Annotated in this window: 56 protein-coding genes, 4 tRNA genes and 1 riboswitch (1 of these 61 cut by a window edge); of the genes, 18 read left to right on the forward strand and 42 right to left on the reverse strand. The window is 59.1% G+C overall.

Going from position 1 to position 55,960, the window contains the following annotated elements:
* From AACY50_RS07770 to AACY50_RS07795, 6 genes are all read right to left on the reverse strand, one after another.
* On the reverse strand, positions 1-1,445 hold a 1,445-nt coding region (locus tag AACY50_RS07770; protein ID WP_339538418.1), incomplete at its 3' end, for a DUF6531 domain-containing protein.
* 237 nt (positions 1,446-1,682) lie between these two features.
* Positions 1,683-2,090 carry a sel1 repeat family protein gene (locus AACY50_RS07775; RefSeq protein WP_339538419.1) on the reverse strand — a complete coding sequence of 136 codons (408 nt, stop codon included), beginning with the start codon at positions 2,088-2,090 and terminating at the stop codon, positions 1,683-1,685.
* Positions 2,091-2,462, reverse strand: a complete 372-nt coding sequence (locus tag AACY50_RS07780; RefSeq protein ID WP_003223109.1) for a hypothetical protein — start codon at positions 2,460-2,462, stop codon at positions 2,091-2,093. It abuts the gene before it with no gap.
* Positions 2,459-2,800, reverse strand: coding sequence for a helix-turn-helix domain-containing protein (locus AACY50_RS07785; RefSeq protein WP_339433674.1), 342 nt, complete (start codon positions 2,798-2,800; stop codon positions 2,459-2,461). Before AACY50_RS07785 ends, AACY50_RS07780 begins: the two co-directional genes overlap by 4 nt.
* A 112-nt stretch (positions 2,801-2,912) precedes the next feature.
* Positions 2,913-3,368: a YkvA family protein gene (locus AACY50_RS07790; RefSeq protein WP_339433675.1), complete on the reverse strand. Its 456-nt coding sequence runs from the start codon at positions 3,366-3,368 to the stop codon at positions 2,913-2,915.
* 293 nt (positions 3,369-3,661) lie between these two features.
* Positions 3,662-4,381, reverse strand: a complete 720-nt coding sequence (locus AACY50_RS07795) for an FKBP-type peptidyl-prolyl cis-trans isomerase (RefSeq protein ID WP_103306955.1) — start codon at positions 4,379-4,381, stop codon at positions 3,662-3,664.
* A gap of 269 nt (positions 4,382-4,650) precedes the next feature.
* Between AACY50_RS07795 and AACY50_RS07800 the strand changes: the two genes are divergently transcribed.
* Positions 4,651-6,459 carry a di-heme-cytochrome C peroxidase gene (locus AACY50_RS07800; protein WP_339538420.1) on the forward strand — a complete coding sequence of 603 codons (1,809 nt, stop codon included), beginning with the start codon at positions 4,651-4,653 and terminating at the stop codon, positions 6,457-6,459.
* 29 nt (positions 6,460-6,488) lie between these two features.
* Positions 6,489-7,625 carry a catalase family protein gene (locus AACY50_RS07805; RefSeq protein ID WP_339538448.1) on the forward strand — a complete coding sequence of 379 codons (1,137 nt, stop codon included), beginning with the start codon at positions 6,489-6,491 and terminating at the stop codon, positions 7,623-7,625.
* 115 nt (positions 7,626-7,740) lie between these two features.
* On the opposite strand, the gene AACY50_RS07810 is transcribed toward AACY50_RS07805, so the two are convergent.
* From AACY50_RS07810 to AACY50_RS07825, 4 genes are all read right to left on the reverse strand, one after another.
* Positions 7,741-7,817 (reverse strand) — tRNA-Asp (locus AACY50_RS07810).
* A 19-nt stretch (positions 7,818-7,836) separates the two neighbouring features.
* Positions 7,837-7,912: transfer RNA gene (locus AACY50_RS07815), tRNA-Val, on the reverse strand.
* Positions 7,913-8,110: 198 nt separating this feature from the next.
* A tRNA-Asp gene (locus AACY50_RS07820) sits at positions 8,111-8,187 on the reverse strand.
* Between the two features lie 19 nt (positions 8,188-8,206).
* Positions 8,207-8,282, reverse strand: a tRNA-Val gene (locus tag AACY50_RS07825).
* A gap of 159 nt (positions 8,283-8,441) precedes the next feature.
* Between AACY50_RS07825 and rdgC the strand changes: the two genes are divergently transcribed.
* From rdgC to sugE, 3 genes are all read left to right on the forward strand, one after another.
* Positions 8,442-9,362 (forward strand): recombination-associated protein RdgC, encoded by a 921-nt coding sequence (gene rdgC / locus AACY50_RS07830; protein WP_339433677.1) that lies wholly within the window; start codon positions 8,442-8,444, stop codon positions 9,360-9,362.
* Positions 9,363-9,508: 146 nt separating this feature from the next.
* Positions 9,509-10,474 carry a bile acid:sodium symporter family protein gene (locus AACY50_RS07835; protein WP_339433678.1) on the forward strand — a complete coding sequence of 322 codons (966 nt, stop codon included), beginning with the start codon at positions 9,509-9,511 and terminating at the stop codon, positions 10,472-10,474.
* A 119-nt stretch (positions 10,475-10,593) separates the two neighbouring features.
* The gene (sugE, locus tag AACY50_RS07840) at positions 10,594-10,908 is read left to right on the forward strand and encodes a quaternary ammonium compound efflux SMR transporter SugE (protein WP_126361504.1); all 315 of its coding nucleotides are present in this window, start codon (positions 10,594-10,596) and stop codon (positions 10,906-10,908) included.
* Between the two features lie 114 nt (positions 10,909-11,022).
* Here sugE and AACY50_RS07845 read toward each other — a convergent pair whose 3' ends face one another.
* From AACY50_RS07845 to AACY50_RS07860, 4 genes are all read right to left on the reverse strand, one after another.
* Positions 11,023-12,897: an MFS transporter gene (locus AACY50_RS07845; RefSeq protein ID WP_339433679.1), complete on the reverse strand. Its 1,875-nt coding sequence runs from the start codon at positions 12,895-12,897 to the stop codon at positions 11,023-11,025.
* 97 nt (positions 12,898-12,994) lie between these two features.
* A complete protein-coding gene (locus AACY50_RS07850) occupies positions 12,995-14,146 on the reverse strand; it encodes a TDT family transporter (RefSeq protein ID WP_339538421.1) in 1,152 nt (383 codons plus the stop codon).
* A 105-nt stretch (positions 14,147-14,251) separates the two neighbouring features.
* The gene (locus AACY50_RS07855; RefSeq protein WP_339538422.1) at positions 14,252-14,563 is read right to left on the reverse strand and encodes a cupin domain-containing protein; all 312 of its coding nucleotides are present in this window, start codon (positions 14,561-14,563) and stop codon (positions 14,252-14,254) included.
* A 52-nt stretch (positions 14,564-14,615) separates the two neighbouring features.
* Complete coding sequence (locus tag AACY50_RS07860) at positions 14,616-15,803, reverse strand: MFS transporter (protein ID WP_339538423.1); 1,188 nt, start codon at positions 15,801-15,803, stop codon at positions 14,616-14,618.
* Between the two features lie 91 nt (positions 15,804-15,894).
* Between AACY50_RS07860 and AACY50_RS07865 the strand changes: the two genes are divergently transcribed.
* Entirely contained in the window at positions 15,895-16,437 is a 543-nt protein-coding gene (locus tag AACY50_RS07865; RefSeq protein ID WP_339433683.1) for a TetR/AcrR family transcriptional regulator, read from the forward strand.
* A 177-nt stretch (positions 16,438-16,614) separates the two neighbouring features.
* The gene (locus AACY50_RS07870) at positions 16,615-20,085 is read left to right on the forward strand and encodes a hybrid sensor histidine kinase/response regulator (protein ID WP_339433684.1); all 3,471 of its coding nucleotides are present in this window, start codon (positions 16,615-16,617) and stop codon (positions 20,083-20,085) included.
* 93 nt (positions 20,086-20,178) lie between these two features.
* On the opposite strand, the gene rmuC is transcribed toward AACY50_RS07870, so the two are convergent.
* Both rmuC and AACY50_RS07880 read right to left on the reverse strand, forming a co-directional pair.
* Entirely contained in the window at positions 20,179-21,543 is a 1,365-nt protein-coding gene (rmuC, locus tag AACY50_RS07875) for a DNA recombination protein RmuC (protein WP_339433723.1), read from the reverse strand.
* 175 nt (positions 21,544-21,718) lie between these two features.
* Positions 21,719-22,042: a sel1 repeat family protein gene (locus tag AACY50_RS07880; RefSeq protein ID WP_339433685.1), complete on the reverse strand. Its 324-nt coding sequence runs from the start codon at positions 22,040-22,042 to the stop codon at positions 21,719-21,721.
* A 965-nt stretch (positions 22,043-23,007) separates the two neighbouring features.
* Between AACY50_RS07880 and AACY50_RS07885 the strand changes: the two genes are divergently transcribed.
* The 3 genes from AACY50_RS07885 (at position 23,008) to AACY50_RS07895 (ending at position 25,409) form a co-directional block, all read left to right on the forward strand.
* Positions 23,008-23,232, forward strand: coding sequence for a hypothetical protein (locus AACY50_RS07885; protein ID WP_221732211.1), 225 nt, complete (start codon positions 23,008-23,010; stop codon positions 23,230-23,232).
* A gap of 276 nt (positions 23,233-23,508) precedes the next feature.
* Complete coding sequence (locus AACY50_RS07890) at positions 23,509-23,991, forward strand: hypothetical protein (protein WP_221732210.1); 483 nt, start codon at positions 23,509-23,511, stop codon at positions 23,989-23,991.
* A 146-nt stretch (positions 23,992-24,137) separates the two neighbouring features.
* Positions 24,138-25,409: an OmpP1/FadL family transporter gene (locus tag AACY50_RS07895; protein WP_339494958.1), complete on the forward strand. Its 1,272-nt coding sequence runs from the start codon at positions 24,138-24,140 to the stop codon at positions 25,407-25,409.
* A gap of 78 nt (positions 25,410-25,487) precedes the next feature.
* Here the strand turns inward: AACY50_RS07895 and AACY50_RS07900 are convergent, their stop codons facing one another.
* The 14 genes from AACY50_RS07900 to cobO all read right to left on the reverse strand — a co-directional run bounded on the left by AACY50_RS07900 (position 25,488) and on the right by cobO (position 36,936).
* Positions 25,488-26,048, reverse strand: a complete 561-nt coding sequence (locus AACY50_RS07900) for a glutathione peroxidase (RefSeq protein WP_339538425.1) — start codon at positions 26,046-26,048, stop codon at positions 25,488-25,490.
* 54 nt (positions 26,049-26,102) lie between these two features.
* On the reverse strand, positions 26,103-26,225 hold the full coding sequence (locus AACY50_RS07905) for a hypothetical protein (protein WP_339433688.1): 123 nt from the start codon (positions 26,223-26,225) through the stop codon (positions 26,103-26,105).
* Entirely contained in the window at positions 26,222-27,430 is a 1,209-nt protein-coding gene (locus AACY50_RS07910; RefSeq protein ID WP_339538426.1) for an MFS transporter, read from the reverse strand. The genes AACY50_RS07905 and AACY50_RS07910 overlap by 4 nt, the downstream gene beginning before the upstream one ends.
* A gap of 52 nt (positions 27,431-27,482) precedes the next feature.
* On the reverse strand, positions 27,483-27,887 hold the full coding sequence (locus AACY50_RS07915) for a MarR family winged helix-turn-helix transcriptional regulator (RefSeq protein WP_339433690.1): 405 nt from the start codon (positions 27,885-27,887) through the stop codon (positions 27,483-27,485).
* 89 nt (positions 27,888-27,976) lie between these two features.
* On the reverse strand, positions 27,977-28,708 hold the full coding sequence (locus AACY50_RS07920; protein ID WP_339433691.1) for an adenosylcobinamide-GDP ribazoletransferase: 732 nt from the start codon (positions 28,706-28,708) through the stop codon (positions 27,977-27,979).
* 1 nt (position 28,709) lies between these two features.
* Complete coding sequence (cobC, locus tag AACY50_RS07925) at positions 28,710-29,285, reverse strand: alpha-ribazole phosphatase family protein (RefSeq protein WP_339466651.1); 576 nt, start codon at positions 29,283-29,285, stop codon at positions 28,710-28,712.
* Positions 29,282-30,337 (reverse strand): nicotinate-nucleotide--dimethylbenzimidazole phosphoribosyltransferase, encoded by a 1,056-nt coding sequence (gene cobT, locus AACY50_RS07930; RefSeq protein ID WP_339494956.1) that lies wholly within the window; start codon positions 30,335-30,337, stop codon positions 29,282-29,284. The genes cobC and cobT overlap by 4 nt, the downstream gene beginning before the upstream one ends.
* Positions 30,334-30,855, reverse strand: a complete 522-nt coding sequence (gene cobU, locus AACY50_RS07935; RefSeq protein WP_339433694.1) for a bifunctional adenosylcobinamide kinase/adenosylcobinamide-phosphate guanylyltransferase — start codon at positions 30,853-30,855, stop codon at positions 30,334-30,336. Before cobU ends, cobT begins: the two co-directional genes overlap by 4 nt.
* 87 nt (positions 30,856-30,942) lie before the next feature.
* Positions 30,943-32,394: a cobyric acid synthase gene (locus AACY50_RS07940; RefSeq protein WP_339538427.1), complete on the reverse strand. Its 1,452-nt coding sequence runs from the start codon at positions 32,392-32,394 to the stop codon at positions 30,943-30,945.
* Positions 32,391-33,383, reverse strand: coding sequence for a threonine-phosphate decarboxylase CobD (gene cobD, locus AACY50_RS07945; protein ID WP_339433696.1), 993 nt, complete (start codon positions 33,381-33,383; stop codon positions 32,391-32,393). The genes AACY50_RS07940 and cobD overlap by 4 nt, the downstream gene beginning before the upstream one ends.
* On the reverse strand, positions 33,376-34,284 hold the full coding sequence (gene cbiB / locus AACY50_RS07950; protein ID WP_339466656.1) for an adenosylcobinamide-phosphate synthase CbiB: 909 nt from the start codon (positions 34,282-34,284) through the stop codon (positions 33,376-33,378). The genes cobD and cbiB overlap by 8 nt, the downstream gene beginning before the upstream one ends.
* Positions 34,281-34,931: a 5,6-dimethylbenzimidazole synthase gene (gene bluB / locus AACY50_RS07955; RefSeq protein WP_339538449.1), complete on the reverse strand. Its 651-nt coding sequence runs from the start codon at positions 34,929-34,931 to the stop codon at positions 34,281-34,283. The genes cbiB and bluB overlap by 4 nt, the downstream gene beginning before the upstream one ends.
* A gap of 47 nt (positions 34,932-34,978) precedes the next feature.
* Entirely contained in the window at positions 34,979-36,328 is a 1,350-nt protein-coding gene (locus AACY50_RS07960; RefSeq protein WP_339538428.1) for a cobyrinate a,c-diamide synthase, read from the reverse strand.
* Positions 36,325-36,936 carry a cob(I)yrinic acid a,c-diamide adenosyltransferase gene (gene cobO, locus AACY50_RS07965; RefSeq protein ID WP_339538430.1) on the reverse strand — a complete coding sequence of 204 codons (612 nt, stop codon included), beginning with the start codon at positions 36,934-36,936 and terminating at the stop codon, positions 36,325-36,327. Before cobO ends, AACY50_RS07960 begins: the two co-directional genes overlap by 4 nt.
* 82 nt (positions 36,937-37,018) lie before the next feature.
* Positions 37,019-37,244: riboswitch (cobalamin riboswitch) on the reverse strand.
* Between the two features lie 153 nt (positions 37,245-37,397).
* Here cobO and AACY50_RS07970 point away from each other — a divergent pair.
* On the forward strand, positions 37,398-37,982 hold the full coding sequence (locus AACY50_RS07970) for a hypothetical protein (RefSeq protein ID WP_339433701.1): 585 nt from the start codon (positions 37,398-37,400) through the stop codon (positions 37,980-37,982).
* A gap of 66 nt (positions 37,983-38,048) precedes the next feature.
* A complete protein-coding gene (locus AACY50_RS07975; RefSeq protein WP_339466661.1) occupies positions 38,049-39,362 on the forward strand; it encodes a PQQ-dependent sugar dehydrogenase in 1,314 nt (437 codons plus the stop codon).
* Between the two features lie 65 nt (positions 39,363-39,427).
* On the opposite strand, the gene AACY50_RS07980 is transcribed toward AACY50_RS07975, so the two are convergent.
* The 5 genes from AACY50_RS07980 to AACY50_RS08000 form a co-directional block, all read right to left on the reverse strand.
* Positions 39,428-39,964, reverse strand: coding sequence for a C40 family peptidase (locus AACY50_RS07980; RefSeq protein WP_339433703.1), 537 nt, complete (start codon positions 39,962-39,964; stop codon positions 39,428-39,430).
* 220 nt (positions 39,965-40,184) lie between these two features.
* Positions 40,185-40,799 (reverse strand): C40 family peptidase, encoded by a 615-nt coding sequence (locus AACY50_RS07985; RefSeq protein ID WP_339433704.1) that lies wholly within the window; start codon positions 40,797-40,799, stop codon positions 40,185-40,187.
* Between the two features lie 214 nt (positions 40,800-41,013).
* Positions 41,014-41,718, reverse strand: a complete 705-nt coding sequence (gene hda / locus AACY50_RS07990) for a DnaA regulatory inactivator Hda (RefSeq protein WP_007919828.1) — start codon at positions 41,716-41,718, stop codon at positions 41,014-41,016.
* A 217-nt stretch (positions 41,719-41,935) separates the two neighbouring features.
* Positions 41,936-43,009 (reverse strand): AI-2E family transporter, encoded by a 1,074-nt coding sequence (locus tag AACY50_RS07995; RefSeq protein WP_339433705.1) that lies wholly within the window; start codon positions 43,007-43,009, stop codon positions 41,936-41,938.
* Between the two features lie 34 nt (positions 43,010-43,043).
* Positions 43,044-44,102: a DUF2066 domain-containing protein gene (locus AACY50_RS08000; RefSeq protein ID WP_339466664.1), complete on the reverse strand. Its 1,059-nt coding sequence runs from the start codon at positions 44,100-44,102 to the stop codon at positions 43,044-43,046.
* A gap of 370 nt (positions 44,103-44,472) precedes the next feature.
* On the opposite strand from AACY50_RS08000, the gene purM reads away from it, so the two are divergent.
* From purM to AACY50_RS08015, 3 genes are read left to right on the forward strand one after another with little or no spacing between them, the layout of a single operon-like run.
* Positions 44,473-45,531, forward strand: coding sequence for a phosphoribosylformylglycinamidine cyclo-ligase (gene purM / locus AACY50_RS08005; RefSeq protein WP_221732188.1), 1,059 nt, complete (start codon positions 44,473-44,475; stop codon positions 45,529-45,531).
* Positions 45,531-46,181, forward strand: a complete 651-nt coding sequence (gene purN / locus AACY50_RS08010; protein ID WP_339433708.1) for a phosphoribosylglycinamide formyltransferase — start codon at positions 45,531-45,533, stop codon at positions 46,179-46,181. The genes purM and purN overlap by 1 nt, the downstream gene beginning before the upstream one ends.
* A gap of 8 nt (positions 46,182-46,189) precedes the next feature.
* Positions 46,190-46,903 carry a DUF3108 domain-containing protein gene (locus AACY50_RS08015; RefSeq protein ID WP_339433709.1) on the forward strand — a complete coding sequence of 238 codons (714 nt, stop codon included), beginning with the start codon at positions 46,190-46,192 and terminating at the stop codon, positions 46,901-46,903.
* A gap of 110 nt (positions 46,904-47,013) precedes the next feature.
* Here AACY50_RS08015 and AACY50_RS08020 read toward each other — a convergent pair whose 3' ends face one another.
* Complete coding sequence (locus tag AACY50_RS08020; RefSeq protein ID WP_339538431.1) at positions 47,014-48,639, reverse strand: methyl-accepting chemotaxis protein; 1,626 nt, start codon at positions 48,637-48,639, stop codon at positions 47,014-47,016.
* Between the two features lie 130 nt (positions 48,640-48,769).
* On the reverse strand, positions 48,770-49,825 hold the full coding sequence (locus AACY50_RS08025) for an amidohydrolase family protein (RefSeq protein ID WP_401160266.1): 1,056 nt from the start codon (positions 49,823-49,825) through the stop codon (positions 48,770-48,772).
* A 128-nt stretch (positions 49,826-49,953) separates the two neighbouring features.
* On the opposite strand from AACY50_RS08025, the gene AACY50_RS08030 reads away from it, so the two are divergent.
* A complete protein-coding gene (locus AACY50_RS08030) occupies positions 49,954-50,370 on the forward strand; it encodes an OsmC family protein (protein WP_339433712.1) in 417 nt (138 codons plus the stop codon).
* A 61-nt stretch (positions 50,371-50,431) separates the two neighbouring features.
* Positions 50,432-51,295: a pirin family protein gene (locus tag AACY50_RS08035; RefSeq protein ID WP_339433713.1), complete on the forward strand. Its 864-nt coding sequence runs from the start codon at positions 50,432-50,434 to the stop codon at positions 51,293-51,295.
* Positions 51,296-51,394: 99 nt separating this feature from the next.
* Here AACY50_RS08035 and AACY50_RS08040 read toward each other — a convergent pair whose 3' ends face one another.
* The 4 genes from AACY50_RS08040 to AACY50_RS08055 form a co-directional block, all read right to left on the reverse strand.
* Complete coding sequence (locus tag AACY50_RS08040; protein WP_339538432.1) at positions 51,395-52,123, reverse strand: dienelactone hydrolase family protein; 729 nt, start codon at positions 52,121-52,123, stop codon at positions 51,395-51,397.
* Between the two features lie 69 nt (positions 52,124-52,192).
* On the reverse strand, positions 52,193-54,097 hold the full coding sequence (htpG, locus tag AACY50_RS08045) for a molecular chaperone HtpG (protein WP_339433715.1): 1,905 nt from the start codon (positions 54,095-54,097) through the stop codon (positions 52,193-52,195).
* An 81-nt stretch (positions 54,098-54,178) separates the two neighbouring features.
* The gene (locus tag AACY50_RS08050) at positions 54,179-54,631 is read right to left on the reverse strand and encodes a PaaI family thioesterase (RefSeq protein WP_339538433.1); all 453 of its coding nucleotides are present in this window, start codon (positions 54,629-54,631) and stop codon (positions 54,179-54,181) included.
* Positions 54,628-55,104 (reverse strand): PaaI family thioesterase, encoded by a 477-nt coding sequence (locus AACY50_RS08055; RefSeq protein ID WP_339538434.1) that lies wholly within the window; start codon positions 55,102-55,104, stop codon positions 54,628-54,630. Before AACY50_RS08055 ends, AACY50_RS08050 begins: the two co-directional genes overlap by 4 nt.
* Before the next feature lie 158 nt (positions 55,105-55,262).
* Between AACY50_RS08055 and AACY50_RS08060 the strand changes: the two genes are divergently transcribed.
* A complete protein-coding gene (locus tag AACY50_RS08060; protein WP_339433718.1) occupies positions 55,263-55,499 on the forward strand; it encodes a hypothetical protein in 237 nt (78 codons plus the stop codon).
* 77 nt (positions 55,500-55,576) lie between these two features.
* Here AACY50_RS08060 and AACY50_RS08065 read toward each other — a convergent pair whose 3' ends face one another.
* Positions 55,577-55,960, reverse strand: partial view of an MAPEG family protein gene (locus AACY50_RS08065; protein ID WP_339433719.1) — the 3' portion only. The gene runs 18 nt beyond the window's last position; 384 of the gene's 402 nt are visible here — the last part of the coding sequence; the start codon falls outside the window, past its right edge — the gene reads right to left on this strand; its stop codon occupies positions 55,577-55,579.

Below are 55,960 nucleotides of genomic sequence, written 5' to 3' on the forward strand. Positions count from 1 at the left end.
GCCGGCCGCTCGACACTCGGCAACGGAAACCGTGTACGGCGGTTTTCGTGGTCAATCCAGACCACCTCGTCAGCGTCGAACGCCAGCCGATGCGCCAGCGAATGGCTCCAGCCAAACCCCAGACCGATATCGATTTCGGCGGCACTGGTGCGGTACAACCGGGTGAACTCGAACGCCAGCAAGCCATCGAGGGTGCCATCGGTGAGGGTCAGCAGTTCTTCGCCGGTGACCATCGACACCGGACAGCCGTTGGTGCAGGTCGACGGCACGCAATCGGCGCTGTCACCGTTGGGGTTTTTTGCCTGATTAGGGGCGTCGTCGTGATGTTCGTCTTTCTTCAACAAGGCGTTGCGCCTGGCATTCCAGCGCAGTTGCATCCGGCCTTTTTTCACCCCGGCGGCGATACCGCGCGCGGCGACGGTTTTGTATTGATCAACGTACTTGATGAAGCCGTTGACGATGCCAAACAACGCCTTCACCAATCGCTTCACTGTCGACAGCAACTGAACCGCGCGATCCGCCAGACGCAGCGTCAGATACGCGATCCCTGCGCCACCGCTGGCGAAAGTCAACACAACGCTGATCAGCACATCGATCAGCAACTGCACGATCATCATCGACGCCGCTTCCGCGGTTTTGCCGGCGAGTTCACTGGGCGGCAGCATTTCCAGCCAAAGACTCGCGGTGCGCAGCAGCAAGCACAGCGCCGCCTCGTCACTGACCAGCAATTGAAGCTGTGCCATGACTTTGGGAGCCGTTGCAGCCAGATTGATCAGATCAGTCGCACCATTGCCTAACCGCCCCACAAAGGCGCCCGGATCCTGAAGGATCTCCGACAGCAATCCGATGCTGTCCCACACACCCTCGATCGCCGCCCAGCTCCCGGCCAACATGCCGTTGCCTGCCGCCGTCGCCACCGACTGCGACCACTGCGGCTTGAAACCCTGCCACTCGCTGCGCAGCCAGCCATCCAGCTCGCCAGTCAAACCGTCATAGGACTTGAACAGCGCCTCGACCTGCTCCGGGGTGACTTCGCTGTGTACATGCACGCGATAGAACTTGCCCGGCGTTCCCTTGAATTTGCCTTTACCTTCGGCATCCAGGGTGATGGGCGTCGTTTCACCACCGTCCATGGCCATCACATCGACCACAATGTTGCCCAGCGGGATGTCGTACACCGACTCGAACTTGCTCTCGATCAGCATCAGCCCGCCCTTCGGGCACTGGACGACGCCGGAGAAAAACTCGTTGTCGCTGCTGCTGACGGCAGTACTGCGGTCGCCGAAGCGGATGAACCGCTCCATACCCATCAGGGACGGCAGATCCATGGCATCGCTGACGGTGTCGGCCGCACGGCTGGCCCAGTGCTTGAGCTGCTCGCGATAAAGACTGAGGGTGTCGGGAAAGCGGTCGAGTGCTTGCTCGATACGGGTGATGGCTTCCATCAACGCACGCTTGAGTGCGAGATAAACTGAATGACCGGGTCGAACATGGGCGTTCCCTCGCGCAGAAATTAGGCGCGAGGACTTTGCGGGGGATCACTCAAGAAATAAGTCAGGCGAGTAGGCAATTGCTGTAGGAGAAGTCTGCAACAAAGCTTTTGATGCCAAGCCAATAAGCGAAAACGCAAACGGGGCGTGAGTTTTCCTCACGCCCCGTTTATAGATCAGACACAAATGGATTTACTGCGTTGAATCCCTAGCACCCAGCTCTTTCAATTTCAGCTCGGCCAATGGATGCCCGGCCTTGGCGGCCATACCCCACCAGCGTGCGGCTTCAGCAGGATCCGGGGCTTTGCTCGCGGTACCCGCGAAACTGATGACGCCGACTTGGTAGGCCGCTTTGCCATCGCCCGCCAAAGCCGCCAGACGCAGTAAGCGCACGCCCTCTTCACGCGCTCCCAGCCCTACGCCGCGAAAGGTCAGGATGTGTCCGTAGAAGCTTTGCGCACCGACATCGCCAAGGTTGGCCATGCGCGCAAACTGGCCTTCAAGCCAGCGCCAGCCACGCGGCTGGCGAACAAACCACGACCAGTGAAACAGCCTACGCGCCAACCAGTAATTTGCCTGCGCCTTGAGTCGTAAAAACACTCAAGCCTCCGCCGATTCCGGGTACTCGTATTCGAACACCCTGACCACTTCCGACGCATGCCAAGACGCTGCAGCGACGCCATCGGATGGCCCGGAAAAGCGCCCCAGACGCTCGACACATTCAAAAAACCCGGTACGCGGCAAACGACTGGCGCCTTGGCTGATGACGAGCGAACTGCGCAGCGGTTGTTCGGCCTTGGCATCCAGTGCCGCGAGATGTTCAAGTGCGGCGGTCAAGGTTTGCATCGCCGGCGTCGGCAATTGCAAACGTTCGAGCAAAGCCCGATAAGTCAGAAGATGGCGCTGTCGGCGCGCCTGATCAAGTTCCCCCAGCAATCCGTCCCAATGTTGACGACTGATGCGTACACTCACGATTCATCCCTCCACCCGGGCACCGTCAGTTCCCAAGCCAAGCTGCGGCGAATCGCGGCGTCGGGCTGACGCTCACCACTTTCAATCATGGCCAGGTAAGACGGGCTGATGCCTACCGTGCGGGCCAACGCCTCAATGGCGATGCCCTTCCCTTCGCGCAAACTGCGTAATTGATCCAGACCTGGAAGCATCGGGTCTGGCGATGCCGCGAGCGGTGCTTGAGCCTGCCGCGACGGTGCTTCGTTGATGCCTGCTGCTTTCAGTAGAGCCTGATACTGAGCCCATGGCAGAACCGCATATTCGGGTTCACCATCGCGTGCAATTATCTGAATATCCATGACTACCCCGTAGGACAACAACACTTAGCGAGTCGGCACTTTTCCCTAGAAGTGTAATCCTAACAGCGGCTAAGGTCGCGGGGGGGATCTATCTGAACGTGGCCTTCTTGAATCAGGGCTTTTTCGGGCCCTGAAGTTGAAGTTGCTCGGGGGTATCGGGCAGACGCTCGACCACCGCGAGTTTTTCCGGTTGCTGGCGCTTGCGCCAGAAGCGGAAAGCCGTCAGTTCATCGTCGAGGGTTTTCATCAGCCAGGCGAGGACGGCGATGTCGTCGAGCATACCAAATACCGGGATGAAATCCGGTATCGCATCGACCGGACTGAGGAAATACATCAACCCCGCCACTACCGAAATCAACGCTTTCGGGCTGATCGCGCGGTACTCACCGCGCCAATAGGCCAGGCACAATGCCTGGAGCAAACGCAGATCGTCCTTGAGTTTGCCGAGCCGATCACCTTGCGCGGCGCCTTTGCTGGCGACGGCAAACAATAAGGTCGGCAGGCGACCGCGAGCCAGCAGGCGGCCGGCCAAGGGCAGGAATCGAGCGAAATTCCACGGAGCTTTCATCTATTCCTCCCGTTGAAATGTTATCCACACAAATTGTGGATAACCTTGTGAACAGAGCTGCATTTGCGCGCTGAGAGCCCCGTTTTATAAGGGCCGCGCTCAGATCGGGCGTTTTTTACTCACATAAAAAACCCCAATATTTCATTGACTTGGCAGCTCAGGGCGTCTAATGCGGGCAGCCTCAAAGCTATGACTGTCGTGACCGGCATCGGTTCGCTCTGTTTACCCTCGCCATCCTCCAGATGCAACAACGCCCCGCATAAGCGAGGCGTTGTTGTTGAAACCGATGCTGATTACTTTGCAGCAGCAGCGTCTTCTTTGGCTGGATCCTTGATGGCCAGCAGCTCCAGGTCGAACACCAGAACCGAATTGGCCGGGATTGCCGGGCTTGGCGACTGTGCGCCATAAGCCAGATCGCTAGGGATGTACAGTTTGTACTTCTCGCCAACGTGCATCAGTTGCAGACCTTCAACCCAACCCGGAATCACGCCGCTCACCGGCAGATCAATCGGGCTACCGCGCTCGACGGAGCTGTCGAATACGGTGCCGTTGGTCAGCTTGCCGGTGTAGTGAACAGTCACGACGTCGGTAGGCTTAGGCTGTGGGCCGTCGGCTTTCTTGACGACTTCGTACTGCAGACCGGAAGCAGTGGTGGTCACGCCGGCCTTCTTGCCGTTTTCCTCGAGGAATTTCTTGCCGGCGGCTGCCGACTCTTCGCTCATCTTGGCCATACGTTCTTCAGCACGCTTTTGCAGCGCGGCGAAGGCTTCGACCAGTTCCTCATCTTTCAGCTTCTGTTCTTTCTTGCCGACGGCATCTTCGATGCCCTGGGCTACGGCTTTGGAGTCCAGATCATCCATACCTTCCTGAGCAAGGCTCTTGCCCATGTTCAGGCCGATACCGTAGGAAGCTTTTTGCGCCGGGGTTTTCAGCTCTACGCTGGTCTGCGAATCACAACCCGCGAGGACCAGGCTAACCAGGGCTACCGCCGCCGCCAACCGATGCTGTTTCATGCTATTTCCTTGTTCATGCGCCGAAAGGGCAATCGAGTAAAGCCGCGAGCTTATCAGGCCGCCACGACCAATGGCTACCGGCATGAGAGCAGGAATCTTGCGATAAGTTCAGGGACTAAAACGCATTTGGCCAAAGGCACGATGAAGCTTCTGTCATCTATTCCTGACAAGGACCGACTCCCCTCCCCCAACATCTGGCGTAATGGCCACTTGCCGCACAGGACCAAGCTCAGGCATAACAGCGCAACAACTCGACAAGGATGTTTATCTTGCGCCTCTTATTCCGTGTGCTGACCCTGATCGTCGTACTGCTGGGACTCGTCCTCGCGTTGGTTTTGTACTTCGTCGCCAATCCGAAATTGCCCTTCTATACCCCCGTCCAACAGGTGCACTACCTGAGTCAGTGGACTGAGCAAGAGCGGCAAATCTACTATTTCACACCCCAGGGCACCCAAGTCAAAGGGCTGCGCTATGAGTGGTTCCAGGCCTTGGAATTACCCTTCTCTGAGCAACGCTTCGCCTCCCCAGAGTACCTCGCTCGCTTCGGCTTTCTGATCGATCCGCAGCAAAAAGCCACGCCGACAAACCCCGGCAATCTGCCAGTAGGCTTTGCCCGACACCAAAATCCCGGCAGCTCCGAGCACTACCTGGACATCACTTGCGCGGCTTGCCACACCGGTGAATTGCGCTTCAAGGGTCAGGCCGTGCGCATCGACGGTGGCGCGGCGCAGCATGTTTTGCCTTCCAGCGTTCCTACACTCCGTGGCGGCAGTTTCGGACAAGCACTAGTGGCAAGCCTGACCTCGACTTACTACAACCCCTGGAAATTCGAGCGTTTCGCACGACAGGTGTTGGGTAATGATTACGACACGCGCCATGAACAACTGCGCAAGGACTTCCAAACCTCACTGAATACCTTCCTGAGAGTCGCCTGGAACGACACCCATCGCGGCCTCTACCCGACTGAAGAAGGTCCGGGACGCGCCGATGCATTCGGGCGCATCGCCAACGCTACGTTCGGTGATGCGATATCCCCTGCCAACTACCGCGTGGCCAACGCCCCGGTGGACTACCCGCAGTTGTGGGACATGTGGACCTTCGATTGGGTGCAATGGAACGGTTCGGCGCAGCAGCCGATGGCGCGCAACATCGGTGAGGCGCTGGGTGTCGGCGCTACCCTGAATTTCTTCGATGACAACGGCCAGCCACTGCAAGGCGATGCGCGTTATGCCTCAAGCGTTCGTGTGCGCGATCTGCACAAGATAGAAGAAACCTTGCAAAAGCTTCAGCCACCCGCCTGGCCGGAGGGGTTATTCGGCGCCATCGACAAGCCCCTGGCCGCCAAAGGACGCGCGCTATTCAGCGAAAACTGCGCCGGGTGTCACGTTCCACGCACGACTCAGGAAGGCGAACGCTGGGTGCAGCATTTGCACATGTTGCCCGTGGACGTCATCGGCACCGATCCAAACGCCGCCAACAACATCGCCAGCCATCGCTTCGATCTGACGGCCCTGCAATGGGACCCCAAAGAACTGGAGAGCATGGATGTAAAACTTCATCCGACACCGAAGGAACCGCTGGATCTGAGCCAGTTATCCGTGGCCAAGGGCCTGGCTTACGTCACCGCATTCGTCGAGAACCGGGCCTATCGCGAGGCCGGGGTCACGCCGCAGGAGAAGCCACAACTCGACGGTTTCGGCCTGCCGATCGGTGTTCGTGAAAAAGTCGCCTACAAAGCGCGACCACTGGCGGGTGTCTGGGCTACTGCGCCGTTTCTGCACAACGGCTCAGTGCCGAGCATTTATCAATTGCTGTCACCGCAAGATGAACGCGCTGCCACCTTCTATAAAGGCACCTTCGAGTACGACCCACGACATCTGGGCTATCGCACCGAAGCCTTCACCAACGGTTTTCTGTTCGACACAAGAATCAGCGGCAACCATAACAGCGGCCATGAATTTCGCGCCGGCGTACGTGGTAACGGCGTCATCGGCCGACTGTTGCAGCCCGAAGAGCGCTGGGCGCTGCTCGAATACCTGAAAGTCCTTGGCGGCCCATTGGAGGCGCAATTGCCATGATCCTGTCGACGCACAAGAAAGAATTATCGATGTTGGCGCGAATCTGGTTGTGGCTGGGACGTCTACTGGGCAAAACCTTGCTGATCATGCTTGTGATCGGCCTGCTCGGCTGGGCGGTCTCCGCGGCCTGGTTTGCCTGGCAGCATCGCGGCCCGGTTTCGGCGCTGGAGCAGGTTCCACCCGGTGAAGCGGGCATGACTCAGGAGGTGATACAGACCGCTGTGCGTATCGTCGATCAACACCGCGAAGGCACGCGGTACCTGCGTGACGCGCATGCCAAGGCGCACGGTTGCGTGAAGGCTGAAGTGCAAGTGTTGGCGGATCTACCGCCGGCGCTGCGTCAAGGCGTGCTCAGTGAGCCGGGTAAAACCTGGCCGGCGATGATTCGATTATCGAATGGCAACGCCTACCCGCAGTTCGACAGTATGCGTGACGCACGGGGCATGGCGATCAAATTGCACGATGTGCCGGGCAAACAGTTGCTGGAGAACCGCCAAGGACAACACGAACAGGACTTCGTGATGTTCAGCCATCCGAACTTCTTTGTCAGTGATGTCGCCGAGTACCGTCAGAATGTGGCGGCTCAGGCTGACGGCAAAAAGATCACGGCGTTTTTTCCGGGATGGGATCCGCGCACTTGGCAAATCCGCCATTTGTTCATCGCACTGGCCACACTGTCGCCGCCGCCGGACAGTCCGTCGGACACGACCTACTTTTCAGTATCACCCTACAAATTTGGCGAGGCCAATGCGAAGTTCCGGGTAGCGCCCGCCCCGGACCATTGCCCCGCCTACACGCTGCCCAAGCAGAACCACGACTTGCCAAATTTCTTGCGCAGTGCGTTGAATCAGCAATTGTCGACGGATCGTGTGCCTGCGTGTTTCGTCTTGCAGATCCAGCGCCAGGATGCGAACCATTACATGCCGATCGAGGACACCAGCATCGAATGGCGCGAGCAGGATTCACCGTTCGAAACCGTAGCGCGGATAACCTTGCCGCCGCAGGACTTCGACACACCGGCGCTGAATCTGGCCTGCGACAACTTATCGTTCAACCCGTGGTTTGGCATTGAAGCGCATCGGCCCATTGGCGGGATCAATCGTCTGCGTAAAGCCGTCTATGAAGCTGTGAGTGACTATCGACATAGCCAGAATGCTGCACCGTAGACGTGCCCCTCATTTCAAGTCGGGCCGCTAAACAGCAAACGCCAGACAGCAAAAAACCCGCACTAGGCGGGCTTCTTGTGGTGATCTGGCGTTCAGTGTTCCAGATTACCGAATATGGCGCAGCGGACGGGACTCGAACCCGCGACCCCCGGCGTGACAGGCCGGTATTCTAACCGACTGAACTACCGCTGCGCGAAACGCTTGAAACGAATGGTGGGTGATGACGGGATCGAACCGCCGACATTCTGCTTGTAAGGCAGACGCTCTCCCAGCTGAGCTAATCACCCTTCGCTTCGTTACGGGGCGCATTATGCCACAAGTTTTCGTAATGTGTTGATTTAATTGAAGTTTTTTCAAAAAAATCCGAAAACCGGTGAAACGACACAAACCCGATGGAACAAGGTACAAACTTGAGACAGAAAAAAACCCGCTTTAGCGGGTTCTTCCGTGGTGACCTGGCGTTCAGTGGTCCAGGTTACCGAATATGGCGCAGCGGACGGGACTCGAACCCGCGACCCCCGGCGTGACAGGCCGGTATTCTAACCGACTGAACTACCGCTGCGCTAAACACTTGAAACGAATGGTGGGTGATGACGGGATCGAACCGCCGACATTCTGCTTGTAAGGCAGACGCTCTCCCAGCTGAGCTAATCACCCTTCGCTTCGGTGTGGCGCGCATTCTACGGAGCGACCCCACCTCTGGCAAGCACTTTTTTAAATAATTTTCTCAGGCCTTCCAAAGGCTTAGAGAAGGGTTGGCCTATGCCACGGCGAAGACAATAATGCCCCCCTTTGTATAAAGGAGAGACTCACCCCATGTGGTTCAAAAACCTGCTTATCTATCGCCTGACCCAAGACCTGCCTGTCGATGCCGAGGCGCTGGAAACTGCACTGGCCACCAAACTGGCGCGTCCATGTGCAAGCCAGGAGTTGACCACCTACGGTTTCGTCGCGCCATTCGGTAAAGGCGAAGATGCTCCACTGGTGCACGTCAGCGGTGATTTTCTGCTGATCGCTGCCCGTAAAGAAGAACGCATTCTGCCTGGCAGCGTCGTGCGTGACGCGGTCAAGGAAAAGGTCGAAGAGATCGAAGCCGAGCAGATGCGCAAGGTCTATAAGAAGGAACGCGATCAGATCAAGGATGAAATCATCCAGGCCTTCCTGCCGCGTGCCTTCATCCGTCGCTCGTCGACCTTTGCGGCCATTGCGCCGAAAACGGGTCTGATCCTGGTCAACTCGGCCAGCCCGAAACGTGCCGAAGACCTGCTCTCCACCCTGCGTGAAGTGATCGGCACCCTGCCCGTCCGTCCGCTGACCGTGAAGATGGCACCGACCGCTGTGATGACCGATTGGGTCACCACGCAAAAAGCCGCCGACGATTTCTATGTGCTGGACGAGTGCGAACTGCGCGACACCCACGAAGACGGCGGTATCGTGCGCTGCAAGCGCCAGGACCTGACCAGCGAAGAAATCCAGTTGCACCTGAGCACCGGCAAAGTCGTCACTCAGTTGTCGCTGGCCTGGCAGGACAAGTTGTCGTTCATGCTCGACGACAAAATGACCGTCAAGCGCCTGAAGTTCGAAGACCTGTTGCAGGATCAGGCGGAACAGGACGGCGGCGACGAAGCTCTAGGCCAACTGGACGCCAGCTTCACCCTGATGATGCTGACGTTCGGCGACTTCCTGCCGGCGCTGGTTGAAGCGTTGGGGGGTGAAGAGACTCCGCAGGGGATCTAAAGACCAACGGAGTTCAAACTGTGGGAGCGGGCTTGCTCGCGAAAGCGGTGTGTCATTCAAATAAATATTGGCTGACCCAACGCCTTCGCGAGCAAGCCCGCTCCCACAATTGGTTTTGTGGTGTGACTAATAATAAGGATCGGGCCATGCGCGCACTGGCTGCACTCAGCCGCTTTGTCGGCAACACCTTCGCTTACTGGGTTCTGATTTTCGCCGTCGCGGCATTCCTGCAACCGGCATGGTTCCTTGGCCTCAAAGGCGCCATCGTGCCGTTGCTCGGACTGGTGATGTTCGGCATGGGCCTGACCCTCAAACTCGACGACTTCGCCGCCGTTGCCCGCCACCCATGGCGTGTGGCGCTGGGCGTGGTCGCGCATTTCGTGATCATGCCGGGCGTGGCGTGGTTGTTGTGCCAAGCGTTTCACCTACCGCCAGAAATTGCTGTCGGTGTGATTCTGGTTGGCTGCTGCCCCAGCGGCACCTCCTCCAACGTGATGACCTGGCTGGCCCGCGGCGACTTGGCGCTGTCGGTGGCCATCGCCGCCGTCACCACCCTCCTCGCCCCGCTGCTGACCCCGGCACTGATCTGGCTGCTGGCCTCGGCGTGGTTGCCGGTGTCGTTCATGGAGCTGTTCTGGTCGATCCTGCAAGTGGTGCTGCTGCCGATCATCCTCGGCGTCGTTGCTCAACGTTTGCTCGGCGATAAGGTTCGCCACGCGGTCAATGTATTGCCTCTGGTGTCGGTGGTCAGCATCGTGATCATCGTCACCGCTGTGGTGGCGGCCAGTCAGGCGAAGATTGCCGAATCCGGCCTGCTGATCATGGCCGTGGTGATGCTGCACAACAGCTTCGGCTACTTGCTGGGTTACTTCACCGGGCGCCTGTTCAAGTTGCCGTTGGCCCAGCGCAAATCGCTGGCACTGGAAGTCGGGATGCAGAACTCCGGTTTGGGCGCCGCGCTGGCCAGCGCACATTTCTCGCCATTGGCGGCAGTGCCGAGCGCACTGTTCAGCGTTTGGCACAACATTTCCGGGGCACTGCTTTCGACATACTTCCGGCGAATGAGTGAGAAAGAAGATCGTCAAATGCTGTCACGACAAACAGCGGACTGATTTCAAAACTTGATCCCGGGGTTAATGCTCGTCAGACTATTTCGCAACGCGGGGACGACCCTGCGGCTCGATCGAGTCATTAATCCGGGGACGACCCCATCAATCGATGGAGGTCTTTCATGTCCTGGATCATTCTGTTTTGCGCCGGCCTGTTCGAAGTCGGCTGGGCCGTCGGCCTGAAATACACTGACGGCTTCACCCGCCCGCTCCCCACCGTACTGACCGTTGCGGCCATGGCCATCAGCCTTGGCCTGCTGGGCCTTGCGATGAAGGAGTTGCCGCTGGGCACCGCTTATGCGATCTGGACCGGCGTTGGCGCCGTGGGCACGGTGATTGCCGGGATCATTTTGTTTGGCGAGTCGATGGCGCTGATTCGGTTGGCCAGTGTGGCATTGATCATTACCGGATTGATTGGCCTCAAGGTCAGCGCTTAGGCCACTACCGCTTTCGCGAGCAAGCCCGCTCCCATATTCAGCCGCGTTCTGCCAGAGGAATACGGTCAACTGAGGGAGCGGGCTTGCTCGCGAAGGGGCCCTTGAATTCAGCGACTATCTGATTGTCCCGCGCAACGCCCCCACCAACTCCTGCAATTTCGCCGGCTGCGCGGCTTCCACAGCCACCGCCGGTCCGGCCACCAACGTCACCCGCGACCACAACCGGCGGAACACGCCCTTGTTCGGATCGCGGCTGAAGAAACTCCCCCACAACCCCTGCAATGCCAGCGGAATCACTGGCACCGGTGTTTCCTCCAGAATCCGCGTCAACCCGCCCTTGAACTCGTTGATCTCGCCATCGGCCGTCAACTTGCCTTCCGGAAAGATACACACCAGCTCACCATCCTTCAGATACTGGGCTATTCGGCTGAAGGCCTTTTCGTAGATCTGAATGTCTTCGTTGCGTCCGGCAATCGGAATTGTCCCCGCCGTGCGAAAGATAAAGTTCAGCACCGGCAAGTTGTAGATCTTGTAGTACATGACAAAGCGAATCGGCCGACGCACCGCGCCACCAATCAGCAAGGCGTCGACAAACGAAACGTGGTTGCACACCAGCAGCGCCGCGCCCTCATCCGGGATCGCTTCCAGATGGCGATGCTCGACGCGGTACATGGAATGGCTGAGCAGCCAGATCATGAAGCGCATGCTGAACTCGGGAACGATCTTGAAGATGTAGGCGTTGACGCCGATATTCAGCAGCGACACCACCAGGAACAGTTGCGGTATCGACAGTTTGACCACGCTCAACAACACGATCGAGACAATCGCCGAGACCACCATAAACAGTGCGTTGAGAATGTTGTTGGCCGCGATCACCCGCGCCCGCTCGTTCTCGGCGGTGCGCGACTGAATCAGTGCGTACAGCGGCACGATGTAGAAACCACCGAAAACGCCAAGGCCGAGAATGTCGATCAACACTGCCCAGGTGTGTGCGAAGCCGAGCACTTCGGTCCAGCTATGGCCGGTGACGCTCTGTGGAATTCCGCCGGAATGCCACCACAGCAGCAGGCCAAACACAGTCAGGCCGAACGAGCCAAACGGTACCAGACCAATCTCGACCTTACGCCCGGAAAGCTTTTCACAAAGCATCGAGCCGAGAGCGATACCGACCGAGAACACCGTAAGAATCAGCGTAACCACGGTCTCATCGCCGTGCATCCACTCCTTGGCGTAGGCCGGGATTTGCGTCAGGTAAATCGCCCCGACGAACCAGAACCACGAGTTGCCGACAATCGAACGCGACACCGCTGGCGTCTGACCCAAACCCAGTTTCAAGGTCGCCCAGGACTGGCTGAAGATGTTCCAGTTCAAGCGCATTTGCGGCGATGCAGCCGCCGCACGGGGAATGCTGCGGCTGGCCAGATAGCCCAGCACCGCGATGCCAACGATGGCGATCGACACCAGTGGCGCGTAATGCGTGGAAGACATGATGACCCCGGCACCGATAGTGCCGGCGAGGATGGCCAGGAACGTGCCCATCTCCACCAGCCCGTTGCCACCCACCAGTTCATCCTCATGCAACGCCTGCGGCAGGATCGAATACTTCACCGGCCCGAACAACGCCGAATGCGTGCCCATGGCGAACAGCGCGACCAGCATCAGTGACAGGTGATCGAAGAGGAAGCCGACCGATCCCACCGCCATGATGGCGATTTCCGCCAGTTTGATCAGACGGATCAGCGCGTCCTTGGCGAACTTCTCACCGAACTGTCCGGCCAGCGCCGAGAACAGGAAGAACGGCAGGATAAACAGCAGCGCGCACAGGTTGACCCAGATGGAGCGGTCACCTTCGATGGTCAGCCGATAAAGAATGGCGAGGATCAACGACTGCTTGAACACGTTGTCGTTGAACGCACCGAGCGACTGCGTGATGAAAAACGGCAAGAAGCGCCGGGTGCGCAGCAGGTTGAACTGTGAGGGGTGGCTCATCTTCCGTGTGTACCTGTTTTTGTAGAGGGAGGCCTGGATACTGTTTATTGGAATCTCGAACCGCGATCCAGGCCACACCTTACCTAAACTTTTCAGGTTATTTCTTCAAACCTGCAATGCACGGCGAGACAAACAGCTCGCCGCGCCAGGCGCCTTGCAGGGTTCGCTTGCCGACAATCAGCCACATCACCGCCAGCAAAGTAACCAACACCGTGCCGAAAATACTGAAAAATGTCAGGTTGAGCGTGCTCGCCAGGTTCAAGGTTGCCAGCGAATACACGCCCAACGGGAAGGTGAATCCCCACCAGCCGAGGTTGAACGGGATGCCGTCACGCAGATAGCGAACGGTGATCAGCAACGCCATCAACATCCACCACAAGCCAAAGCCCCACAAAGTGATCCCCGCCACCAGCCCCAGGCCCGCAGCGATTTCACCGATGCCTGACAGACCGTTGGCCGCGAAGATCGCCGGCGCATCAGCGCCCAGCAGCAACATGCCCAACGCCCCGGTGCCGATAGGCCCGAGTGCCAGCCAGCTCGACGCTGCCATGTTTTCGTGAGGCAGTTTGTGCAGGGCCATACGCAGCAGCAGGATGGTCAGAATGCTGAACGCTACCGGTAGGGAAAATGCCCAAAGCACGTAACTTGTGGTCAACACCACCAGTTGCGAGTGGGCATCGGTCAGGTGCGGGGCGAGCAAACCACCGCTGGCCGCCGCGACTTCCGCAGCCACGACGGGCAACAGCCAAACGGCGGTCATCTGATCAATGCTGTGTTCCTGGCGCGTGAACATCATGTACGGGATCAACACGCCGCAGGCCAGCGACATCGCCACATCAACCCACCACAGCACTTCAGCTAGCTGAATCACCCCATCGCCCCAGCGCGGCAGACCGAACACCAGGAAGCCGTTGATGATCGTCGCCAGCCCCATGGGAATGGTGCCGAAGAACATCGACACGGTGGAATGGCCGAAAATCCGCCGTGCCTCGTCGAAAAACAGCATCCAGCGGGCGGCGTAAGCAGCGGTAAACAATGCGAACAACAGGATGTTGAACAACCACAACCCTTCGGCCACAGCGTGCATCCCGGGAAGGGTCAACGGCAATTGCGCCAGCGCCAACGCCAGCACGCCGGTGCCCATGGTCGCGGCGAACCAGTTCGGGGTGAATTGACGGATCACTTCACGCGGATGCTGAAGTTGATTGAACGGCTTGATGCCGAGTTTGGCGCTGTTGGGGCAAGTCATCGTGAACTCCTGTCCTCGGGTGAGGTTGAGTCCATGGTAGAACCGAATCGAATATCTATATAACGGGTAATATCTCTAACTGTTATCTATTTTACAAATAAGCAGTCAAACGCTACCTTCGCTCTCGATCACCAGAATCCGCGCCGCGCCTTGCGGATGGGCGACATGTTCGGTGCCAACCGAGGCGTAGAAGATGTCGCCAACGTTGAGTTGCACCTGTTTTTCTTCGCCCTGCTCGCGATAGTGCATCTCCACTTGCCCATCGAGCACCACGAACACTTCCTCACCATCGTTGACGTGCCATTTATAGGGCTGATCGGTCCAGTGCAGGCGTGTGGTGATGCCGTTCATGTTGGCGATGTCCAGCGCCCCCCAGGCTCGGTCGGCGGTGAAGGTTTTGCTGCGAATAATCTTCATGAGTCGATCCGTGAGAAGAATGGCCGGGCAAGGCTAACCGAAACTGCGGCGGTTATGGAGCGTTGCACACCTTGACCGGTTGAGCACGCAGACTGAGCAACAAAGCGCCTAGCGCCAATACGATCAGCACCACACCGTAGCCATCGGTGGTCGCGAGCAATCCAAAGCGGCGCGCCAGGTAGCCGGCGAGCAACGCTGGCAGGCAGAACGCCAGATAACTCAGCGTGTAGTACGCCGACATCAACCCGGCGCGCTCATGAGCCAAGGCCTGTGGCACCAGACTGCGCACGGCGCCGAGGAACCCGGCGCCAAAGCCGCAGCCTGCCACCAGCGTGCCGAGGAAAAACAGCGACAGACTGGCGCTGTGCACGCCAAGCAGAATCAGCACCAGCCCCATCGGCAGCAGACTCGCGCCCAACTGCAAGGCTCGTTTGGCGCTGCGACTGCGCAGGGTGAAGATCATCAGTGCGCCAGTCACGGTCAATGCCGCCACGGTGGCGCCGCCGACCAGGTTGGAAGTGGAACCGGTGGCGGCGCGCACCAGCGACGGTGCCAGGGATGCGTAAAAACCACCGAGCGCCCAAGTCGCAGTGTTCAGCGGCAATACTCGCCATAACGTTGAACGTGCCTGAACGGGGACGTGCAAGGTTGGCCGCAATGACGCCCAAGCCCCGGCTTGCGGCGTTACGCTTTCCGGCAGACGCCAGACATACAGCGCCTGAAGCACAAACAGCGCGAACAGCAGCCAATACGTCAGTTGCAATGGTTCTGGGGCGAACTCGACCAACAAGCCACAGCCCATGCCGCCCAATGCCATGCCGAGCAGCGGTGCAACGCTGTTGATCAACGGCCCTTGCTGGCGGTCGGTGTCCAGCAACGTGGCACTCAATACGGCCGTGGCCATGCCCGTGGCAAACCCTTGAAGAACCCGCGCTGCAATCAACCCACTGACGCTGTCGGCATAAATGAACAGCAACATCGCCAACGCATTGAGCAGCACAGCAGTGAAGATCACTGGTTTGCGCCCCAGGTGATCGGAGAGCGAACCGACGGTTAATAACGCCGCCAGCAGACTCAGGGCATAGACACCAAAAATCAGGGTCAGCACCGCGGCCGAGAAATGCAACTGATCCTGATACAGGTGATACAACGGTGTCGGCGCAGTGGAAGCGGCGAGAAAACTGAGTAAGGTGATCGCCAGAAACCACAGGTTCGAGCGATGGGAAACAGGACTATTCATGAGCACACTCCGCAAAAGCTAATTTTTTGCTTTTGCGGAGTGTGCTACCGCTCAACGCTTAAAGCAAATTCTTTGTGTTAAGGTCTGCCGCATGGCTATTAAAGAAGGTTTACGCCCCGGCGGTCGCAGCGCCCGGGTGCAAGAGTCGATTCACTCGGCCGTTCGCGCTCTCCTGCAAGAGCAGGAGCGCTCGAGCGTGACCGTCCCGCAAATCGCGGCGCGTGCCGGCGTTACGCCATCGACGATTTATCGGCGCTGGGGGGATTTGGCAGCGTTGCTGGCCGACGTTGCCCTCGCCCGCATGCGCCCCGACAGCGCGCCGGCTGAAACCGGTAGCCTGCGCAGCGATATTCGCGCGTGGGCCGAGCAGTATCTCGATGAAATGAGTTCCGAACCTGGGCGCAACATGATGCGCGACGTGCAAGCGAGCGCCACGCCAGGCTATTGCGTGACGATTATCGGGGCGCAGTTACAGACCATCATCGAGCGCCATCCTGACGAGCCGGCACCGAGCGTTGATCGGCTGATCAATCTGGTGGTGTCGCCCGTGGTGTTTCGCATCCTGTTTTCGGCGTCGGCGCTTGAGGTGGAAGAGTTGCATCGGTTGATCGATATTGCGCTGAAACAGGACTGATGCTGTCGCTGGCTTGCCAGCGATGAAGCCAGCCCAGTCACCATGAAAACCACCCGGATCCCTACCCGCGACACCCCGCCACGCCACGACCTTGGTCGACACTGACTAACCGCCACACTCATGCGAGACTGTCCGCCCGGGCAGGAGTGCCGGGGAGTCTTCTGTCGGGAGTGTTGCATGTCGTTGTCCACCGGGCTGATCGCCGCCGTTGCCCTGGCCTATATGGCCATCATGTTCGCCATCGCCTTCTACGGCGACCGTCGCAGCACACCGTTGCCACCGCGAATGCGGGCCTGGGTGTACAGCCTGTCGCTGGCGGTTTACTGCACCAGTTGGACATTCTTCGGCGCGGTCGGCCAGGCCGCTGAACAATTGTGGGCATTCCTGCCGATTTACCTGGGGCCGATCCTTCTGTTAGTGGGCGCACCGTGGGTTCTGCAAAAAATGGTAATGATCAGCAAACAGGAGAACATCACCTCCATTGCTGACTTCATCGCGGCGCGCTACGGCAAATCACAATCGCTGGCGGTGGTCGTCGCGCTGATCTGTCTGGTTGGCGTCCTGCCCTATATCGCCCTGCAACTCAAAGGCATCGTCCTGGGCGTGAACCTGTTGATTGGCGCCGGCGTCGACGCCATGGGCACTCGCGGCCAGGACACGGCGCTGATCGTGTCACTGGTGCTGGCGCTGTTCACTATCGTCTTCGGCACCCGCAACCTCGACGCCACGGAACACCACCGTGGCATGGTGTTGGCCATTGCGTTCGAATCGCTGGTCAAGCTGTTCGCGTTTCTGGCCGTCGGTGCCTTCGTGACCTACGGCCTCTACGACGGTTTCGACGACCTGTTCAACCAGGCGATGCTCGCGCCGCGCCTTGAGCAATACTGGAAAGAGACCATTAACTGGCCTTCGATGGTGGTGCAGACCGGCGTGGCGATGATGGCGATCATCTGCCTGCCCCGGCAGTTCCACGTCACGGTGGTCGAGAACATTGATCCGCAGGATCTGCGCCTGGCCAAATGGGTCTTCCCGGCGTACCTCGCCTTGGCCGCGCTGTTTGTCGTCCCGATCGCCCTCGCCGGTCAGATGTTGCTACCCAGCGACGTGCTGCCCGACTCGTTCGTGATCAGCCTGCCACTGGCGCAGGCCCATCCGGCACTGGCGTTACTGGCATTTATCGGCGGCGCATCGGCAGCCACCGGCATGGTGATTGTCGCCAGTGTGGCGCTGTCGACCATGGTCTCCAACGACATGCTGTTGCCGTGGTTGCTGCGGCGCAAAAACGCCGAGCGCCCGTTCGAAGTGTTCCGTCAGTGGATGCTCTCGGTGCGCAGGGTCACCATCGTGGTGATCTTGCTGCTGGCTTACGTCAGCTATCGCTTGCTGGGCTCGACGGCGAGCCTGGCGACCATCGGCCAGATCGCTTTCGCCGCGGTCACCCAACTCGCTCCGGCCATGCTCGGCGCCTTGTACTGGAAACAGGCGAACCGCCGTGGCGTCTTTGCCGGCCTCGCCGCCGGCACGTTCCTGTGGTTTTACACGCTGGTTCTGCCCATTGCCGCCCACAGTCTGGGTTGGTCGCTGAGCAGTTTCCCGGGGTTGGCGTGGCTGCACGGCAACCCATTGAACCTGCCGATCTCGCCCCTGACTCAGGGCGTAGTGCTGTCACTGGCGGGTAACTTCACCCTGTTTGCGTGGGTCTCGGTGTTATCCCGCACACGGGTGTCGGAGCACTGGCAGGCCGGGCGTTTCATCGGCCAGGAAATCAGCGCCCGCCCGAGTGCGCGCTCGATGCTGGCGGTGCAAATTGACGACCTGCTGCAACTGGCGGCGCGGTTTGTCGGGGAGGAACGCGCACGGCAGAGCTTCATTCGTTTCGCTTACCGTCAGGGCAAAGGCTACAACCCGAACCAGAACGCTGACGGCGAATGGATCGCCCACACCGAGCGCTTGCTGGCCGGCGTACTCGGCGCGTCTTCGACGCGCGCGGTAGTAAAAGCCGCTATCGAAGGTCGGGAGATGCAACTGGAGGACGTCGTGCGTATCGCTGACGAAGCTTCCGAGGTCCTGCAATTCAATCGTGCGCTGCTGCAAGGTGCGATTGAAAACATCACCCAAGGCATCAGCGTGGTCGACCAGTCACTGAAACTGGTGGCCTGGAACCGTCGTTATCTGGAACTGTTCAACTACCCGGAAGGCTTGATCAGCGTCGGCCGGCCGATTGCCGACATCATTCGCTACAACGCCGAGCGCGGTTTGTGTGGCCCGGGTGAAGCGCAAGTGCATGTTGCCCGACGCCTGCACTGGATGCGCCAGGGCCGAGCGCACACCTCTGAACGCTTGTTCCCCAATGGTCGGGTGATCGAGTTGATCGGCAACCCGATGCCCGGCGGCGGTTTCGTCATGAGTTTCACCGACATCACCGCATTCCGCGAAGCCGAGCAGGCTCTGACCGAAGCCAATGAAGGATTGGAGCAACGGGTCAGCGAACGGACGCAGGAATTGTCGCAACTCAACGTCGCATTGACCGACGCAAAGGGCACCGCCGAGGCGGCAAACCAATCGAAAACCCGTTTCCTCGCCGCCGTCAGTCATGACCTGATGCAGCCATTGAACGCCGCACGGTTGTTCTCTGCCGCCCTCTCCCATCAGGACGACGGCTTGAGCAGCGAGGCGCAGAAACTGGTCCAGCACCTCGACAGTTCGTTGCGCTCGGCTGAAGACCTGATCAGTGATCTGCTGGATATTTCCCGTCTGGAAAACGGCAAGATCAATCCCGATCGCAAGCCGTTTGCCGTCAATGAACTGTTCGACACGCTGGGGGCGGAGTTCAAGGCGCTGGCCCAGGAACAAGGTTTGACGTTCCGCGTGCGCGGCAGTCAGTTGCGCATCGACAGCGACATCAAGTTACTGCGACGAATTTTGCAGAACTTCCTCACCAACGCTTACCGTTACGCAAAAGGCCCGGTTTTACTGGGTGTGCGGCGACGCGCCGGGGAATTGTGTCTGGAGGTCTGGGATCGCGGGCCTGGTATTCCGGAAGACAAGCAGCACGTTATTTTCGAGGAGTTCAAACGCCTTGACAGCCACCAGACGCGCGCCGAAAAAGGCCTCGGCCTTGGGTTGGCGATCGCCGACGGTTTGTGTCGCGTGCTCGGTCATACGCTGCGGGTGCGCTCTTGGCCGGGGCGCGGCAGTGTGTTCAGTGTCAGTGTGCCGTTGGCTCGCACGCAAACCACACCGGTGGGCGTCGTTGCCGAGATCAATGGCAAGTTGCCGAGCGGCGCGCAGGTGCTGTGCATCGACAACGAAGACAGCATTCTGATCGGCATGAACAGCTTGTTGAGCCGCTGGGGCTGCCAAGTGTGGACGGCGCGCAATCGTGAGGAATGCGCCGCGCTGCTCAGCGAGGGGGTGCGGCCGCAATTGGCGCTGGTCGACTATCACCTTGATCACGGCGACACCGGGACCGAGCTGATGGCGTGGTTGCGCACGACTCTGGGCGAGCCGGTACCGGGCGTGGTGATCAGCGCCGATGGGCGCCCCGAGATGGTCGCGCAGGTACACGCGGCGGGCCTGGATTATCTGGCCAAACCGGTGAAGCCGGCGGCGTTGCGGGCATTGCTGAGTCGGTATTTGCCGCTGTAAATCTCGGGTTTGCAGCGAAACGACTGATGCCTTCGCGAGCAAGCCCGCGCCCACCGGGTTGGGGTGCCCCTTGCAGGCGCGGGCTTGTGGTGATTATTCGGGTAGCTCGACCAGCCCATCGACATCCGTCATCGCCCGCTCGAGCAAATCTGCCGGCAAGCTCTTGCTGGCCCGCGCGCCCAGCAGCTTGAGCTGTTCACTGCGACTGACCAGATTGCCGCGCCCTTCTGTCAGTTTGTTACGCGCCGAACTGTAGGCTTTGTCCAATTGCTGCAGGCGATTGCCAACTTCGTCCAGATCCTGAATGAACAGCACGAACTTGTCGTACAGCCATCCGGCGCGCTCGGCGATTTCCCGGGCGTTCTGGCTCTGGCGTTCCTGCTTCCACAGGCTGTCGATCACCCGCAGAGTCGCCAGCAACGTGGTCGGGCTGACGATGACGATATTGCGGTCAAATGCGTCTTGAAACAGGCTGGGCTCAGCCTGCAATGCAGCGGAAAACGCCGCTTCGATCGGCACGAACAGCAAGACGAAATCCAGGCTGTGCAAGCCCTCCAGGCGCTTGTAATCCTTGCCGGCCAAGCCTTTGACGTGATTGCGCAGGGACAGCACATGTTGCTTGATTGCCACCTGCCCCAGCGTGTCGTCATCCGCCGCCACATATTGTTGATAGGCCGTGAGGCTGACCTTGGAGTCGACCACCACTTGCTTGTCGCCCGGCAGGTAAATGATCACGTCGGGCTGGAAGCGCTCACCGTCCGGGCCTTTGAGGTTGACCTGGGTCTGATATTCGCGGCCCTTTTCCAGACCTGCGTGTTCCAGCACGCGCTCAAGAATCAGCTCGCCCCAGTTACCTTGGGTTTTCTGGCCTTTCAGGGCGCGGGTCAGGTTGGTCGCCTCGTCGCTCAAACGCAGGTTGAGCGCTTGCAGACGCTCCAGCTCCTTGGCCAGCGAGAAACGCTCACGGGCCTCGGCCTGATAGCTTTCTTCCACGCGTTTTTCGAAGGATTGAATGCGTTCCTTCAGCGGATCGAGCAACTGGCCGAGACGCTGCTGGCTGGTTTCGGCGAAACGTTGTTCACGCTCATCGAAGATCTTGCCCGCCAGCTCGGCGAACTGCGCACGCAACTCATCGCGCGAGCCTTGCAGGTCGTTGAGGCGTTGTTGATGGCTTTCCTGCTGCTCACGCAGTTCGGCATTCAGCGAAGCCGCCTGAGCGTCGAGGCGGCGCAGTTCAGCCTCTTTGTTGGCACGCTCGATGTTCCAGGCATGGGAGGCGTCACGGGCGTCATCGCGCTCGATTTGCAGCAGTTCGACTTCGCGGCGCAGTGCCGCCAGATCGGCCTGTTTGGTCGCGTTGGCCTGGCCAAGGTCAGCGACTTCGTCGCGGCTGGCATCAAGCTGAGCGCTGAGCCCGTCCTGCGCCAATTGCGCCATGGCCAGCCGCTCTTCGAGCAAGGCCACCTCGGCTTGTCCGGTACTCGCCCGGCGTTGCAGTTGCCAGGCCAACGCCAACAATGGCAGCCCAGCGCCTGCGAGACCGAGCAATACGCTGGTCAAGTCCATAGCCATAGCGACTCCTGCCGATCCGATAAAGCCTGAAGGGTAACGAAGGTGTCAGAACTTGGACAGCTCAGTCTTCGATGAGGCCAAGTTCCTGTTGCGCACGACGGTCGCCGGCGCGGGCGGCCTGACGCAGCAGATCCTGACCAATGCGACGGTCCCGGGCATTACCGCACTCGCGGCACATCAACTGACCGAGACGACTTTGTGCGGCGACCACGCCTTCACGCGCCGGTTGCTTGAGCAGGCGGCCAGCCAAGTGTTTGGCGTTATGGCTGTCACTCAGGCGCGGACTGTCGAGCAACCATTCGGCCACACGCACGGAAAATCGCTTGGGAGAGGTAACACGGAGATGTTCTGAGGTAACAGCGTCTGGTACTGAGCGAAACTTCATAAAGCACTGTGGGACAGATCGGAAGGCGCGCCACTTTACTCTCTTTTTCTTACAGGTAAAGTCGAAAAACAACCCGGCACGCCCGTGCTAGAGCAAGCGCTCGGGACAATCCACAGAAGCTGTGGATAACTCAGTGGACAACCGCTCTCCAACCCTCGCAAAGCCTTGTGGAATGGGGCCCGCAGTCAAACTGACGATTTTTTCACCAACAAAAAAAAGCGATGTTTTTCATTGACTTAAACTTTCGATACAGGCAGCCACCGGAGTCAGGATTGATGTGACAGCGTCGTTACAGCTTGCGCAACTAATGTGCACAAGTGCCTGTTACCCGGTTATATCAATGCGCTTTTTCGGTTCGTTTTGGCACCCTGACTAACGAAAGAGGCCTCTGAGGCGCCGTTTCACGGATACGTCTTCGCCGACCGACGGTCGAGATGTGAGCCAATCCGGGGCGCCCCAGCGAGGTCGTTTCGCGAACTCCGCTCGCTACTGCAATCTTTTTCAACGCAGGGTTTGCTTTGTCCAATTCGATCCGTTAGTATCCGCGGCGTTAGTACCAAGCTGAAAGTCAATTCCGGTCGAACACATCCCCACGGTCAACCTTCTTCCAAGAAGCCACTACCGAAAAAAGCGGGATCGACCCCTCGATGGTTTCCAGGTAAATCTTGCGACAACACAGCCTTTGAATGAATGCAAAGGGTGTTGCGAAGGCCACTTACTCTGACCGAACCAACCTGCAAATTGATCAGGATCTTCACCCCGGGCCCAGAACCTTTGCCCTTGATGTGTTGCCTGCCCTCCTAAGTACCTACCTGCCAGCCCAAGCGCGCCAACTTAATAGCGCTTCAAACTGGCTGCTTTGTTCCAGTCGGGTTCTTCGTTCGACCAATGGTGGTCGACGTTACTGGAACGTTTTAACGTTGCACGGCTCTTATCCGTGTCATTTGTAGGAACACCTAATAACTATGTCTGCTCAAATTCATACTCAGGATGCCATTCGCACCCTAACCAACGCTTTTGCACCAATGAACTGCCTGATCATGGCCGCTCGCAAAGGCTGCTTCAGCTTCACCGTGGTCAATGAACACGGGATCGCCCGCCACAGCGAGCGTCTGTACCCCGATCAATACTCCAGCGCCGAACCGCTGCAGGCCGTGATCGATCGTACACGTCAGGCCCTGATTGCCTGAGAGCCGAAAAGGCTGCAAAAAGCAAAAGCCCTGCTTAAAACGCAGGGCTTTTTATTGCCTGATGTTTCACTTTTTACCCTCGACGCCTAAGCACTATCGGATATAACGGTTATAACTCACTGCCGGAAATATTTTAAAAACAGGCCTTTACGTCGCAAATATGACACTACACTTCAACTCAAGCGGCGTGATCCGCTTCCGGCGAGCCTGAGTCGATCCACCGCTGCCAAGGCCACCTTCAGGTATCGCCGCCCAATAACAAGATCCGAGGGCTTTATGGGTATCGCTGCCAGCGAACTGTGTCGCTACGTGATCCGTCCTACGCTGATTTATCTGGGACGCCATTGCGCAACCGCCGAATCCCTTTTGCTGGGCATTGCAGCCAGCCAGTCCGACCTCGGGTCCGCCCTGCATGACCGCCGAGGCCACGGCCTCTACCGCATCGCCGAGCATCGCCATCAGGCACTCTGGGATGACTATCTGGCGCTCGATCCGGAACGCGCCAGCCTGGTTCGCGGACTGGCCAGCCAGCATGCCTTTCTCAGCAGCCCGCACCTGGAATTGACCGTCAACCTGCGTTACGCCACGGCCATCGCCTGGCTGCTGGTGGAAGAACAAAACCCCACCCTTCCCGCCCCCAATGATCTGCTCGGCATGGCGCGGATCTGGCGTCAGACTTTTCAGCCCCAGGGTCGCCTGCGGGACTTCACTTATGCATGGCAAACCTGTGTTTCACCACTGAATCAGGTCGCTTGCTGACTGACCAGTTTTTCAAGATCGCCCATCATGTCGCCATTCTGGTCGGATTGTCCTACAAAACCGCTCTAACTCAACGCATACGGACTATAGCGCCGGAACGAAAATGTTGGTAATTTTCGCCCCGGTGATCACCAGGAGTTCTAATAATGAAAAAAGTAATGCTCAAAACCACCCTTAGCCTCGCCGTTGCCATGGCATCCACGCAGATTTTCGCCGCTGGCTTTGCCATCAACGAACACAGCATTAGCGGGATGGGGACGGGTTACGCCGGGCGATCTTCTTCTGCCGACGACGCAAGCACTGTTTATGGCAACCCTGCCGGCATGTCGCGCCTCAAGCGCGAACAAGTCACTGGCGGTGTTGCATTCCTCGATGCCAAGACCGATATCAGCGACGGTAGCTCCAGCCCTAACGGCGGCAGCAACAAAGGCGACATGGTGCCCTTCACCTCCGTACCTATGGGCTTCTACGTCAAACCGATCGATGAGCATTGGGCATTTGGTCTGGGGGTTTATGTACCGTTCGGCCTGATTACCGACTATGAAAAAGGGTTTGCCGGTCGTTACTTCGGCAGCAAGTCCGAAGTACAGGTCATCACCTTTCAGCCAACTGTCAGCTACGCCTTCAACGACAAGGTGTCGATCGGTTTCGGCCCGACCATCAACCGCATCGACGGCACGCTGGAATCCAACCTGTCGATCACTCAGGCCCTGCCGGATGGCAAGGTCAAGATCAAGGGCGACGACACCGCACTGGGCTACAACATCGGCGTGCTGGTACAAGCCACCGACACCACCCGACTGGGTCTGACGTATCACTCCAAAGTCGACTACAAGCTTGAAGGCAACACCAAGGTCAACTACGGCGCACTGGCGCTGGCCGGTCTTAGCGCCAGCCAGAAGTACGATGCTTCGCTGAAGATCACCACGCCTGAGTCCATCGACTTCTCGGTCACCCAAGCGATCAACGACCGCTGGAACGTCTATGCCGGTTCCACCTGGACCCGTTGGAGCCAACTGGAAAAAATCACCGTCAAGAACTCCGGCGTACAGCCTGCATTGGCCGGTCAGTTCGGTGAAATCACCGAAGACCAGAACTGGCACGACTCCTGGGCTTACGCCGTGGGCACGTCGTACCAGTTGAACAAGGAGTGGGTACTGCGTACCGGCCTGACGTTCGACCAGTCGCCGACCAACAACGTCGACCGTTCGCCACGCATTCCTACCGGCGACCGGACGATCTTCAGCATCGGCGCTGGCTGGAGCCCGACCGAAGACCTGACGATCGATGTCGCTTATTCGTACCTGAAGGAAGAGTCGGTCAAGATCCGCAACGAAAACGATCGCGGCCAGAACTACAACTCCAAGTATGAAAACTCGGCAAACGGTTTCGGTCTCGGCGCAACCTACCGCTTCTGATGCTGTCAGGCGAGGCTAACCCCTCGCCCACTAAAAAGCCCCGCCTCGGTTAAAGAGCGCGGGGCTTTTTCATTTAGATCAGGGTTTCAGCGGCTTTGAGGCAATGGCTTTCTCGATCGCGGCGAGAAACTGCGGATCATCCGGCTTGGTCAGGCTGGAGAAATTGGCGATCACTTTGCCCTGGCGATCCACCACGTATTTGTAGAAATTCCACTTCGGCGCACTGCTCTGCGCAGCCAACACCTGAAACATATGCGTGGCGTCATCACCCCGAACCTTCTGCGGCTCGGTCATGGCGAATGTCACGCCGTAGTTGGCATAGCAAACCTTGGCAGTCTCAGCGCTGTCCCTGGACTCCTGTTTGAAGTCGTTGGAGGGCACACCGAGCATTTCCAGACCTTGCGCCTTGTAGCGCTGATTGAGTGCCTCGAGGCCTTCGAACTGTGGCGCGAAACCACAGAAACTGGCGGTGTTGATCACCACCAGCGGTTTGTCGGCGTACTGCTTGCACAGATCAATGGAATCCTTGGCACGCAATTTCGGCAATGAGCCTTGCAACAATTCCGGACAGTCAGCGGCCTGGGCCGGGCCAGTCAACGCCATCAGCAACGCGGGAACCGCACACCAGCGCATCAGCATTTCGAGCCTCCTTGAGCAGTCGTCAGAGGTCGACGTTACTCGCCACGCCTGCTTCTAGCAAATACTCGTGCCCAACTGCATCAAAGCCAGGCCGCCCTGATGCCAGCCCCACCACACCAGCGCCAGCAAGGCGACGCCGAGCGCGGTGAGGGCAATTCGTGACCACAAACGACTCATGCAGCGCCCGCACTGGTTTGCAGGCGTGCGACAGGACGCTCGTGCACCGGCCAGTTCAACGCCGCCGCCAACAGGCTCAGAAGTATCGCCACTTGCCAGATCAAGTCATAACTCCCGGTACGGTCATACACCACCCCGCCCAGCCAGCCACCGAGGAACGCACCAAGCTGATGGAACAGAAACACGATGCCACCAAGCATGGACAGGTTTCGCACGCCGAACAAGGTCGCTACCGTACCGTTGGTCAACGGCACCGTCGACAGCCACAGAAACCCCATGGCCATGCCAAACACATACGCCGATGTCGTTGTCACCGGCAGCCACAGGAACAACGCGATCACCACCGCTCGCAGCAAATACAACGCTGTCAGCAACCGTGGTTTGGACATGCGGCCACCGAGCCAACCGGCGGTGTAGGTGCCGAAGATATTGAACAGTCCGATCAGCGCCAGCACCGTGGTGCCAACCGTGGCCGGCAAGTGCTGATCAACCAGATAGGCCGGTAGATGCACGCCGATAAACACCACCTGAAAACCACAGACGAAAAAGCCGAAGGCCAACAGCCAGAATCCGGAGTGCGAACAGGCTTCACGCAGGGCTTGCGAGAGTGTCTGTTCATGACCGAGTACTGGGAGCGGGTTGTCTTTGAGCATGCTCACCAGCGGCACAATAAGCGCCACCAACAGACCCAACACCAGCAGCGCAGCCGACCAACCGAGCCAGCCGATCAGACCCAGCGTGCCTGGCAACATGGCGAACTGGCCGAAGGAGCCGGCAGCGCTGGCAATGCCCATGCCCATGCTGCGTTTCTGCGGGGGCACCGCGCGACCGACGACGCCCAGGATCACCGAGAACGAGGTGCCAGAAAGGCCAATGCCAATCAACAGGCCCGCACTCAGGGACAACGTCAACGCCGAATCCGACAGGGCCATGCACACCAGCCCCGCGGCGTAGAGCACGCCACCGATCAGCACCACTTTCGCCGCGCCGAAGCGGTCCGCCAGTGCGCCGGTGAACGGCTGGGCGAGCCCCCAAATCAGGTTCTGCAAGGCGATGGCAAAGGCGAACACCTCACGCCCCCAGCCAAACTGCGCACTCATCGGCGACAGGAACAAGCCAAAACCGTGTCTTATGCCCAATGACAACGCCAAAATCAGCGCACTCCCCAGCAACACCCAACCGCACGTACGCCACATCGATGTCATTGTTGTTCTCCATTCGCGGGTATATACCCGCTTGAGCCCGAAAAAACCGGCGCTACGCCAGTTCGTCGAGCAATCTGAGCAAGGTTTCACGCTTCTCGGCGCCCAAACGATCAATCAATCGCTGCTGCGCCGCTTCCCAGGCTGGCAATGCCGCTGCCAGTCGCTGTATACCTGCCTCGGTGAGCCGGACGATGCGGTTACGCATGTCCTCGCCTTCGGCCAGCGCGACCAATCCCTCGCCCTCCAGCACGCGAACATTGCGCCCCAGGGTGCTGCGGTCCAGGCCCATGGCTTCGGCCAGTTCCGAGATGCTCGGTTGTTCCAGACGCTGCAGATTGCACAGCAAAGAATACTGGGCAACGTTGATCCCGAAGCCGTCGAGAGCGCCGTCGTAATGCCTGCTGACGCCACGCGCGGCGCGACGCAGGTTGGTGCACAAACACTGAGAAGGAAGCATGGTGCGTGTATATACCCGTGACTGTGTTAAATCAAGTTACACATCAGTTTATCAATACGGTTTGTGGCGCGTGATAAGCCAGCCATCCGTCAGACCAAGACCACCCCCACCAACACCGCCATCTCCAGCAATTCAAGCAACGCCCCCGCCGTATCCCCGGTCGTCCCGCCCAGCCGTCGCATCATCACTTGCCGCAGCCAGAAAAACACAACGAGCGCTACAACCAAAGCAACCATCGCTTTGAATCCGGCGATCAGCAAACACGCCGCCGCGCTCAACCCCAGCACCCGCCACCCCGTCTTGCGCGGCAGATGATCGGCCAGCGCTTGCCCCAAGCCACCGGCGCGCACATAGGGGGTGGTCAGAAACAGCCCGAGCAACGCCGCCCGCCCAAGCAACGGCGCGATGATCAACGCCATCGCTTGCTGCTGCTCAATCAGCGCCAGCAAAGCCGCGAATTTCAGCAGCAACACCAGCACCAGCGTCACCACAGCGATCGGCCCGCTGCGCGGGTCTTTCATGATCGTTAACGTACGTTCGCGATCACCAAAGCCACCCAACCAGGCATCGGCACTGTCGGCCAGACCATCAAGGTGCAACGCACCGCTGAGCAACACCCAAACCGTTAACAACAGCGCCGCGTGCAGCAGCAACGGTGCACCCGCCAGCGCCAGGTTCAGCGCCCAAAGGATCACGCCGAACAGCAACCCCACCAGCGGATAAAACAACAGCGAACGCCCAAGCTGTTCCGGCTCAGGCATGCCCGGCAAACGAATCGGCAGGCTGCTGAGAAATTGCAGGGCGATCCACAGCGCCAGCATGTCAGTGACCTTCCTTGAGCAAACCGTCAACCTCGACCGTCAGCGAGAAGAGCGCGCCGTGACCGACTTCAACATTGAGCAACTGTTCACGCGGCAATCCTCGCGCCTGCGCCAGCAACAGGCGCATCACGCCGCCATGGCTGATCAGCAGCACCCGCTCACCCGCATACGCCGCTTGCAGCCGCGCCACCGCCGCCAATACCCGCGCAGAAAAATCACTGACCGGCTCGCCCTGCGGTGGCGTAAACCCATACGGGTCAGCCCAGAACAGCCCTAGCGCCTCGGCATCCGTCTCCATCAGCGCCGCCGCGCTCTGCCCTTCCCAAGCGCCGAAATGCAGTTCTTGCAGATCTTTGTCCAGTTGCACCGGCAGATTCAGTTGTTCACCGAGTTCAGCGGCAAACCGCGCGCACCGCTGCAATGGCGAGCTGACCAAACGATCCCACGGCCCGCCCGCGACGACAGCCGCACGCATCTGCGCCCAGCCCTTTTCGGTGAGCGCGTCATCGAGACTGCCGCGCAAGCCACCACCGAGTTCGGTCTCACCGTGTCGCAGTAAATCCAGACGCAACGTCATGCCGGACGATCCGCCACCGCCGCCTCAGCGAACGTCGCCATCTGTGCATGCAGGTCGCAGGCCAGACGCAGCAGTGGCACCGCCAGCGCGGCGCCACTGCCCTCGCCAAGACGCAGGCCGAGTTCCAGCAACGGTTCGGCGCTCAGGGTTTCCAGCACATGCCGATGGCCCGGCTCAGCACCGCGATGTCCGAACAGCAACCACTCACGGCAAGCCGGATTCAAGCGCACCGCGACGAGCGCGGCGACGGTGCAGATAAAGCCGTCGACCAGCACGGCTACGCCTTCCTGCGCACAGGCCAGATACGCGCCGACCAGCGCGGCAATCTCGAACCCCCCAAGGTTGAACAGTGTCTGCAACGCGTCACCACGCTGCGCGGCGTGCAACGCCAATGCGCGCTCGATCACTTGCGCTTTATGGCTGACACCTTCGGCATTCAAACCGGTGCCGGGGCCGGTCAGGTGCGCCACCGGGCAATCGAGCAAAGCACAGGCGAGCGCACTGGCAGCGGTGGTATTACCGATGCCCATTTCGCCACCGATGAACAACTGCGTACCCGCCGCTTTGGCGCGCAACACGCTGTCGCGACCGGCCAGCAACGCGAGTTCGCCTTGCGATTGAGTCATCGCCGAACCCTGAACGAAATTCGCCGTGCCTGCGCCGATATTCAAGTGACGCACTCCCGGCAGATTCAGCGTCGGCGTTACCGTGCCCAGGTCCACCACTTCCAGTTGTGCACCGAGCGTGCGTGCCAGCACGCTGATCGCCGCGCCGCCGCTGACGAAGTTGAGCAGCATCTGCCCGGTCACTTCCTGCGCAAATGCCGACACACCTTCAGCCACAACACCGTGATCACCGGCAAAAATCGCAATCCAGACCTGTTCAAGCGTCGGCTTCACCTGCCCTTGCAGACCGGCCAACTGCACCGCCACCGACTCGAGCCGCCCCAGAGAGCCGGCTGGTTTGGTCAATTGCTGTTGCCGTGCTGCCGCTTGTTCAACGATATCGGCGTTCACCGGTTTGCACGGGTTCAACCACCAGGCTTGGGTCATAAGGCAGGTCCTTTCAGGGTCAGGGGCAGGCCGGCGACGGTCAGGACGACACGCTGACAGCGCTCAGCCAGAGCTTGATGCAGCCAACCGGCTTCATCGACGTAGCGGCGAGTCAATTCGCCCAGCGGCACGACACCCATTCCGGTCTCGTTGCTGACAAAAATGATTTCACCCGGCAAGGACGCCAGGCATTCGAGCAGGGCGTCGCGTTCAGCGACGAGACGCTCAACGTCATCGAGCATCAACAGGTTGGTCAGCCACAGGGTCAGGCAATCGACCAGCAGGCAACGCTCGGCATTGGCGTTTTCGCGCAGGACGCGGGCCAGTTCCAGCGGTTCTTCGATGAGCGCCCATTGGGCAGGACGACGAGCGCGATGATGAGCGACGCGGTCATTCATTTCGCCGTCCAGCGGCTGGCTGGTGGCGATGTAGGTGACTGACAGGTTGCTGTCGGTGGCGAGCGTTTCCGCCAGGCGACTTTTGCCGGAGCGGGCGCCGCCGAGGATCAATTGGAGCATGGGAACATCCTGAAAATTATGCATTGAGGCCACCGGCCTCTACGCGAGCAAGCCCGCTCCCACAGAGACCGCGGTAGCCGAAACACCCTAGACCCCACAGAGCTGACGCAACAAATCGGTATCCAGATGCTTCTCCACCAGATCCGCCAACCGTTCGATATCGCGCTCGCGCAACCCGTGATAATCCACGTCCTGCACATCGCTCAGCCCCGCCCAGCGCAGCAACGCCGCACTGGCCGCCGGCGATTCGAACACGCCATGCAGATACGTACCGAACACCTGCCCATCAACACTCTGCGCGCCATCGCAACGACCGTCATCGAGCCGCACCGCTGCGTTTTCCAGTGCAGGGCCAGTGGTCACGCCAGCATGAATCTCATAACCGCTGACTTCGGCTTCTTCCAACGCCAAGCGCCCACGCACATTGCGCAGTTGCTTCTCGGCTTCAAGCTGCGTTGCAAACGCCAGCAAACCGAGCCCGGCACTGGAACCGGGCGCCCCTTCAAGCCCCAGCGGATCATGCACCTGCTCGCCCAGCATTTGCAGGCCGCCGCAAATCCCCAGCAGCTTGCCGCCATAGCGCAAGTGACGGTTGATCGCCGTGTCCCAGCCGTTGGCGCGCAGATAGGCCAGATCACTGCGCACGCTTTTCGAGCCCGGCAAGATGATCAGGTCCGCTGCCGGAATCGCCTGCCCCGGCCCCACAAATTGCAGATCAACCTGTGGATGCAAACGCAGCGGATCGAAATCGGTGTGGTTGCTGATGCGCGGCAGCACCGGCACCACCACTTTGAGCACTTGATCGGCCTTGTCGGTCTGGCGCTGGTCGATGCCGTCTTCCGCCTCCAGATGCAGATCCATCACATACGGCAACACGCCGACCACCGGTTTGCCGGTGCGCTGCTCAAGCCAGTCGAGGCCTGGTTGCAGCAAGGCGATGTCACCGCGAAAACGGTTGATGATGAAGCCTTTTACCCGCGCCTGCTCGCTCGGCGACAGCAACTCCAGCGTGCCAACCAAATGAGCAAAAACACCACCGCGATTGATGTCGGCAATCAGCAGCACCGGGCAATCGACCGCCTCGGCGAACCCCATGTTGGCGATGTCGCCAGCGCGCAGGTTGATCTCCGCCGGCGAGCCTGCGCCCTCGACCATAACCAACGGGTACGCCGCGCTCAATCGTTCGTGCGAGGCCAGCACAGCCTTCATGGCGATGGCTTTGTAGTCGTGATAGGCCACGGCGTTCATGCTGGTGACGGCGCGCCCATGAATGATCACTTGCGCGCCGGTGTCGCTATTGGGTTTGAGCAGTACCGGGTTCATGTCGGTGTGCGGCTCAAGAAACGCCGCTTGTGCCTGCACAGCCTGCGCCCTGCCGATTTCGCCGCCGTCAGCGGTCACCGCGCTGTTGAGCGCCATGTTCTGCGGTTTGAACGGCACGACGGCGACACCCTGACGGGTCGCCCAGCGGCACAGCGCCGTCACCAACGTACTTTTGCCCGCGTCGGAGGTGGTGCCCTGCACCATCAGGGTTGTCATTTCAATTCCTTGGTAAAGGCCTGCAGCGCCTGTTCGAGACGCGCTTGCTCAGCCGCGTCGGCAGGCAAGCCGAAACGCAGGCTGCTGTTGTGGGTGAAGAGGCGCAGAAGGATGCCGCGACGGGCCATGAATTCGTATAGCGCGGCGGCATGCTCAGTGATCAGCCACTGGAACAAGGCGCAACCGCCGTGGGGTTTGAAGCCGTAACGCTCCAGCACAAGGGCAAGCCTTTCACTCGCCTCGTCACTGCGAATGCGTTGCCGGGTGTGACCTTCAGTATCGCGCAGACAGGCCCGACCCAACACCCGCGTCGGCCCGCTTACAGCCCACGGCCCGACTTGCTCGGCGAGCAATTTAAGCAACTTGCGCTCGGCGAGGACAAAACCCAGTCGCACCCCGGCCAGACCAAAAAACTTGCCGAATGAACGCAACACAATCAAACCGACCTGATGGGTATGTGCAGCCAGGCTCAACTGCGGGGTGTTGTCCATGAACGCTTCGTCGACCACCAGCCAACCACCGCGCTGGGCCAGCCGTGCATGCCAGTCGAGCAGCCGCGCCGGGCTCAGACTCAGGCCGGTGGGGTTGTTCGGATTGACCACCACCAGCACGTCAAGGTTGTCGATAAAGAAGTCGACTTCCTGTTCGAGCATTTCACGCACGATGTAGCCGCTGCGGCGCCAGGCTTCGGCGTGCTCGGCATAACACGGCGACAACACACCGACTTTGCCAGCCCGACGCAAGCGCGGCAGCAACTGGATGGCCATCTGCGAACCGGCCACCGGCAACACCTGCGAAGCGCCGTAATAATCGCACGCGGCTTGTTCCAGACCGTCGTCGGTCTCCGGCAATCGCGCCCAGGCTCGCAGCGGTATGTCGGGGATCGGAAACGGCCACGGCGCCAGACCACTGGACAGGTCGAGCCAGTCGGCTTCGGCAATACCGTAATCGAGAGCAGCCTTGCGCAGCCGGCCACCGTGCTCAAGCATAGAATTCAGCCCCCACGCAGAGAATCAGCAGCCATAACCATACGCCGCGCTGAACCAATTGCCAGCCACGGTCGATGGAATCGGCATCGGCCTGAACGCCTTCGCCCAGTTGCGGACGCTCATGCAGTTCGCCGTGGTAAATCGCCGGACCACCCAGTTCCACGCCGAGCGCACCGGCTCCCGCCGCCATCACCGGGCCGGCGTTGGGGCTGTCCCATTTCGGCGCCTGGGTGCGCCAGCATTTCAACGCCAGCCGGGTTTTACCGAGCAGTGCGTAGGTCAACGCCACCAGGCGTGCAGGAACGTAGTTGAGTACGTCGTCGATTTTGGCCGCGCACCAGCCAAAACGCTCGAAACGTTCGTTGCGATAGCCCCACATCGCATCGAGCGTATTACTCAAACGGTAGAGGACAACGCCCGGCGCACCCGCCACAGCAAACCAGAACAGCGCGGCGAACACCGCATCGCTGCCGTTCTCCAGTACTGACTCGGTGGCCGCGCGGGCGACGGCGGTGCTGTCCAGTTCATGGGTCTGGCGGCTGACCAGATAACCGACACGCTTACGCGCCTCTTCCAGATCATCGGCGCGCAACGCCTGGGCCACCGGCTCGACGTGTTCGCCGAGGCTGCGCATGCCAAGGGCGCAATACAACGCAAGGATCTCGACAACCCAGCCCACATACGGCGCCCAGGACAATGCAGTGGCCAGCAAGGTCAGCGGCAGCACCGCGATCACCCACGCGGTCACGCCGTGGCTTCGCCAGCCCCGGCCACCGGCGTTGAACCGTTGCTCGATGCGCCCGGCAAAATTGCCGAACGCTACCAGCGGATGCCAGCGTTTCGGTTCACCCAGCAGCGCATCCAGCGCGACCGCGGCGACACTCAACAACGCCACACTCATTGACTCACTCCCCAATAATTTTCATACAGCAACTCATTGAGCGGACGCGCCTGCGCCCACCCTTCGAGTACCAGCATCGGCGCCGGATAGAATTCCTTAACCGGGCCCAGACACAAAACGGCCAAAGGCTTGGCCCCGGCCGGCAGTTTCAGCAGATCGGCGAGCGCTTGCGGCTCGAACAACGAGACCCAGCCCATGCCCAATCCTTCGGCACGGGACGCCAGCCACAGATTCTGAATCGCACAGGACAACGAAGCCATGTCCATTTCCGGCAGCGTGCGGCGCCCGAAAATGTGTTTCTCGCGATCATCCATCAGCGCCGCGACCAGCACTTCGGCGCAGTCGTTGATGCCTTCGACCTTGAGCTTCATGAACTCGTCACTGCGCTCACCGAGGGCCTCGGCGGTGCGGATGCGTTCTTCTTCTACGAGATTGCGGATCTGCCCGCGCAGAGCACGATCGCTGACGCGGATGAAACGCCAAGGCTGCATCAAGCCGACACTTGGTGCTTGATGTGCGGCGTCCAATAAACGGCGCAGCAACTCGGGCTCGACGGCGCCGCCAGTGAAGTGGCGCATGTCGCGGCGTTCGGCGATGGCTTTGTAGACCGCTGCGCGTTCGGTTTCGGAAAATGCGTTGTCCGTCACGGCCTCTTCGCGAGCAAGCTCGCTCCCACATGGGTCGGGGTGCTTGCTCAAGAAACGCGATCCCCTTTGGGCGCGAGCTTGCTCGCGAAGGCGGCCTCGCGGTCAGGCAGCAATAGTGCAGCAATAGCCGCAGGATTCGACGGGAAGTAAAAATGCACATACGACGCCGTCATCCGCCCGTCCCGATAAACCGCCTCCGCACCACGCCCGCCATTCGGGCTCAGGCCTCGGGCAATCGGCGTCAATTCAGTCGTCGTCAGGGAATGGTGATAGGTGTGGCCGCGCAACGTGCCTTCCGGCAGATCAACCGCTTGCAGCGCCAATGCCGCCAGGCGTTTCTGCATCACCGCATCGCCTGCGAGCAAGCCGACCAGTTCGGCGCGACTGCCCTCAACGTCAGTCAACGAGTCGAGCAGATACAGCATGCCGCCACATTCAGCGAGCAACGGTTTTCCTGCCGCATGATGGGCGCGGATGGCTTCGAGCATTGCGCTGTTCTGCGATAACGCAACGTGGTGCAGTTCCGGGTAACCACCGGGCAGATAGAGGCTGTCGGCCTCTGGCAACTGCGTATCGCGGATCGGCGAGAAGAAACTCAACACAGCGCCCATCGCCCGCAACAGGTCGAGGCTGGCGCCATAGGTGAAGGCAAACGCTTCATCGTGGGCGACGGCGATTCGCACACCTTTTAACAAGGGCTCTACATTGATGACTTCAGGCGCGGCAAATTCCACGGCCGGTGGCAGCGCTACCTCGCAACTGCTGGCAAGCGCTTGTGCAGCGGCGTCCAGGCGCACATCGAGGTCATTGAGCTCACCGGCCTGAACCAGACCAAGATGACGGCTCGGCAATTCGATGCCGGTCTCGCGGGACAATGCGCCATACCAGCGCAAGCCTTCGGTCAGGCTGCCTTCGAGCAATTGTGCGTGACGCAACGTACCGACCCGGTTGGCCAGCACGCCAGCGAACGGCAGATCCGGCTGATATTTCGCCAAGCCCAGCGCCAACGCACCAAAGGTCTGCGCCATCGCCGTTCCATCAATCACACCCAGCACCGGCACGCCGAAATGCCGGGCCAGATCAGCGCTCGACGGCGTGCCGTCAAACAACCCCATCACGCCTTCGATCAGAATCAGATCGGCCTCGGCTGCGGCCTCCCACAGCAGACGACGGCTTTCCTGCTCACCGACCATCCACATGTCCAATTGATAGACCGGCGCACCGCTGGCGCGCTCGAGAATCATCGGATCGAGAAAGTCCGGGCCGCACTTGAACACGCGCACCTTGCGCCCTTGATTGCGGTGCAAACGGGCCAGCGCGGCCGTGACGGTGGTCTTGCCCTGACCGGAAGCCGGCGCGGCAATCAGTACCGCCGGGCAATGACGTGACTGATTCAAAGTTCGACGCCTTTCTGCGCTTTGATACCGGCCTGGAAGGCGTGTTTGATCATGCCCATTTCAGTGACGGTGTCGCCCATCTCGACCATTTCCGGCTTGGCGCCGCGCCCTGTGACAATCACATGCTGCATCGGCGCACGCGCCTGCAAGTCGCTGAGCACCTTATCGAGATCGAGGTAGCCGTGCTTGAGGGCGATATTCAGCTCATCCAGCACCACCAGGCCAATCGACGGATCGCGCAAAAGCTCGCGGGACACTTCCCAAGCGGCTTCGGCGGCGGCGATATCGCGCTGACGGTCCTGGGTTTCCCAGGTGAAGCCCTCGCCCATCACATGAAAGCGCACCTGCTCGGGGAAACGCCGAAAAAACAGCTCTTCGCCGGTGCTGTTGCGCCCCTTGATGAATTGCACCACGCCGCAGCGCATGCCGTGCCCCATGGCGCGGGCGAGCATGCCGAACGCCGAACTGCTTTTGCCTTTGCCATTGCCGGTGAGCACCAGCACCAGGCCGCACTCATCAGGCGAATTGGCGATACGTTCATCGATCACGGCTTTTTTGCGCTGCATACGCGCCAGATGGCGTTCGTCACGCTCAGGGGAATCAGTCATGGGGGAGCTCTCCGTTGAGGCTGGATAACGGCGGGCAGGCACAAGAATAGAAGGCAAAAAAGCCTGGCATCGCCCACCGTGATGCCGTTGGATGAATCAGGCCGGTCTCCGGGCTCATGAGCGGCGAATCGCCTGGCTGCGCGCCTTCCCGCTTTGAGCAGTGGCATTCGACGCAGTTTTCACTCATTTACCGTTGCGGGGGCAGCGCCGGGATCGTGGTTGCTCTTCGTTTGAAGACGACCCTCACCGGCTTCCCTGTTTCACTCTGTCGACAGGGGTCACAGAGCACCTGAAACAAGCCGCGAAGGTTAGAGGGTTGGGGGTGGAGCGTCAATTAAAGAGGAGGCTGTCGGGCGAATAACTGCCGTCGATCAATTATCTGACGCCAATCTTGTGCCACACTCTCAAGAGTGATATCAAAGAGCCACAATCTCACATCACACAAGAATAAGGTGAGCCACATGCAAGGCATGATCATCAGCAACCCGCGCCTGGAATTTCTGCGCCCGGTACTGGAACGCTGGTTTGACTGTATCGACCGCTACAACGCCGTGCGCGGCGACAGCGACACACCCTACTGGCATGACGAGAAAGCCAATCTCGGATTGCTTTCCGCTGCGGCCTGGATGGCCGAACTGGTGACGCTAGAGCAGACCGCTACCCGCAAGCAAAACGAGGATGGCGAGCGCAATGCCCGCGCCGACCTGTTCCTGGCCGGCGCCGAAGATCGCGCGTTCATTCAAGCCACCCAGCGCTGGCCACGCGTGAACAACCTCAACCTGACCCAAGCCCTGCTGGAGATCACCAGCGACGCCAAACGCATCAGTTTCGCCAGCGACCTCAAGCTCGGCTGCCTGTTTGTCGCCCCGCAAAAAGCCCAGCACAGCGCCACCCCCGAAGAACTGCAGGACATGGTCGACGACCTGCAAAAAGAACACACCTGCGCCGCGGCCTGGTATTTCCCTTACGCCTATCGCAAATTGCGCAGCGATGCTGGCAACTATCACCCGGGCATTGCCGTGCTCTTCAAGGAGGCCCGCGGCTAAGCGGTTGAACCATCGGGCTTGCGCGTGCCTCTATGATTACGAATGCATTCATAGGGAAGATCAGCAATGCGCAAGACCCAGCTCGCTCTCGTTATCGCGCTCGCCGGGGGGCTCGCCGCCTGTGGTGAATCCTCAAGCCTTCAAGTCTCCGACGGCACCGGCCCGTCACCGAAACTACCCGAACCCAACAAAACCCTGATCCCAACCGTGAATATCGCCCCGGCGGTCGGCTGGCCAGATGGCGCAAAACCGACTGCCGCGGCAGGCACGCAAGTGGCGGCATTCGCCGAAGGTCTAGACCATCCGCGCTGGCTTTACGTGCTGCCCAACGGCGACGTGCTGGTGGCGGAAACCAACGCTCCGCCCAAACCTGACGACAGCAGCGGCATTCGTGGCTGGATCATGAAGAAAGTCATGGGCAAGGCTGGCGCCGGCGTACCGAGCGCAAATCGCATCACCCTGCTACGTGATGCCGATCACGATGGCGTGGCTGAGACGCGTACGGTGTTTGTGCAAAATCTCAACTCACCGTTCGGCATGACCCTGGTCGGCAATGACCTGTACATCGCGGACACCGATCGCCTGCTGCGCTTGCACTACGAAACTGGCGCAACAGAAATCAAAACGCAGCCGATCAAGGTCACCGACCTGCCGGGCGGCACGCTGAATCATCACTGGACCAAAAACGTCATTGCCAGCAAGGACGGCAGCAAGCTGTATGTCACTGTCGGTTCGAACAGCAACGTCGGCGAGAACGGACTGGATAGAGAAGAAGGTCGCGCAGCGATCTGGGAAGTGGATCGGGCCACCGGCGATCACCGGATCTTCGCTTCAGGCATCCGCAATCCCAACGGCCTGGCTTGGGAGCCAAGCACCGGCGCATTGTGGACCGCAGTCAATGAGCGCGACGAGATTGGCAGCGACCTGGTGCCGGACTACATCACCTCAGTCAAGGATGGCGGTTTTTATGGCTGGCCGTTCAGCTATTACGGGCAGCATGTCGATGTGCGCGTCAGCCCGCAGAATCTCGACCTGGTGGCCAAGGCCATCGTCCCGGATTACGCCGTCGGCCCGCACACCGCCTCACTGGGCCTGACTTTCGCCGAAGGCAACACACTGCCCGCGCAATTCAAGGAAGGGGCGTTCATCGGCCAGCACGGCTCTTGGAACCGCAAGCCGCACAGTGGTTACAAAGTGATTTTCGTACCGTTTACCGGCGGCAAGCCGAATGGCAAACCGGTGGATGTGCTGACCGGTTTCCTCGACAAGGACGAAAACGCTCTGGGTCGCCCGGTAGGCGTGGTGATCGACCAGCAAGGTGGCTTGCTGGTGGCCGATGATGTGGGAAACAAAGTTTGGCGGGTGTCTTCCGCTCAATAAATCAGGGGCGACACATAATAAATGTGGGAGCGGGCTTGCCCGCACCCACATCTCTTTTCCCAGCGCTACGGGTTATGCGCCAGATGCTCAGGCTGCAACACCCGCTTGGCACTCAGGTACGCCTTCTGCCAATACGCTTTCGACAGGCTATCGAGCTTCACCGTACCGCCGGTAGCCGGCGCATGCACGAAACGCCCTTCCCCGACATAAATCCCCGCATGACTGACCTGCGAGCCGCCATTGGTGGCGAAGAAAATCAGATCGCCTGTCTGCAAGCCTTCTTTACTGACATTCGGCGCCTGCATGACGATCAGTTCGCGGGTAGAGCGCGGCAGAGAAATACCCGCTGCATCACGATAAACAAAACCGATCAAGCCACTGCAATCAAACCCCGAATCCGGGGTATTGCCGCCCCAGCGATAAGGCGTGCCGACCAGGCCAAGCGCGCGGAACAACACGTCGTCGGCAGCAGGTGAATAAGACTGAGAAGGGCCGAACGCTACCGGAGCGCGAACAACCGGCGCAGGTGGTGGCGTGCGACTGGCGCAGGCGCTGAGCAGCGCTGCGAAAAACATCATTGCAAGGCGGGCCGACATGGTCATAAGCAGAACATCCTGATCTGGCTGCGGCTTTCTCTACCGGATGGACAGAAAACAAAACCGCCTGCGTGAACACGCAGGCGGTTTGCCATCAATATAGGATCAGATTCTAGCGGCTACACGACAAACTTCAAGTAAGACTTTAACTTCACCTTGTAAAGTTTAGGTCTACTGCGTTGCCGATGGCAGATTGTCGCCGCGAATGCAGCGACAAAGGGCGGTATTACTTGCGAGCGGTGACCACGGTCGGTGCCATCGCGAGCGCGCGCTTGGCCTCGATGAAGGTCTTGCTCCAGTAGCTGTCACCCAGGTTATCGATACGAACACCACCGCTACGACGACTGCTGGAATGAATGAACTGGTTGTCACCCAGGTAGATCCCGGCGTGACTGACACGACCGCGACGACCACTGGTGGCGAAGAACAGCAGATCACCCGGTTCGAGGTTGCTGCGCGATACCAGCGGTGCGTCAACGTTGATCATTTCGCGGGTGGAGCGAGGCAGATTCATGCCAGCTTCTTCGCGAAACAGATAACCGATGAAACCACTGCAGTCGAAACCAGCCTCCGAGGTACCGCCAAAACGGTAACGGGTACCGATCAGGGACATGCCGCGCTCAAGGATGCTGTCGGCCAGAACTGGCAACTCATAGGGCTTCTTGTTGAAGTCAGAGAGTTCTTTTTCGGTATCCAGCTCTTCCTGGTAAATAACGGAAGACTGGGCAGTAGCAGAATTTTTAACCTGTTGTGACTGCTCTTGAACTGGAGAATGAGCAGCGCAACCGTACAACAGGGTGACGAGTGCGAGAGGCACGAGGGGTGCGAAGCGCTTTAGCATGGGCACGACCGTGGCTGGTAGTTGTAAAGAAGCCGAGACTATGCCCGCTATCGACTTCATTTGCAAATTCAATCGATCTTTTTGTGACTTCCCGGTTTCTCGTTTACATCTAAGCGCTTAAGCCCATTTGAAACGAAACGCGGCCTGCACAGCCTGCAGGAAAGCAGATTTTCTGGCGCCTGAAATATGCCGAGACCCAATGAAACCCAAGGCTTTACCAGCCCAAGGTTTCCTTGAGGAAAGGAATGGTCAGCTTGCGTTGAGCCTGCAATGAGGCCTGATCGAGTTGCTCGAGCAGATCAAACAGCGCGCTCATGCTGCGAGTGCCGCGAGTCAAAATAAAATGTCCGACCTCATCCGTCAGGTGCAGACCGCGACGCGACGCACGCAATTGCAGCGCACGCAACTTGTCTTCATCGGAGAGAGGACGCATCTGGAAAATCAGCGCCAGGGTCAGGCGTGATTTCAAGTCAGCCAGTTTCACTGGCAGCTCACGCGGAGAGGTTGAAGCGGCAATCAGCAAGCGCCGACCGCTGTCACGCAGACGATTGAACAGATGAAACATCGCCTCTTCCCAGTCAGCCTTGCCGGCAATGACCTGCAAGTCATCCAGGCAGACCAGTTCGTACTGCTCAAGGTTGTCGAGGATTTCGACGCCACGATCCATCAACTCGGCCAACGGCAGGTACACCGCAGGTTCACCCATCTGCTCGAATCGCAAGCAAGCGGCCTGCAACAGATGCGTACGCCCTACGCCGTGTTTACCCCACAGGTAGATCAGGCTTTCTGTCCAGCCGGCGTCGGCTTCGCATAGGCGCTCGACATAGCCGAGTGCAGCGGCATTGGCGCCTGGGTAGTAGTTGATGAAGGTGGCGTCGTCGCGCAGACGCACACCTAGGGGCAGCTGAATCGGTTTCATGCTGACTGAACAGTTCTCAAGGAACCGTTAGTGGCCTCTGTGTAAAGTTTGCGAAGTTTATACCCGTGAAGCTGAGCGCACAATGCGACAGAGTCCAAGCAAAATCAAAGGTTTGCGTTAACGCATTGGTTTTATGACAGATTCTCTGACGCGGTCAGACCCGTATCACCCGCAAGACACGGGCCAACCCGGCGATCTGCCGGGTCGCCCGTCTCGATCACAGCTCGAGTTCGTCCACGCCACTATAAATGTCGGAATCCTTGTACAGATCGTGCACATGTCGCACCAGCACCATGATCACGGCCGCTACCGGCAACGCCAGCAGTACCCCGGTGAAACCAAACAACTCGCCGCCGGCCAGAATCGCAAAGATCACTGCCACCGGGTGCAATCCGATCCGGTCGCCCACCAGCAGCGGCGTCAGCACCATGCCTTCCAGCGCCTGACCAATCATGAATACCGCGACGATCCCGACCATCGGGTACAGATCCCCTCCGAACTGGAACAACCCGGCAATCAGCGCCGCACCAATGCCAATCACGAAACCCATGTACGGCACGATCGCCGCCAGACCCGCAATCAGACCGATCAACAGCCCCAACTCCAGACCGACGATCATCAGCCCAGCCGCGTAAATCACGCCCAGCGCCAGCATCACCAGCAACTGACCGCGCATGAATGCCCCTAGCACCTCATGGCATTCGCCAGCCAGCGTTACCACGCGCTCCTCACGATCACGCGGCAGCAGGCTGCGAATCTTGGCCATCATCAAGTCCCAGTCTCGCAGCAGATAGAAACCCACCACCGGGATCAGCACCAGATTGGCCAACCACCCAATCAGCGCGAGCCCCGAAGCCGTCGCCTGACTGAGCACCACACCGACAATGTCACTGGTCTGGCCCATGTGCTCGCTGATGGCCGCCTTGACCTTGTCGAATTTCCAGAAGCCATCCGCCAACCCCAGCTTCGACTGCGCCCATGGCACCGCCGTGTGCTGCAACCAGTCCAGCATTTGGGGGGTCAACTCATACAATCGCAGCATCTGTTTGGCCAGCATCGGCACCAACACCAACAACAGCGCCGTCACGATGAGCGAGAACAAGGCAAACACGGTGATTACGCCCCAGGTTCGGGACAGCCCGAGCTTTTCCAGTCGATCCACCAGCGGATCGAACAGATAAGCGAGCAGCAGCGCCACCAGAAACGGCGTGAGGATCGGGTGCAGCAACCACACAAACGCGCAAAGCAGGACCACCCCACCGAGCCAGAACCAACGCCGCGTATCGGCCATTTACCACTCCTGCTTCTTCTATATAAGGAAAGACTTACCAGCGAAACCGCAGAGACGGCGCCGCAGGTGTCGGGGCCGGAGCAGCAACCGGCGCTGCACCCTGGACCGACGCTTGCGGCGCAGCCACAGGCACTGGCGCTGCGGCCGGCAACTCCTGCAACTTCGCCAGCGACAACTGAGCACGCAACTGATCGACACTGCCATTGACCCGATAGACGATACGATCGCCATCAACACTCTGCAGACGCACCCCATACGGCTCGAGCACCCGCAACAACGTCGCATAGCGCTCCAGATTCATGCCCTGCACCTCCAGCGTCTGCTGACCTGAAGTGCCGGGCTTGACCACATAACGCGGCGCCAGTCGCTCGGCAACCGCCAGCATCACGGCATCGGCCACGGCGGCCTGATCGGCACCCTGCACGCTCCCCGCGTCTTTTTGATCACCCATCCACAAGTGCCATTTGGCCTGCCACTGCCCGCCCTCTTCACGGGCATGTACTGCCAGCAAGGCGTCAGCATTGTAGCGTTCCGAAGCGTCCTGCAATGGCGCCGGATCAGAGCCCTCCAGTACTGGCGCGCTAGCAACCAATTGTTCGCTGAGGTCCGCCAGCGGCAAACGCAATGGCAAACCGCGATGCTGAGCGGCTGCACGCAGCGGCGCAGCAGCGGCCTGACCATCACCGACCAGACTCGAACCCTCGGTCGAGTCACTCAGCCACCAACCCAGAATCGACGGCCGACTGGCCCCCCACAGGGATAACCCGGCGCGGCGCAAGGCCTGCTCGGTGGTATTGGGGTCGAAATCGACTTTCAGCACCTCAGGTGGACCGGCATCAAAGCCGAACCGGGTGATGATCTGCTGCGGATCTTTCCTGATCGGCGCCAACCCGGGATTTTGCGGGGCTTTAGGATCACCGGTCAGGCGCAACACCAGGGTGTCCAGCGCGGCCTGGGTCGCGCGATCACGCTCTTGCGGCGCTTGGCCGCTGACCGGCTCACGCACTTGATAAAGGCCTTTGAGGTTTTCGGCATGACTCGCCAGGCTGACCACAGACAAACAGGACACAAACAACAATTTACAAAAACGCATGGAAAATTCCCGTCGACAGGAGCGGCTGGAACAGGCCGCGTGAACCGATTGAGCAAGGCTGTGACCACCGGCCGTTGCAAAACATTCACACAGCGGCGGTAAGTTTTTGCACAGTGATAACGATAGACGGTTAATTGCAACACCTTATACAGGCACCCGGACGGCTCAATTGCAAAAAATTTCGGCCGATATGCCCCTGCCCGTCGGTGCGAGGATGGCCGCTGCCCCTCAAGCCTGATAAAATCGCGCGCCTTCGCAGACCGGCAACAGCCGGGCACCTCGAAACTCGCGTGAGGCAATCGCCCCATCGACTTCGGCGTTCCCGCTGAACTCGGTCGTTACCCCTGAATCCCCCCTAAAGGCCTGGATCATGAGCAAGCAACCCTCCCTGAGCTACAAGGACGCCGGTGTAGACATCGACGCCGGTGAAGCATTGGTCGAACGCATCAAGAGCGTCGCCAAGCGCACTGCGCGCCCGGAAGTCATGGGCGGCCTGGGCGGTTTCGGCGCCCTCTGCGAAATCCCGGCCGGCTACAAGCAGCCTGTGCTGGTCTCCGGCACTGACGGCGTCGGCACCAAGTTGCGTCTGGCACTGAACCTGAACAAGCACGACAGCATCGGCATCGACCTCGTTGCCATGTGCGTGAACGATCTGGTGGTGTGCGGCGCCGAGCCACTGTTCTTCCTCGACTACTACGCCACCGGCAAACTCAACGTCGAAACTGCAACCCAGGTCGTTACCGGCATCGGCGCTGGCTGCGAACTGTCCGGTTGCTCGCTGGTGGGCGGCGAAACCGCAGAAATGCCTGGCATGTATGAAGGCGAAGACTACGACCTGGCCGGTTTCTGCGTCGGTGTCGTGGAAAAAGCCGAAATCATCGACGGCTCGAAAGTCGCCACCGGTGACGCCCTGATCGCCCTGCCATCGTCCGGCCCGCACTCCAACGGCTACTCGCTGATCCGCAAGATCATCGAAGTGTCCGGCGCCGACATCGAAAACATCCAGCTCGACGGCAAACCGCTGACCGACCTGCTGATGGCGCCAACCCGCATCTACGTCAAGCCGCTGCTCAAGTTGATCAAAGACACCGGCGCCGTCAAAGCCATGGCCCACATCACCGGCGGCGGCCTGCTCGACAACATCCCGCGCGTTCTGCCAAAAGGCGCCCAGGCCGTTGTTGACGTGGCCAGCTGGACTCGCCCGGCCGTCTTCGACTGGCTGCAAGAAAAAGGCAACGTTGACGAAACCGAGATGCACCGCGTACTGAACTGCGGCGTAGGCATGGTCATCTGCGTGGCTCAGGAGCACGTTGAAGTGGCCCTGAACACCCTGCGTGAAGCGGGTGAGCAGCCTTGGGTCATCGGTCAGATCGCTGCCGCAGCCGAAGGCGCAGCTCAGGTTGATCTGAAGAACCTTAAGGCTCATTAATGTCCGCAACCTGTGATGTCGTGGTGCTGTTGTCCGGCACCGGCAGTAACTTGCAGGCCTTGATCGACAGCTCGCGGACCGGCGACAGCCCGGTTCGCATCGCTGCGGTGATTTCAAACCGCGCCGACGCTTACGGCCTGCAACGCGCCAGTGACGCGGGTATCGCCACCCGCTCGCTGGATCACAAGGCATTCGAAGGTCGCGAGGCCTTCGATGCTGCCCTGATCAAACTGATTGACGAATTCAATCCCAAACTCGTGGTACTGGCCGGTTTCATGCGCATTCTCAGCGCTGATTTCGTTCGCCACTATCAGGGTCGCCTGCTCAATATCCATCCGTCGCTGCTGCCCAAATACAAAGGGTTACACACTCATCAGCGCGCGCTGGAAGCCGGCGACACCGAGCACGGCTGCTCCGTACACTTCGTCACCGAGGAACTCGATGGCGGACCACTGGTCGTACAGGCAGTATTACCGGTAGAGTTGCACGACACGCCGCAGAGTCTGGCGCAACGGGTTCACGTTCAGGAGCACCTGATCTATCCGATGGCGGTACGCTGGTTTGCCGAAGGCAGGCTGACGCTCGGAGAACAAGGTGCTTTACTGGATAGCCAGCTACTCGCGGCCAGCGGCCACTTGATTCGAAACTAGGAGATATTATGCGTCGCGCCCTGCTCTTCGCTTGCGCTCTGCTCGCCCTGCCTTTCGCGCAGGCAGCAGACCTTCAACCGTTCTCCGCCAGCTATACCGCCGACTGGAAACAGTTGCCCATGAGCGGCACCGCCGAACGCAGCCTGACCAAGGATGCCAACGGCGTCTGGACGCTCAGCTTCAAGGCATCGATGATGATTGCCAGCCTGAGTGAAAAAAGCACCCTGACCCTGGACAAGGACACCTTGCTGCCGCAGTCCTACCACTTCGAACGGGGTGGCCTGGGCAAAGCCAAGAAGGCTGACCTGGATTTCGACTGGAACAGCAAAATGGTTACCGGCACTGACCGTGGCGACGCGGTGAAGATCCCGCTCAACCGTGGCATGGTCGACAAATCCACTTATCAGCTGGCGCTGCAACATGACGTAGCTGCCGGCAAAAAGACCATGAGCTACCAAGTGGTCGATGATGGCGAAGTCGACACCTATGACTTCCGCGTGCTGGGCTCGGAAAAGGTCGACACCAAGGCTGGCAAGATCGATTCGATCAAAGTCGAGCGCGTGCGCGACCCGACACAAAGCAAGCGCATCACCGTCCTGTGGTTCGCCAAGGATTGGGACTATCTGCTGGTTCGCCTGCAACAGGTTGAAACCGACGGCAAGGAGTACAACATCATGCTCCAGGACGGCACGGTCAACGGCAAGGTTGTCAAAGGTAGCTGATCCAGCGCGATATTGAAGAGCCCCGCAAAGCGGGGCTTTTTCATGCCTGCAATTTGCGCAACAACACACAACCACTGTGAGCGGGTTCACCGTTGCGATCGGCTATCGAGTCATACCGAGAATTTGGCCACCATGGTGTTCAGATCCACCGCCAACCGCGACAACTCCTGACTCGCTGCACTGGTTTGATTAGCCCCCGCCGACGACTGCATCGCCAGATCGCGGATGTTCATCAGATTGCGATCCACCTCCCGCGCTACCGCGGCCTGCTCTTCCGAAGCGCTGGCGATCACCAGATTGCGCTCGTTGATCAGCGTAAACGCCGACGCAATCTCCTCCAACGCCACTCCCGCAGCTTTGGCCAACTCCAGTGTTGAACCCGCTCGCCCATTGCTCTGCTGCATCGAACTGACCGCCGAATCGGTGCCCTGCTGAATACCGCCAATCATCTGCTCGATTTCCTGCGTCGACTGCTGGGTACGATGGGCCAACGCCCGCACTTCATCGGCCACCACTGCAAACCCACGCCCGGCATCGCCGGCCCGCGCCGCCTCTATCGCAGCGTTAAGGGCCAGTAGATTGGTCTGCTCGGCAATTGAACGAATGACATCCAGTACCTTGCTGATGCCATGAACCTTCTGCGCCAAATCCTCCACCTGACTCGCATTATTGGTAACGTCCTGGGCGAGACACTCAATCGACGTCACGGTCTGGCGCACCTGTTCACGACCATGCTGGGCAATACGATCGGATTCGCGCGAGGCTTCGGACGTCGCCACCGCGTTGCTGGCCACCTCCTCCACCGCTGCCGTCATCTGATTGACCGCCGTGGCCGCCTGCTCGATTTCGAGACTCTGCTGATGCAGTCCGCGCGTAGCGTCTTCCGTGACACAACTGAGTTCTTCCGACGCCGAAGCCAACTGGCTGGATGACTGGGAGATATGCCGAATCGTGTCACGCAGATTGTGCTGCATGCTTTGCAGCGCTTGCAGGAGTCGCGCCGGCTCGTCCTTGCCTGCAATGTCGATCTCTCCAGTCAGATCACCTCCGGCCACCACTTGCGCCACGCCCAACGACTGCGCCAACGGCATCACGATGCTGCGGGTCAGTAACAACGCCAGGCCTATGGTGATCAACGCCGTGACGGCGATCATCACACCGACCCACACCCGCGAATTGATGAACACCAACCGTGCAGCTTCGGTAGCAAGATTGGCGTTGTGCTTGTTCAGTTCGACCAGTTCACGCAGGGTGACCGTGATGTCATCGGCCAACGGGCTCATCTGAGTGTTGAGAATCGCCGCCGCCTCCTCTACCCGACTCTGTGCGGACAACTGCATCACCTGCGCCTGAAACTCCAGGTACTTGTGCTCGGCAACTTTGAAACGATCAAACAACTGACGCTCCTGGGGCAGCACGATCAGCACGTCATATCGTTGCTGAGCTTCACTGAGCACGCCGCGCAACTCATTGAGTTTGGCTACATTCTGCTCAAGCGCCTGCCGATCACGGTCGATCAACAGGCGCATGGTCAACGCCCGCAGGCGAAGCATGTCCTGACTCATCTCGCCGACGGCCATCACGCTCGGCAACCAGTTTTTATCGACCTCATCAGACTGGGCACGCATGTTGGACATTTGCAGCAAGGCGAACACCCCCAGGGCAAACACCATGAGGGCCAACAGGCCAAAACCCAATCCGGCGCGCGGGGCAATATTGAGACTACGGATACTCATTGCTCTGGTTCCTTCCAAAAGCGCTGCATCAACCCTGCAGCTGGTTGCTCTAGAAGGTATCGGCCGGGCGGAAATTTGCGTAAGACCAAAACGTGATATCAAAACGCCTTAATACTCCGAACACGCGGCATTATCGATTCAGCGTGGTTTTAGCGGATTTGAGCTCCGTTCGTGGCAAGATCGCCAGGAAGTTGTCCTTTGCGACTTTATGGGCGACGTCTTCCGGTAGCGCATCGAGAAACGGTTTGAAGCTGTGCATTTCCTGACCGAGCCTGTTGAATCGCCCGACCACGTCCGAACCGAGCATGAAGCGCTCCGGATAACGCTCTACCAGTGCCAGCCATACCGGGCGAGGCTTCCCCTGCGCATCCAGCAGATACGGAGTGAGCATGGTCCAGGACAGATCGATGTAGAGATTCGGATAGGCCTCAAGCATCCGCGTCAGGGTCGCAAGCAGGAATTTCAACTGTGTCTGATGCCGATGAATCTCGGCGCTTGTCCCCGCGTGCGCCCAGATAAATCGGGTGTGCGGATGATTACGCAGCGGCTCTTCGATTTCCCTCAGATAAAGCGGATTTTTCTCACGTTTGGAGGTGATGTTGGAGTGCAGCATCACCGGCAGATCGTTTTCCGCCGCCAGATGATAGATCCTGGTCATCGCTTCGTTATTGGCGCGTGGCGTGTCACCAGACGTCAGCGCCGTCAGATCGTCATGGCGGGTGAACACCTCGCCGATGCCCTGCCATAGCCCCGGGTACAGATCGAGCATGCGCTGGATGTGCGCAGCAGAGTTTTTGTCGTTGGGGTTGAAACCTGAAAGAAAGGGATGGAAAAAGGGGCGTTGTTCAGGCGTTAGTTTTTGCACCGCATCTGCAACGATCACGTCGGTGGCGCTGTACCAATACGCATCGGCATCATCGCCGGCGTAATAACGCGGGCGTTTGGGTTCGTCTTCGTGCCACTTTTTGGCCACGGGAATACCGGAAATCATCACATGCTCGACGAAGTTGTCCTTCATGGCTGTCAGCAGTTTCGACATGCCAGCCGTTTCCTGGAAAAAATCCACGTAGTGCAGGTGCGCGTCGCTGTAGGTGTATTCGCGGGCACTGGCCGAACTGGCAAAGGCCAGAAGGCAGGCAAGACTCAAACGATACAGGGACACAATTAATCTCCAACAAGTAGGCATAACCTAGACCCCGTCCTGACGACAAGGGTTCATCCCGCAGGAAAGTGGAACGCGTGCCGGTAGGAATGCTCTATAACTGCAAGGTCTTTTTTGATCGAACGACTTTTCCTACTGCCAGTGAGGTTCCCATGACCGTTACCGTCAATACCGTCTCCGCTGAAGGCTTTCGTCACACCGTAAGGATCGATGACCACGAACTGTTTGCCGACGCACCGAAATCTGCCGGTGGCGAAGGCTCGGCCCCCGAGCCGCATGATTACTTTGACGCGGCTCTGGGGGCCTGCAAGGCAATAACCCTGAAGATGTACGCAAAGAAGAAAGACATCCCGCTGACGGGCGTAGGTGTCGACGTCAAACGCGACAACAGCGAAGAACAAAAAGGCAAATACGTCTTGCACGTCACACTCACCCTCAAAGGCGTATTGACTGACGCCCAGCGTGAAGAACTGCTGCGCGTTGCCGACCGCTGCCCAATCCACAAGCTGATGACCACCACCGACGTGACGATCGAAACCCACGCGCCACAAGGCTTCGACAGCCAATAATCAACACGCGCGCTGCGGCGGGTTATGCTCTGCACATCACCCGCTCAGCCTGGAATGCACCATGGACACGCAACCTCTGATCATCCGCGCGCGCGCCGAAGACGTCGAAGGCCAGCCGATTCTGCGCCCACTGCCGTCAGCCAAATGCCGCAGCGTCGGGCCTTTCGTGTTTTTTGATCACATGCTCGAGACGATTTATCCGACGGGCAAAGGCATGAACATCCGACAGCATCCGCACATCGGCCTGTCGACCCTGACCTATCTGTTTGAAGGGCAAATCCAGCACAAGGACAGCCTCGGCTCCGATCAGGTGGTCAGCGCTGGCGATGTCAGCTGGATGACCGCTGGCAGCGCCATCGCTCACGTCGAGCGCACACCCGAGCCGTTGTGGAAGCAAAGCTTCACCATGCACGGTTTGCAGATCTGGCTGGCCTCGCCCAAGGATCATGAGCAAGGCCCTGGGCATTACAGCCATCACCCGGCGGCGACGCTACCCGTCAGCGATAACCTCGGCGTGCAGATAAGGATGATTGCCGGGTCAGGCTTTTGTCTTGAATCGCCGGTACCGGTGCTTTCTCCTACGCTGTACGCCGAAGTGAAAATGCAAGCGGCAACCACACTACTGATCCCGACCGAGCATCAAGAACGGGCGGTGTATGTGTTGAGTGGTGATGCGCAATTGAATGGCGAAACGATCGACCCCCATCTATTGGTCGTGCTCCCGCCCGGGGAAGAGATGAGCTTGTTTGCCGAGACTGATTGTCATGCTGTGGTGTTCGGCGGCGCCCCGCTGGACGGACCTCGGCGGATCAACTGGAATTTTGTCGCGAGCGATCCGGCAGCCATTGATGAGGCACGGCGCAAATGGGCGGCCGGGGATTGGCCGACAGTGCCCGGGGAAAGTGAGCGGATTGAATTGCCCTGAATCTTGTGTCGCTGATTAACCCTCTTCGCGAGCAAGCCTGTTCCCGCACTGGAACGCGTTCCAATGCGGGAAAAGAGGCCAGAACAGGCGCCGCCTGAATCAGCCCCTGAACACTTCATCCAATAAGTCATGCATCGACTTGAAGGCGCGCGCAGCGGTCTTCGCGTCGTACATCATCTTGCCCGGCACATTGGCGTGCGGATCGGTAAACGAGTGCACTGCACCGCCGTAGCTCAGCAATTGCCAGTCCACGTTCGCCGCGTTCATCTCATCTTCGAAAGCCGGCAATTGCTCTTTCGGCACCAAGGGGTCGGAAGCACCATGCAACACCAGCACCGAGCCCTTGATGTTCTTCGCCTCCGCCGGGTTTGGCGAATCCAGCGTACCGTGGAACGACACCACGGCCTTCACCGGCGCACCGGTACGCGCCAGATCCAGCGCACAACAACCGCCAAAACAGAAGCCGAACACCGCCAGCCTGGAAATATCGACCGCGGCTTCACCCTGCGTGTGCAACTGCTCGAACGCCGCTTGCATGCGCTTGCGCAGCAAGGCCCGATCATTTTTCAGCGGCATCATCGCCGCACCAGCCTGATCGGCGTTCTGCGGACGCACCGCCTGACCGTAAACGTCAGCGATCAACACCACGTAGCCTTTGGCTGCGACCGATTTGGCGATCTCTTCGGCGCCGGCACTGACGCCCATCCAGTTCGGGGCCATCAACAGACCCGGGCGCGCGCCCTTATGATCGGCATCGAAGGCTAACCGGCCTTCAAAAGGCTGGCCATCAATCTGATAGACCACGGAACGTACAGTGACTTGGCTCATTTCTGACTCCTGATTTGTTAAACACCAGAATGAAAAAACCCGCCGAAGCGGGTTTTTTTTGCAACGCGATTAAACCGACAGTTCAACCAGCAGCTTGTTCAGACGGGTCACGTACGCGGCCGGGTCTTTCAAGCTTTCGCCAGCCGCCAAAGCGGCCTGATCGAAGAGGATGTGCGACAGGTCGCCAAAACGTCCTTCGTTCTGCTCGCCGTCGAGTTTCTCGATCAGCGGGTGGCTCGGGTTGAATTCGAAGATCGGCTTTGATTCCGGCACTTTCTGCCCGCTGGCTTCGAGGATCTGGCGCATTTGCAGGCCCAGGTCCTGTTCACCGATGGCCAGAATGGCTGGCGAATCGGTCAGACGATGAGACACGCGAACTTCGGCAACGGAATCGCCCAGCGCGGTTTTCAGACGCTCGACCAGACCTTCTTTGGACTTGGCGACTTCTTCTGCGGCCTTCTTGTCCTCTTCCGAGTCCAGGTTGCCCAGATCGAGATCACCGCGTGCCACGTCGACAAACGTCTTGCCGTCGAAATCGCTGAGGTAGCTCATCAGCCACTCGTCGATACGGTCGGTCAGCAGCAGCACTTCGATGCCTTTCTTGCGGAAGACTTCCAGGTGCGGGCTGTTCTTGACCTGCGCGTAGGTTTCGCCGGTGAGGTAATAGATCTTGTCCTGACCTTCCTTGGCGCGCGCCAGGTAGTCAGCCAGACCGACAACTTGCTCGCCGTCTTCGTCATGGGTCGATGCGAAACGCAGCAGCCCGGCGATTTTTTCCTTGTTGGCGAAATCCTCGGCCGGGCCTTCTTTCATGACCTGACCGAAGTTTTTCCAGAAGCCTTTGTATTGCTCAGGCTCGTTCTTCGCCAGTTTTTCCAGCATGTCGAGTACGCGCTTGGTCAGCGCCGACTTCATCGAGTCGATGATCGGGTCTTTCTGCAGGATTTCCCGCGACACGTTCAGCGACAGATCGTTGGAGTCGACCACACCCTTGATGAAGCGCAGGTACAACGGCAGGAACGACTCGGCCTGATCCATCACGAACACACGCTGCACGTACAGCTTCAGGCCTTTCGGCGCCTCACGCTGGTACAGGTCGAACGGTGCGCGGGCCGGCACGTACAGCAGCGAGCTGTATTCGAGCTTGCCTTCGACTTTGTTGTGGCTCCAGGCCAACGGGTTTTCAAAGTCATGGGCGATGTGCTTGTAGAACTCCTGGTATTCCTCATCCTTCACTTCGGTGCGAGGACGGGTCCACAGGGCACTGGCGCGGTTGACGGTTTCCCACTCAACGGCTGGCGGCTCTTCGCCTTCGGCTGCGGTGACTTCCTTCGGCAGTTCGATCGGCAGGGCAATGTGATCGGAGTACTTCTTGATGATGTTGCGCAGACGCCAACCATCGGCGAACTCGTCTTCCGCCGCTTTCAGGTGCAGGACAATGCGAGTGCCGCGCTCAGGTTTTTCGATCGTGGCAACTTCGAACTCACCCTCGCCTTTCGACGACCAGTGCACGCCTTCGCTGGCAGGTGTGCCGGCGCGACGGCTGTACACGTCAACCTGGTCTGCAACGATGAAGGCCGAGTAGAAACCGACGCCGAACTGACCGATCAGGTGAGAATCCTTCTTCTGATCGCCCGAGAGGTTTTTCATGAAATCGGCAGTGCCCGACTTGGCGATGGTGCCCAGGTGGGTGATCACATCGTCACGGTTCATGCCGATACCGTTGTCTTCGAGGGTGACGGTTTTGGCGTCTTTGTCGAAGCTCACACGGATTTTCAGGTCTGCGCCACCTTCGAGCAACTCAGGCTTGGCCAAGGCTTCGAAGCGTAGCTTGTCTACAGCGTCAGAGGCGTTCGAGATCAATTCGCGAAGGAAGATTTCCTTGTTGGAATACAGCGAATGGATCATGAGGTGCAGCAGTTGCTTCACCTCGGTCTGGAAGCCCAGGGTTTCCTTTTGAGTTTCCACACTCATGGTCATCAAACTCCAATCAGATGGCATTGGCCGCGACCCGAATGGTCTGCGGCGGGTTGTCATCAGAGTTTGGGGCAGTGTTCAGGATTTCAAGGGGTCATCGATTTTGAAGTGCGCACGGGCAGTGGCAATCGGTTCATTTTCGGTGCTTTGCCATGCTGTGACCGCGACATTAGCGACTCGCCGCCCCTGCCGGCAGACCTCGCACTTGGCCCAAGTGTCGCGAAATTGCCCGGCTCGCAGGTAATCGAGGGAAAAGTCGATGATCTTCGGCACGCCCGGCGCACCGGTAAAAATCAATAAATGCAGGGCAGCGGCCAGCTCCATGAACCCGGCAATAACGCCGCCGTGGATCGCCGGCAATAAAGGGTTACCAATGTTGTCCTTGTTCGCCGGGAGCTTGAAAAGCAACTCATCACCGACCCGTGAGCATTCGATGCAGATCAGCCCGGCGTAGGGGATCAACTTCAGCAGCGGCGCGTAGTCACCCTGTTCGTGGGCCTGTTGCAGTTGATCCTTCAATTCATCACTCATTGACCTTCCCCCTTGATCGCACCGCCGAAACCTTTGGTGCCCCTGAGCCCCTTCCCCATACGCATGAACGTGCCAACGACATGGGCGATCGGCTGTTCGGGATCATCCTGATAAGCAAAGCCGCGAGCGAAGATCACATCGGTCGTTACCCGGTAGCATTGAGCGAAGCCATAAACATCTTTGCCGGGTTCAGCGGCGTGCATGTAGTCGATGCGCAGATCAAGAGTCGGGCAAACCTCGAACTCCGGTAGTACACACAAAGTGGACATCCCGCAGGCCGTGTCCATCAACGAGGTGATTGCCCCGCCATGAATCACCCCGGTTTGCGGATTGCCCACGATTTTCGGGCTGTACGGCAGGATAACCGTGAGCCCTTCGGTGGAGGCGCTGTGCACCTGCAAACCAAGAACCTGACAGTGACGCAACGCCGACAGAAATCGTGTCGCACGCTCAAAAACGGGGTGGTCAGCCATTTGATAATTACTCTCGTTAAATCCATTTGCCAGTAGTAGGAAACACAGCAAAAGTTCCGCAGCAAAACAAACTTATATATCTGAAACAAATGAGGAACTTAACCCTCAGGCGCGAGCTCTTAAGGCCAGTAGTTATTTTCCATAAGGAGAAACACCCCATGCGTAAGACTTTAGCTATTGCCTTGATGTTGACCGCGTCCCTCGGTCTCGCTGCCTGCGATAAAAAATCCGAGGACAAAGCTCAAGATGCCAAAGAACATGCTGAACAAGCTCAACAAGACATGAGCAAAGCTCAGGATAAAGTGAACGACGCAGCAAAAGAAAACGCCGAAGCCGCCAAAGATCAGGCGGAATCGAACGAAGCTGCGAAAGACGAAGCTGCCAAGACGCAATAAATCGCCTCTTGATGCAGAAAAAGAAAACCCGCCAAGTGCGGGTTTTCTTTTGCCTGTTACTTTTCGGTAATGCGCTGTTAAAGCAACACCGTTCTAAAAGTCGGACTAATCATCAATAACAACGAACACAATAAACCGATTCCCCAGACCAGACTGCGCAGTCGCGGCAGGTCAGCCAGGTAAAACCACAGGTAGATGATCCGGGCTATTACAAAAATGATTGCCAATGTATCGATCAACCACCCCGCCGTTTGCGTGGTATGCGCCATCAGCACGCCTACCGAAAACAACATGAACGCTTCAATACTGTTCTGGTGAGCCGCCAGCGCCCTGGCGCCGTAACCGGTGAGCTGCGCCTGCTGTTGGCGCGGCAGGTGATTGTTGTAACCACCCTGCTCTTTCATGGCCTTGGCCACCGGCATACGCGCGATGTAAATCAACAGCGCACTGATAAACACACA

The sequence above is a fragment of the Pseudomonas sp. RA_15y_Pfl2_54 genome, from assembly GCF_963971015.1.
Taxonomy (GTDB): Bacteria; Pseudomonadota; Gammaproteobacteria; order Pseudomonadales; family Pseudomonadaceae; genus Aquipseudomonas; species Aquipseudomonas baetica_A.

Bases quoted from the DNA above. Each gene is read 5' to 3' on its own strand.
- AACY50_RS08040 (WP_339538432.1), bottom strand. From the start codon at position 52,123: ATGAGCCAAGTCACTGTACGTTCCGTGGTCTATCAGATTGATGGCCAG.
- AACY50_RS07970 (WP_339433701.1), top strand. From the start codon at position 37,398: ATGCAAGGCATGATCATCAGCAACCCGCGCCTGGAATTTCTGCGCCCG.
- purM (WP_221732188.1), top strand. From the start codon at position 44,473: ATGAGCAAGCAACCCTCCCTGAGCTACAAGGACGCCGGTGTAGACATC.
- AACY50_RS07880 (WP_339433685.1), bottom strand. From the start codon at position 22,042: ATGAAGTTTCGCTCAGTACCAGACGCTGTTACCTCAGAACATCTCCGT.
- AACY50_RS08000 (WP_339466664.1), bottom strand. From the start codon at position 44,102: ATGCGTTTTTGTAAATTGTTGTTTGTGTCCTGTTTGTCTGTGGTCAGC.
- cobT (WP_339494956.1), bottom strand. From the start codon at position 30,337: ATGACCCAAGCCTGGTGGTTGAACCCGTGCAAACCGGTGAACGCCGAT.
- AACY50_RS07865 (WP_339433683.1), top strand. From the start codon at position 15,895: ATGGCTATTAAAGAAGGTTTACGCCCCGGCGGTCGCAGCGCCCGGGTG.
- AACY50_RS08025 (WP_401160266.1), bottom strand. From the start codon at position 49,825: ATGCCTACTTGTTGGAGATTAATTGTGTCCCTGTATCGTTTGAGTCTT.
- AACY50_RS07940 (WP_339538427.1), bottom strand. From the start codon at position 32,394: ATGACAACCCTGATGGTGCAGGGCACCACCTCCGACGCGGGCAAAAGT.
- AACY50_RS07905 (WP_339433688.1), bottom strand. From the start codon at position 26,225: ATGAGTCGTTTGTGGTCACGAATTGCCCTCACCGCGCTCGGCGTCGCC.
- cobC (WP_339466651.1), bottom strand. From the start codon at position 29,285: ATGACGTTGCGTCTGGATTTACTGCGACACGGTGAGACCGAACTCGGT.
- AACY50_RS07805 (WP_339538448.1), top strand. From the start codon at position 6,489: ATGTTGGCGCGAATCTGGTTGTGGCTGGGACGTCTACTGGGCAAAACC.
- AACY50_RS08035 (WP_339433713.1), top strand. From the start codon at position 50,432: ATGGACACGCAACCTCTGATCATCCGCGCGCGCGCCGAAGACGTCGAA.
- AACY50_RS07860 (WP_339538423.1), bottom strand. From the start codon at position 15,803: ATGAATAGTCCTGTTTCCCATCGCTCGAACCTGTGGTTTCTGGCGATC.
- purN (WP_339433708.1), top strand. From the start codon at position 45,531: ATGTCCGCAACCTGTGATGTCGTGGTGCTGTTGTCCGGCACCGGCAGT.
- AACY50_RS07900 (WP_339538425.1), bottom strand. From the start codon at position 26,048: ATGCTGATGCGCTGGTGTGCGGTTCCCGCGTTGCTGATGGCGTTGACT.
- AACY50_RS08030 (WP_339433712.1), top strand. From the start codon at position 49,954: ATGACCGTTACCGTCAATACCGTCTCCGCTGAAGGCTTTCGTCACACC.
- cobO (WP_339538430.1), bottom strand. From the start codon at position 36,936: ATGACTGATTCCCCTGAGCGTGACGAACGCCATCTGGCGCGTATGCAG.
- AACY50_RS07975 (WP_339466661.1), top strand. From the start codon at position 38,049: ATGCGCAAGACCCAGCTCGCTCTCGTTATCGCGCTCGCCGGGGGGCTC.
- AACY50_RS07835 (WP_339433678.1), top strand. From the start codon at position 9,509: ATGCGCGCACTGGCTGCACTCAGCCGCTTTGTCGGCAACACCTTCGCT.
- cobD (WP_339433696.1), bottom strand. From the start codon at position 33,383: ATGCTTGAGCACGGTGGCCGGCTGCGCAAGGCTGCTCTCGATTACGGT.
- AACY50_RS08015 (WP_339433709.1), top strand. From the start codon at position 46,190: ATGCGTCGCGCCCTGCTCTTCGCTTGCGCTCTGCTCGCCCTGCCTTTC.
- AACY50_RS07985 (WP_339433704.1), bottom strand. From the start codon at position 40,799: ATGCTAAAGCGCTTCGCACCCCTCGTGCCTCTCGCACTCGTCACCCTG.
- rdgC (WP_339433677.1), top strand. From the start codon at position 8,442: ATGTGGTTCAAAAACCTGCTTATCTATCGCCTGACCCAAGACCTGCCT.
- cobU (WP_339433694.1), bottom strand. From the start codon at position 30,855: ATGCTCCAATTGATCCTCGGCGGCGCCCGCTCCGGCAAAAGTCGCCTG.
- AACY50_RS07895 (WP_339494958.1), top strand. From the start codon at position 24,138: ATGAAAAAAGTAATGCTCAAAACCACCCTTAGCCTCGCCGTTGCCATG.
- AACY50_RS07980 (WP_339433703.1), bottom strand. From the start codon at position 39,964: ATGACCATGTCGGCCCGCCTTGCAATGATGTTTTTCGCAGCGCTGCTC.
- AACY50_RS07795 (WP_103306955.1), bottom strand. From the start codon at position 4,381: ATGAAACAGCATCGGTTGGCGGCGGCGGTAGCCCTGGTTAGCCTGGTC.
- AACY50_RS07915 (WP_339433690.1), bottom strand. From the start codon at position 27,887: ATGCTTCCTTCTCAGTGTTTGTGCACCAACCTGCGTCGCGCCGCGCGT.
- AACY50_RS08020 (WP_339538431.1), bottom strand. From the start codon at position 48,639: ATGAGTATCCGTAGTCTCAATATTGCCCCGCGCGCCGGATTGGGTTTT.
- cbiB (WP_339466656.1), bottom strand. From the start codon at position 34,284: ATGAGTGTGGCGTTGTTGAGTGTCGCCGCGGTCGCGCTGGATGCGCTG.
- AACY50_RS07785 (WP_339433674.1), bottom strand. From the start codon at position 2,800: ATGGATATTCAGATAATTGCACGCGATGGTGAACCCGAATATGCGGTT.
- AACY50_RS07850 (WP_339538421.1), bottom strand. From the start codon at position 14,146: ATGACTTGCCCCAACAGCGCCAAACTCGGCATCAAGCCGTTCAATCAA.
- AACY50_RS07790 (WP_339433675.1), bottom strand. From the start codon at position 3,368: ATGAAAGCTCCGTGGAATTTCGCTCGATTCCTGCCCTTGGCCGGCCGC.
- AACY50_RS07910 (WP_339538426.1), bottom strand. From the start codon at position 27,430: ATGACATCGATGTGGCGTACGTGCGGTTGGGTGTTGCTGGGGAGTGCG.
- AACY50_RS07855 (WP_339538422.1), bottom strand. From the start codon at position 14,563: ATGAAGATTATTCGCAGCAAAACCTTCACCGCCGACCGAGCCTGGGGG.
- AACY50_RS08050 (WP_339538433.1), bottom strand. From the start codon at position 54,631: ATGAGTGATGAATTGAAGGATCAACTGCAACAGGCCCACGAACAGGGT.
- AACY50_RS08060 (WP_339433718.1), top strand. From the start codon at position 55,263: ATGCGTAAGACTTTAGCTATTGCCTTGATGTTGACCGCGTCCCTCGGT.
- AACY50_RS07890 (WP_221732210.1), top strand. From the start codon at position 23,509: ATGGGTATCGCTGCCAGCGAACTGTGTCGCTACGTGATCCGTCCTACG.
- AACY50_RS07920 (WP_339433691.1), bottom strand. From the start codon at position 28,708: ATGCTGGCGCTGTGGATCGCCCTGCAATTTCTCAGCAGCCTGCCGATT.
- AACY50_RS07870 (WP_339433684.1), top strand. From the start codon at position 16,615: ATGTCGTTGTCCACCGGGCTGATCGCCGCCGTTGCCCTGGCCTATATG.
- htpG (WP_339433715.1), bottom strand. From the start codon at position 54,097: ATGAGTGTGGAAACTCAAAAGGAAACCCTGGGCTTCCAGACCGAGGTG.
- AACY50_RS07845 (WP_339433679.1), bottom strand. From the start codon at position 12,897: ATGAGCCACCCCTCACAGTTCAACCTGCTGCGCACCCGGCGCTTCTTG.
- AACY50_RS08055 (WP_339538434.1), bottom strand. From the start codon at position 55,104: ATGGCTGACCACCCCGTTTTTGAGCGTGCGACACGATTTCTGTCGGCG.
- AACY50_RS07995 (WP_339433705.1), bottom strand. From the start codon at position 43,009: ATGGCCGATACGCGGCGTTGGTTCTGGCTCGGTGGGGTGGTCCTGCTT.
- hda (WP_007919828.1), bottom strand. From the start codon at position 41,718: ATGAAACCGATTCAGCTGCCCCTAGGTGTGCGTCTGCGCGACGACGCC.
- sugE (WP_126361504.1), top strand. From the start codon at position 10,594: ATGTCCTGGATCATTCTGTTTTGCGCCGGCCTGTTCGAAGTCGGCTGG.
- AACY50_RS07885 (WP_221732211.1), top strand. From the start codon at position 23,008: ATGTCTGCTCAAATTCATACTCAGGATGCCATTCGCACCCTAACCAAC.